This is a genomic window from Pseudorhodobacter sp. W20_MBD10_FR17 (genome assembly GCF_052119765.1).
Lineage (GTDB): Bacteria > Pseudomonadota > Alphaproteobacteria > Rhodobacterales > Rhodobacteraceae > Pseudorhodobacter.
The window spans coordinates 54,765-109,302 of sequence record NZ_JBGQOQ010000013.1; the positions used below are offsets into that span (position 1 = coordinate 54,765).

At 56.3% G+C, this 54,538-nt stretch carries 46 protein-coding genes and 1 CRISPR repeat array (1 of these 47 running past the window's edge); of the genes, 19 read left to right on the forward strand and 27 right to left on the reverse strand.

The genetic code is table 11. The features are described from left to right. The 3 genes from ACEN2J_RS10780 to ACEN2J_RS10790 all read right to left on the reverse strand — a co-directional run. On the reverse strand, positions 1-1,075 hold the 5' portion of the coding sequence (locus tag ACEN2J_RS10780; RefSeq protein WP_442105726.1) for an ABC transporter ATP-binding protein. Its footprint begins 50 nt before the window's first position; the window shows 1,075 of its 1,125 coding nt (coding positions 1-1,075); the start codon lies at positions 1,073-1,075; its stop codon lies off the left edge, out of view. Further along, positions 1,072-1,653: an ABC transporter permease gene (locus tag ACEN2J_RS10785; protein ID WP_442105728.1), complete on the reverse strand. Its 582-nt coding sequence runs from the start codon at positions 1,651-1,653 to the stop codon at positions 1,072-1,074. The genes ACEN2J_RS10780 and ACEN2J_RS10785 overlap by 4 nt, the downstream gene beginning before the upstream one ends. Positions 1,654-1,728: 75 nt before the next feature. Continuing rightward, complete coding sequence (locus ACEN2J_RS10790) at positions 1,729-2,739, reverse strand: ABC transporter permease (RefSeq protein ID WP_442105730.1); 1,011 nt, start codon at positions 2,737-2,739, stop codon at positions 1,729-1,731. A gap of 352 nt (positions 2,740-3,091) precedes the next feature. Between ACEN2J_RS10790 and ACEN2J_RS10795 the strand changes: the two genes are divergently transcribed. Beyond that, positions 3,092-3,727, forward strand: a complete 636-nt coding sequence (locus ACEN2J_RS10795; RefSeq protein ID WP_442105731.1) for a GntR family transcriptional regulator — start codon at positions 3,092-3,094, stop codon at positions 3,725-3,727. 200 nt (positions 3,728-3,927) lie between these two features. Here the strand turns inward: ACEN2J_RS10795 and speB are convergent, their stop codons facing one another. The 7 genes from speB to ACEN2J_RS10830 form a co-directional block, all read right to left on the reverse strand. Continuing rightward, positions 3,928-4,884, reverse strand: coding sequence for an agmatinase (speB, locus tag ACEN2J_RS10800; RefSeq protein WP_442105733.1), 957 nt, complete (start codon positions 4,882-4,884; stop codon positions 3,928-3,930). Between the two features lie 295 nt (positions 4,885-5,179). Then, positions 5,180-7,111, reverse strand: coding sequence for a 3-hydroxyacyl-CoA dehydrogenase NAD-binding domain-containing protein (locus ACEN2J_RS10805; protein WP_442105734.1), 1,932 nt, complete (start codon positions 7,109-7,111; stop codon positions 5,180-5,182). A gap of 1 nt (position 7,112) precedes the next feature. Beyond that, positions 7,113-7,814 (reverse strand): ABC transporter ATP-binding protein, encoded by a 702-nt coding sequence (locus ACEN2J_RS10810; RefSeq protein ID WP_442105735.1) that lies wholly within the window; start codon positions 7,812-7,814, stop codon positions 7,113-7,115. After that, positions 7,801-8,580 carry an ABC transporter ATP-binding protein gene (locus ACEN2J_RS10815; protein ID WP_442105736.1) on the reverse strand — a complete coding sequence of 260 codons (780 nt, stop codon included), beginning with the start codon at positions 8,578-8,580 and terminating at the stop codon, positions 7,801-7,803. Before ACEN2J_RS10815 ends, ACEN2J_RS10810 begins: the two co-directional genes overlap by 14 nt. Next, positions 8,577-9,536, reverse strand: a complete 960-nt coding sequence (locus tag ACEN2J_RS10820) for a branched-chain amino acid ABC transporter permease (RefSeq protein WP_442105738.1) — start codon at positions 9,534-9,536, stop codon at positions 8,577-8,579. The genes ACEN2J_RS10815 and ACEN2J_RS10820 overlap by 4 nt, the downstream gene beginning before the upstream one ends. After that, the gene (locus ACEN2J_RS10825; RefSeq protein ID WP_442105740.1) at positions 9,536-10,408 is read right to left on the reverse strand and encodes a branched-chain amino acid ABC transporter permease; all 873 of its coding nucleotides are present in this window, start codon (positions 10,406-10,408) and stop codon (positions 9,536-9,538) included. Before ACEN2J_RS10825 ends, ACEN2J_RS10820 begins: the two co-directional genes overlap by 1 nt. An 81-nt stretch (positions 10,409-10,489) precedes the next feature. Beyond that, complete coding sequence (locus ACEN2J_RS10830) at positions 10,490-11,632, reverse strand: ABC transporter substrate-binding protein (protein ID WP_442105741.1); 1,143 nt, start codon at positions 11,630-11,632, stop codon at positions 10,490-10,492. A gap of 321 nt (positions 11,633-11,953) precedes the next feature. Here ACEN2J_RS10830 and paaG point away from each other — a divergent pair, with 321 nt between their 5' ends. The 4 genes from paaG (at position 11,954) to ACEN2J_RS10850 (ending at position 15,194) form a co-directional block, all read left to right on the forward strand. Then, positions 11,954-12,718 (forward strand): 2-(1,2-epoxy-1,2-dihydrophenyl)acetyl-CoA isomerase PaaG, encoded by a 765-nt coding sequence (gene paaG, locus ACEN2J_RS10835; protein ID WP_442105803.1) that lies wholly within the window; start codon positions 11,954-11,956, stop codon positions 12,716-12,718. A 14-nt stretch (positions 12,719-12,732) separates the two neighbouring features. Beyond that, positions 12,733-13,158: a hydroxyphenylacetyl-CoA thioesterase PaaI gene (gene paaI / locus ACEN2J_RS10840; RefSeq protein ID WP_442105805.1), complete on the forward strand. Its 426-nt coding sequence runs from the start codon at positions 12,733-12,735 to the stop codon at positions 13,156-13,158. Between the two features lie 24 nt (positions 13,159-13,182). Next, a complete protein-coding gene (gene paaK, locus ACEN2J_RS10845) occupies positions 13,183-14,493 on the forward strand; it encodes a phenylacetate--CoA ligase PaaK (RefSeq protein ID WP_442105743.1) in 1,311 nt (436 codons plus the stop codon). A gap of 101 nt (positions 14,494-14,594) precedes the next feature. After that, positions 14,595-15,194, forward strand: coding sequence for a TetR/AcrR family transcriptional regulator (locus ACEN2J_RS10850; RefSeq protein ID WP_442105745.1), 600 nt, complete (start codon positions 14,595-14,597; stop codon positions 15,192-15,194). On the opposite strand, the gene ACEN2J_RS10855 is transcribed toward ACEN2J_RS10850, so the two are convergent. The 13 genes from ACEN2J_RS10855 to ACEN2J_RS10915 form a co-directional block, all read right to left on the reverse strand. After that, positions 15,178-15,798 (reverse strand): acyltransferase, encoded by a 621-nt coding sequence (locus ACEN2J_RS10855; protein WP_442105746.1) that lies wholly within the window; start codon positions 15,796-15,798, stop codon positions 15,178-15,180. The genes ACEN2J_RS10850 and ACEN2J_RS10855 overlap by 17 nt on opposite strands. Then, positions 15,795-17,855 carry a phenylacetic acid degradation bifunctional protein PaaZ gene (paaZ, locus tag ACEN2J_RS10860; RefSeq protein WP_442105747.1) on the reverse strand — a complete coding sequence of 687 codons (2,061 nt, stop codon included), beginning with the start codon at positions 17,853-17,855 and terminating at the stop codon, positions 15,795-15,797. Before paaZ ends, ACEN2J_RS10855 begins: the two co-directional genes overlap by 4 nt. A 25-nt stretch (positions 17,856-17,880) precedes the next feature. Further along, positions 17,881-18,636, reverse strand: coding sequence for a Phenylacetic acid catabolic protein (locus ACEN2J_RS10865; RefSeq protein ID WP_442105748.1), 756 nt, complete (start codon positions 18,634-18,636; stop codon positions 17,881-17,883). A 13-nt stretch (positions 18,637-18,649) separates the two neighbouring features. Continuing rightward, positions 18,650-19,726: a 1,2-phenylacetyl-CoA epoxidase subunit PaaE gene (gene paaE / locus ACEN2J_RS10870; protein WP_442105750.1), complete on the reverse strand. Its 1,077-nt coding sequence runs from the start codon at positions 19,724-19,726 to the stop codon at positions 18,650-18,652. A 17-nt stretch (positions 19,727-19,743) separates the two neighbouring features. After that, entirely contained in the window at positions 19,744-20,256 is a 513-nt protein-coding gene (gene paaD / locus ACEN2J_RS10875; protein WP_442105752.1) for a 1,2-phenylacetyl-CoA epoxidase subunit PaaD, read from the reverse strand. 10 nt (positions 20,257-20,266) lie between these two features. After that, positions 20,267-21,043, reverse strand: a complete 777-nt coding sequence (gene paaC / locus ACEN2J_RS10880) for a 1,2-phenylacetyl-CoA epoxidase subunit PaaC (protein WP_442105753.1) — start codon at positions 21,041-21,043, stop codon at positions 20,267-20,269. Further along, positions 21,043-21,327: a 1,2-phenylacetyl-CoA epoxidase subunit PaaB gene (paaB, locus tag ACEN2J_RS10885; protein ID WP_442105755.1), complete on the reverse strand. Its 285-nt coding sequence runs from the start codon at positions 21,325-21,327 to the stop codon at positions 21,043-21,045. The genes paaC and paaB overlap by 1 nt, the downstream gene beginning before the upstream one ends. 62 nt (positions 21,328-21,389) lie before the next feature. Then, positions 21,390-22,394: a 1,2-phenylacetyl-CoA epoxidase subunit PaaA gene (gene paaA, locus ACEN2J_RS10890; RefSeq protein ID WP_442105757.1), complete on the reverse strand. Its 1,005-nt coding sequence runs from the start codon at positions 22,392-22,394 to the stop codon at positions 21,390-21,392. An 18-nt stretch (positions 22,395-22,412) separates the two neighbouring features. After that, positions 22,413-23,618 carry a 3-oxoadipyl-CoA thiolase gene (pcaF, locus tag ACEN2J_RS10895; protein ID WP_442105759.1) on the reverse strand — a complete coding sequence of 402 codons (1,206 nt, stop codon included), beginning with the start codon at positions 23,616-23,618 and terminating at the stop codon, positions 22,413-22,415. A 161-nt stretch (positions 23,619-23,779) separates the two neighbouring features. Beyond that, positions 23,780-24,637, reverse strand: a complete 858-nt coding sequence (locus tag ACEN2J_RS10900; RefSeq protein ID WP_442105761.1) for a PaaX family transcriptional regulator C-terminal domain-containing protein — start codon at positions 24,635-24,637, stop codon at positions 23,780-23,782. A 164-nt stretch (positions 24,638-24,801) separates the two neighbouring features. Then, complete coding sequence (locus ACEN2J_RS10905; RefSeq protein ID WP_442105762.1) at positions 24,802-25,866, reverse strand: TRAP transporter substrate-binding protein; 1,065 nt, start codon at positions 25,864-25,866, stop codon at positions 24,802-24,804. Positions 25,867-25,879: 13 nt separating this feature from the next. Then, positions 25,880-27,406 (reverse strand): TRAP transporter large permease, encoded by a 1,527-nt coding sequence (locus ACEN2J_RS10910; protein ID WP_442105764.1) that lies wholly within the window; start codon positions 27,404-27,406, stop codon positions 25,880-25,882. Then, the gene (locus ACEN2J_RS10915) at positions 27,396-27,893 is read right to left on the reverse strand and encodes a TRAP transporter small permease subunit (RefSeq protein ID WP_442105766.1); all 498 of its coding nucleotides are present in this window, start codon (positions 27,891-27,893) and stop codon (positions 27,396-27,398) included. Before ACEN2J_RS10915 ends, ACEN2J_RS10910 begins: the two co-directional genes overlap by 11 nt. Positions 27,894-28,413: 520 nt before the next feature. Between ACEN2J_RS10915 and ACEN2J_RS10920 the strand changes: the two genes are divergently transcribed. The 9 genes from ACEN2J_RS10920 to hpaR all read left to right on the forward strand — a co-directional run bounded on the left by ACEN2J_RS10920 (position 28,414) and on the right by hpaR (position 39,614). Further along, positions 28,414-29,457 (forward strand): zinc-binding alcohol dehydrogenase family protein, encoded by a 1,044-nt coding sequence (locus ACEN2J_RS10920; RefSeq protein ID WP_442105767.1) that lies wholly within the window; start codon positions 28,414-28,416, stop codon positions 29,455-29,457. Between the two features lie 64 nt (positions 29,458-29,521). Beyond that, complete coding sequence (locus ACEN2J_RS10925; RefSeq protein WP_442105769.1) at positions 29,522-30,415, forward strand: GntR family transcriptional regulator; 894 nt, start codon at positions 29,522-29,524, stop codon at positions 30,413-30,415. 122 nt (positions 30,416-30,537) lie between these two features. Then, positions 30,538-30,816 carry a hypothetical protein gene (locus ACEN2J_RS10930; protein ID WP_442105771.1) on the forward strand — a complete coding sequence of 93 codons (279 nt, stop codon included), beginning with the start codon at positions 30,538-30,540 and terminating at the stop codon, positions 30,814-30,816. Between the two features lie 238 nt (positions 30,817-31,054). After that, positions 31,055-32,523: a CRISPR direct-repeat array (repeat unit 28 nt; unit sequence TCTCTCAGCCGCCTATCCGGCGGGGAGC). A 180-nt stretch (positions 32,524-32,703) separates the two neighbouring features. After that, positions 32,704-34,092, forward strand: a complete 1,389-nt coding sequence (locus ACEN2J_RS10935; RefSeq protein ID WP_442105773.1) for an APC family permease — start codon at positions 32,704-32,706, stop codon at positions 34,090-34,092. Positions 34,093-34,159: 67 nt separating this feature from the next. Continuing rightward, positions 34,160-35,644 carry an aldehyde dehydrogenase gene (locus ACEN2J_RS10940; RefSeq protein WP_442105775.1) on the forward strand — a complete coding sequence of 495 codons (1,485 nt, stop codon included), beginning with the start codon at positions 34,160-34,162 and terminating at the stop codon, positions 35,642-35,644. Then, on the forward strand, positions 35,641-36,939 hold the full coding sequence (locus tag ACEN2J_RS10945; RefSeq protein ID WP_442105776.1) for an aspartate aminotransferase family protein: 1,299 nt from the start codon (positions 35,641-35,643) through the stop codon (positions 36,937-36,939). Before ACEN2J_RS10940 ends, ACEN2J_RS10945 begins: the two co-directional genes overlap by 4 nt. Next, positions 36,932-37,858, forward strand: coding sequence for a phosphotransferase enzyme family protein (locus tag ACEN2J_RS10950; RefSeq protein WP_442105778.1), 927 nt, complete (start codon positions 36,932-36,934; stop codon positions 37,856-37,858). The genes ACEN2J_RS10945 and ACEN2J_RS10950 overlap by 8 nt, the downstream gene beginning before the upstream one ends. After that, positions 37,845-39,083 carry a Tm-1-like ATP-binding domain-containing protein gene (locus ACEN2J_RS10955; RefSeq protein ID WP_442105780.1) on the forward strand — a complete coding sequence of 413 codons (1,239 nt, stop codon included), beginning with the start codon at positions 37,845-37,847 and terminating at the stop codon, positions 39,081-39,083. The genes ACEN2J_RS10950 and ACEN2J_RS10955 overlap by 14 nt, the downstream gene beginning before the upstream one ends. Before the next feature lie 78 nt (positions 39,084-39,161). After that, on the forward strand, positions 39,162-39,614 hold the full coding sequence (gene hpaR, locus ACEN2J_RS10960) for a homoprotocatechuate degradation operon regulator HpaR (RefSeq protein ID WP_442105782.1): 453 nt from the start codon (positions 39,162-39,164) through the stop codon (positions 39,612-39,614). A gap of 38 nt (positions 39,615-39,652) precedes the next feature. Here hpaR and ACEN2J_RS10965 read toward each other — a convergent pair whose 3' ends face one another. Both ACEN2J_RS10965 and ACEN2J_RS10970 read right to left on the reverse strand, forming a co-directional pair. Then, the gene (locus tag ACEN2J_RS10965; protein WP_442105783.1) at positions 39,653-41,587 is read right to left on the reverse strand and encodes an FAD-dependent monooxygenase; all 1,935 of its coding nucleotides are present in this window, start codon (positions 41,585-41,587) and stop codon (positions 39,653-39,655) included. 423 nt (positions 41,588-42,010) lie between these two features. Then, complete coding sequence (locus ACEN2J_RS10970) at positions 42,011-42,472, reverse strand: Lrp/AsnC family transcriptional regulator (protein ID WP_442105785.1); 462 nt, start codon at positions 42,470-42,472, stop codon at positions 42,011-42,013. A gap of 144 nt (positions 42,473-42,616) precedes the next feature. On the opposite strand from ACEN2J_RS10970, the gene ACEN2J_RS10975 reads away from it, so the two are divergent. Then, a complete protein-coding gene (locus ACEN2J_RS10975) occupies positions 42,617-44,239 on the forward strand; it encodes a thiamine pyrophosphate-binding protein (protein WP_442105786.1) in 1,623 nt (540 codons plus the stop codon). A 541-nt stretch (positions 44,240-44,780) separates the two neighbouring features. Here the strand turns inward: ACEN2J_RS10975 and ACEN2J_RS10980 are convergent. Then, entirely contained in the window at positions 44,781-45,686 is a 906-nt protein-coding gene (locus ACEN2J_RS10980; RefSeq protein WP_442105788.1) for a LysR family transcriptional regulator, read from the reverse strand. A gap of 160 nt (positions 45,687-45,846) precedes the next feature. Here ACEN2J_RS10980 and ACEN2J_RS10985 point away from each other — a divergent pair, with 160 nt between their 5' ends. From ACEN2J_RS10985 to ACEN2J_RS11000, 4 genes are all read left to right on the forward strand, one after another. Continuing rightward, positions 45,847-47,505: a GMC family oxidoreductase gene (locus tag ACEN2J_RS10985; protein ID WP_442105790.1), complete on the forward strand. Its 1,659-nt coding sequence runs from the start codon at positions 45,847-45,849 to the stop codon at positions 47,503-47,505. 70 nt (positions 47,506-47,575) lie between these two features. Next, the gene (locus ACEN2J_RS10990) at positions 47,576-50,086 is read left to right on the forward strand and encodes a CoA transferase (RefSeq protein ID WP_442105792.1); all 2,511 of its coding nucleotides are present in this window, start codon (positions 47,576-47,578) and stop codon (positions 50,084-50,086) included. Positions 50,087-50,251: 165 nt separating this feature from the next. Next, complete coding sequence (locus ACEN2J_RS10995) at positions 50,252-51,898, forward strand: BCCT family transporter (RefSeq protein WP_442105794.1); 1,647 nt, start codon at positions 50,252-50,254, stop codon at positions 51,896-51,898. Positions 51,899-52,333: 435 nt separating this feature from the next. Beyond that, positions 52,334-53,518, forward strand: a complete 1,185-nt coding sequence (locus ACEN2J_RS11000) for a cytochrome b/b6 domain-containing protein (protein WP_442105796.1) — start codon at positions 52,334-52,336, stop codon at positions 53,516-53,518. A gap of 70 nt (positions 53,519-53,588) precedes the next feature. Here the strand turns inward: ACEN2J_RS11000 and ACEN2J_RS11005 are convergent, their stop codons facing one another. Continuing rightward, the gene (locus ACEN2J_RS11005; protein ID WP_442105797.1) at positions 53,589-54,167 is read right to left on the reverse strand and encodes a YceI family protein; all 579 of its coding nucleotides are present in this window, start codon (positions 54,165-54,167) and stop codon (positions 53,589-53,591) included. Positions 54,168-54,538 lie beyond the last annotated feature (371 nt).

The window sequence follows — 54,538 nt, forward strand, 5'->3', positions numbered from 1 at the left end:
ACTCCATGCAATACTCTGTTATAGTACAGAATTTGCACTTCATTTGTGAATCCACCGGGTCCAGATCGGCGGTGCATTGCATGCCGTTAACCGCGACCTGCACGCTGTGTCGCTGACCAAGAAAGCGGCTGTCGGTCACAATGGCGGTCGTGATTTTATCGTGCCCATCCGGCACAGTATCGCCGCTCAGGACCAACTGTTCCGGCCGAACCGAGCAGTAGGCCGTCGCAGATGAGCCACCTGCGCCCGCCCTTGTGGCGATCATCGCTTCGCCAATACGGGCGACTGTACCCGCGGGGCCATGATTGACCACCTCGGCAGGAAACAGGTTTGTTCTGCCCAAGAACTTTGCCACGAACAGGTCTTTGGGCGCGCGATAGAGCTCCTCGGGCGTTCCAATTTGAGACACTTTGCCATCGCGCATCAAACCGATACGGTCCGACAGAACAAATGCTTCATCTTGGTCATGCGTCACATAGATCGCGGTTGTCTGCGATTCGCGCTGGATGCGGCGAATTTCGCCGCCCAAATCCTCGCGCAGCGCACGGTCAAGCGCCCCCAGGCGTTCATCTAACAGCAACACACGAGGGCGTTGTGCAAGGGCGCGGCCAAGCGCGACGCGCTGTTGTTGGCCGCCAGACAGTTGCGCCGGATACCGATCGGCCAACCCTCCCAGCGCAGTAAGCTCGATCATTTCGGCCAAACGTGTGGCGCGCAGCCTCTCGCTGACTTTGCGTGCCTTCAGACCGAATTCGATGTTCTCCGAGACCGTCAGGTGTGGGAACAGCGCATAGTTTTGAAAGACAAAGCCGATGTCACGCTTTTGCGTCGCAACATGCGTCACGTCAGAGCCGTCAATTTCGATACGGCCCTGCTTGGGTTCCAGCAACCCTGCAATAATACGCAACAGCGTTGACTTACCAGAACCTGACGGCCCGATGAGCGTGAAAAACTCTCCCGCTTTTACCTCGATTGCCACATCTTGAAGCGCAGGCGTGCCATTGTAATCGAGGTGAATATCTGATGCGGCAACGCGACCCAAGCTGGTCTCATTTGACTGTAATAGGTTCGTCATGTTTTCTCCCGAACAACAAGGCGTCGCCGCGCGCAGATCGATCCAACGACCCCGCGCAGGGCAACGATAGCGACAACCGAAATGATGAGCAGAGACGCAACGGCAGGAACCGTCGGCACGACACCGCTTTCGAGGTATTTATAAATCGTCACGGGCAGCGTCTTGGTCGGGCCCGTTTGCAGGAACAGTGCAAGCACCACCTCATCCCATGAGGTCACAAAGGCGATGGCAAAGGCCCCGACGACGCTGGGCATAATTCCGCGCACCACCACACTCCAAAAGGCACGGGTGCGTGACACGCCCAATGTCCAAGCAGCCTCTTCGACGCCGCGATTAGCACCAGCCATTGCCGCAGCAATCAATGCATAGGCAAGCGGAGCCGCAATCACGGTATGCGCCAGAATAAGCCCGATCGTCGTGCCCGTTAGCTTCAGCTTCAGCTCTACATCAAAGATACCGATCGCCAACAAGATCGCCGGCGCGATGATCGGGGCAAGCGCAAGCCCGCTGATCACGGCCTTCCATGTCGTCGAGGCCATGCGGCTTGTGACGCGGGCCAGCACGAGACCGATGACCACCGAGAGCGCCGCAGTTCCTGTACCGACAAAAATAGATTGCGCGATTGGGCCAAGCCAGATTTTCGTTGTAAAGACCTAGGCGAACCATTTCAGCGTGAAGCCCCGCGGCGGGAAGACGACTGTCCCCGTGTCGCCAATGGAGAGTGGAAAGACGAACAGAACAGGAATGACCAAGGTCGCGATTGTCACGGCGGCACACAGGGCCGCCACGATCATCGGCGGTGACCATCTGAACGGCAGCTCTGCGCTCACACCCTTGGCCTGCACAGACCCGACGCCGCCTGCCTGAAAACTCCCCGCCGTTTTCAGAACGCCAACATAGCAAATCGCAGTTGCGACCAGCAGCACAACCCCCATGGCGCTCGCGATTCCCCAGCGGAAAATGTCAATTTGTTGCTGGATGAAAACGGCTATCGTTTGATCGCGCGGGCCACCAAGGATCGCCGGAACGACGAAGAAACTGAGCGAAAGGATAAAGATCAGCAACGCGCCGCTTAGCAGGGACGAACTGACCATCGGCAGATAGACCCGAAAGAAGGAATATGAGGCGCTCGCCCCCATCGTGCGCGCAGCAAGTAAAGGGTTGCCGTCAAAAGAGACCATGCCCGCATATAAAATAAGGAAAATATACGGCAGCAGGTACATGACCGTACCCACAAGAACCCCCGCCTGCGTGTAAAGCAGCGAAAACTCACCAAAGCCAAGCGCAAGCCTGACCTGATTTATGGGCCCGTTAGGTGCAAGTATCGATGTGACAGCGAACAAACGCACCACAATAGAAACCCAGAACGGCACGAGAATTAACAAAAGCAGAATGGACGCAGGCCGCCGGTTTAGCCGTGATATGAAATAGGCCGTGGGGAACGCCAATGCGGTTGTTATGACCGTCGAATACAGCGCCAACTTCAGGGTCCGCAGCTCAACCCGCAGCAGAAAGTCATCGCCGAACAATTGCCTGAAATTACCAAACGTAAGAATCAGGTTTGCGAGATCGAGCTTTCCGTTGGGGGATAAACTGCGCAGAACGACAGTCGAAATCGGCCAAATGAAGAAAATGAGATAGAATGCTATGATCGGTGCAAGCATTGCCCAATGCGCGATCAGCGCCCGAGTACGCGGAGAGATGGGTGTTGTCATAGCCACACCCAGTCCCGTGAGGGCTTGCCACTTGATGTAGCTGGATAGCCTCGTTGGCCCCGCCTCCCCCTTAGGTCTGGCGCGCCTCGCGCGGGCGGATCGATCTTTTGTGATGGCATTACGTTCTCCCGCATTCGTCGAAGCATTTCCTGCAACGAATCTGCGATCGCACTTTCATTGCTATAACTGCTAGACACATGTTATAACACACGTAAACAAACTACGTGATTTTTTTTGGTACTCACACTACGACTGCAAATATTGTAAGCACTTTGAAAATATAATTTGGATAGGGAGCAATATGGAGTACGAGGCAACGACCGCATCGGAGTCAATTTTTGGGCGATTGCAGCAAAAATTGTGCGAAGGAAGTTTTCAGCCGGGCGAACGCATTTCCATCCGTGCCCTCGCTTTGGCAGAAGGCACAAGCATCATGCCCGCGCGGGATGCTGTGCGGCAGCTTGTTGCGACGGGCGCTTTGCAGTTCATCGATAGCCGCTCTATTATCGTGCCCAAGTTGACCTCTGAAAGTCACCAAGACATCCTGAATGCCCGCATCTATCTTGAAGGCGAACTCGCGACGAAGGCGTTTCTGCATCTGACCCAAGGTGATCTGCAACAGTTGCGAGAGATCGACGAAGCAATCAACAAGGCCATTCTCGAAAAAGATGTTTCAAGTTACATGCGAAACAACCACGCCTTCCACTTTCTGATCTATAACAAAGGCATGTCGCCAATCTTATTGAACCTGATACAAATCCTCTGGATGCGTTACGGGCCGTCCATGCGGTTTATCAGCGAGAAATACGGCGCGACAAACTTTGCAGACGATTTCCATCGTGAGATCACAGATGCACTCAGCGCAGGTGACTTAACACGGTTTGCGGCGGCCATTCGGGCAGATATCAAACAAGGAATGGACTTCATTATTGAATGAAGCTGGTTTGGGCGTGTTTATCGGCCCGGTGGAACCTGCTCAGGACAAGCCGCCAAAGCATATGCGTCAACGCCGATACAATTCCGTATCGGCCCCAAATTAGACCCTTCAGCAAGAGCTGCGCCGCATCCCTTCAACACCACCAAGCTCCCGCCGGCGGCCCCACAGGGCCAAGAACGTCATCGTTCCGAGCTCGCGGATCAGAGTGCCGGAGCGATCACACAGAGCAGCTCAAACATAATAGATGCCCCAAGAAACGCGGTATTGCCCGATGGATCAAAGGGCGGAGAAACCTCGACCACGTCGGCGCCAACGATGCGAACGCCTGACAGGTGACGGACCACTTCAAGCGCCTGATAGCTGTTCGGCCCGCCGATCTCTGGTGTGCCTGTTCCGGGCGCAAAGGCTGGATCTACAAAATCGATGTCATAAGAGATATAGGTGTCGCCATCGCCTGCAATCGCACGCGCTTCGGCCATCACATCGCTGACGCCCCGCGTGTGAAACTCATCAATCGGAATGACACGAATACCGACGCTATCGGCAAAATCACGGTCCTCGTTGTCATAGGTCGTACCGCGAATCCCAATCATGCAGACTCGTTTCGGGTCAAGAAGCCCCTCTTCGACCGCGCGGCGAAACGGCGTGCCGTGGGTGTATTTCGTACCGCCAAAATAGCCATCGAACAGGTCGGTGTGGCTGTCAAAATGGATCATTCCTACAGGAGCCTTTTGCGCAACCGCACGCAGGATCGGCAGGGTCGACAGGTGATCGCCGCCCGCGGTCAGCGGAAGGATGCCCTGCGCAAGAACCTGACGATAGAACGCCGTGATACGCGCAATGCTATCCATAATATCGGCCGGATTGGGCGGCACATCCCCAAGGTCGGCACAGTTTGCCAGCTCAAAGGGGCGCACACCGGTTATGCCATTCTGCGCACGGATCATTGTCGACAGGTCGCGCAGCTGGCGGGGGCCGTGACGCGGGCCGGGCCGGTTGGTGGTGCCACTGTCCCACGGCACGCCGATCAGGCCGATCTGAACCTCGTGCAGTCGCGCATCCCCCAGCGGAACATGTGGCAGGCGCATAAACGTTGGAATACCCGCAAAGCGCGGCAGGTCAAAACCGGAAACGGGTTGAAAAAACGGATCGCTCATCTTGTTACTTTCAGATTTCCAGCCCTTCGTATCGGCCTGAGGACTAGCTCAATCGTTATCGATGTTGCCCCGCTCATGCAAGGGTGCCACGCAGGTTCTGGACTTCAGGCATATGCGGCCAACCCGATTAAACGGCAAAGTCAAACGACTTGCATCGGTCTAACGGTCAAAAACTCGACCTACATCCCTGCAACAGAATAGGCGCAGATCCATAACGGCAAATGCCTTACGAAGTGCTTGGGCCGTTAAAACCGCTGCACTTTGAGAATGCAACGGTCCAGCACAGCCCATGCCGTCACCCTTGCGTGGCAAACATCGGCCCGCCACGCCAGCGCGGAAAGCCATAGCCATGAACCTCGACCAGATCGATATCTGCTGCGGTTTTTGCGATACCTTCTCGCAAAATCTCCTGCCCTTCGGCTGCCATTTCCGCGACCAAAACCTTGGCGATTTCAGTCTGGGTAAGGGGCGCAGACGGCGCGACCTTGCTGGCCAGCAGCGCTGTCACTGCGGCCGAGAGTTGCGGCTTGCGGTCACCGGGCGCATAATCATACCAGCCACCGCCGGCTTTTTGCCCTTTGCGGCCCGCCTTTACCAGAATATCACCCAAGGCCTCGGGCACAGTTTTGCCCATGGTCCGCGCGCCTTCACGTTGCATAAAGGCGATGTCCAACCCGCCGAGATCCTGCGCCTCGAACGGCCCCATTGCAAAGCCGTAGCCGCGCATAGCAGCATCAATATCGACAATTTTGGTCCCTTGCCGCACCAAGATCTCTGCCGCCGCGCGATAGCGTTTCAGAATGCGATTCCCAATAAAGCCTTCGCAAATCCCCGATTGTACGGGAATTTTCTTCAACCGCTGCGCCAAGGTAAAAGCAGCCGACAACACGGGTGCCGACGTATCCTGGGTTGGCACGATTTCCAGCAATTTCATGATATTGGCCGGGCTAAAGAAATGCAGGCCAATAAAGCGTTCGGGGTTAGGCAGGCCTTTGGCAACCCATTCAGGGTCAAGGTATGAGGTGTTGGTCGCCAGCACGGCATCAGGGCGGCAGACAGCACCAAGCTGGGCAAAGACGGCGCGTTTGACGTCGATATCCTCAAACACCGCTTCGATCACCAAATCCGTATCGGCCAGCGCGCTATAGTCAGTAGTGGCAATCACTCCGTCCATGCGGTCATCCAAGGCCGCATCAGACATTAACCCGCGTTTGACAGCACCGTCAAAAATACCGCGCAAGTTCGACACGCCGCGCGCAAGAGCCGCCTCGTCGCGCTCGACCATGGTCACGGGCAGGCCTGCATTCAGCAATGCAGCGGCAATGCCTGCACCCATCGTGCCGCCGCCAATCACCGCCGCGGTTTGGATCGGGCTAGCGGCCACATCGCGCAGATGGGCCGGACGGGGCGCTGCACGTTCTGCAAAAAACACATAGCGCAGGGCTGCGGCCTGATCCGATCCACGCAATTCCAAAAAGGTTGCGCGTTCAAACTGCATGGCCGTTTCAAAATCTGAGTCGACCGCGCAGCGCAGTGCGGCCAAGGCGCGCAATGGTGCCGCAGCCCCTTTGGCCGCTTTGCGGGTGGAGATTTCAGCGGCGGTCCAGAACCCTTCGCCAACCTGTGCAGGTGCGCGGGCGCAAAGCGGAAGCGGCATCGCACCCGTTAGCCCCTTGGCAAAAGCTACCGCTTGGGCCTGTAGATCATCCCAAAAGGTGGCATCGACAAGGCCCAACGCCAATGCTTTGGCCGCTTTGACCGGCTTGCCTGTCGTCACCATATCAACCGCAGCCTGCACCCCGATCAGGCGCGGCGTGCGCACGGTGCCACCTGCGCCAGGGATGATGCCAAGCGTTACCTCGGGAAAACCCATAGAGGCCGTCTCAAGCGCCACACGAAAGCGGCAGCCAAGGGCAACTTCCAAACCGCCCCCCAGCGCCGAGCCGTGAATGGCGGCAACCCAAGGTTTCTGCGCCGCCTCGATCCGTGCGACCAGATCGGGCAGATGAGGCGGCACGGGGGGCTTTCCGAATTCGCCGACATCAGCCCCAGCGATAAAGGTGCGGCCCGCGCAGATCAGCACCACCGCGCGCACGGCGCTGTCGGCATCCAACGTGGCGACGGCATCCCACAAAGCTTGCCGCAAGGCATGTCCAAGCGCGTTGACGGGTGGGTTATCGACGGTGACAATGGCGATATCGCCGCTGTGACTGATGGAAACGGTCATCTTATATCCCCAAATAGGCTTCACGAATGCGCGGATCGGCGATCAATTCTGCCGCCGGGCCGTTCATCGTGATTTTGCCGGTTTCCATGACATAGCCACGATCCGCAATTTTCAACGCGCCAAAGGCGTTTTGTTCAACCAGCAAGACCGTCACATCCACCGCCTTTAAACCGCTGACCACGTCAAAAATCTGCTGCACCAAAATCGGCGCAAGGCCCATCGACGGCTCGTCCAGCAACAAACAGCTTGGCCGCCCCATCAAGGCCCGCGCAATCGCGAGCATCTGCTGCTGGCCGCCCGACAGGCCGCCCGCCGCCAGATTGCGCTTTTCCTTCAAGATCGGGAACATCTGGAACGCGTCTTCCATATCACGATCGACACGCTCATCGCTGAACAGGAACGCCCCAAGACGCAGGTTCTCTTCAACCGTCAGATTGGTGAAAATCTGCCGTCCCTCGGGCGATTGCGCAAGGCCGCGGCGCAAACGTTTGTAGCCGGGAACCGTGGTAATCGCATCGCCGCGAAAGGTGATGCTGCCACCCGATACCGGCTGCACGCCAGACAAGCAGCGCAGCAGCGTGGTTTTGCCCGCGCCATTGGCCCCGACCACGGTGACGATCTCACCCGAATTCACGGTCAGATCAATGCCGTGCAACACCTCAATCCGGCCATAGCGCGACCGCAAGCCTTCAACTGTCAGCATGTTCCGCCTCCTGCGTTCCAAGATAGGCCGCGATGACCTGCGCGTTCTGACTGACTGTGGCTGGGTCGCCCTCGGCGATTTTTTCACCATGGTCCAGCACGACGATATGGTTTGAAATGCGCATGACCATTTTCATATCATGCTCCACCAGCAAGATTGCGATACCTTCGGCGGCAACCTCGGCGATCAGGCGGTCAATCTCTTCGGTTTCCACGGCGTTACACCCCGCGGCAGGTTCATCCAGCAGCAAAACGCGCGGGGAAAGTGCCAAAGCGCGGGCAATCTCTAACCGTTTCAGCGCACCATATGACAGGTTGCCCGCCTCTTGTTCGGCGGCGCGCCCAAGGCCAACGCGGTCTAACAGCTTACGCGCGCCTGCCTCTGCGGCTTTGGCCCGCTTGCGCGACGATGGCAGGTTCAACAGGTCCGCCAGCACCGCCCCGCTTTCTTGCAAGTGGTAGCCCGCGATAGCGTTTTCCAGCACCGTCATTTGCTGGAAAATCTGAAGGTTCTGAAACGTCCGCGACAAACCGCGCCGCGCCAGCAGATGCGGTTCCATCCCGGTCACGTCCTCGCCTTCCAAGACGACCTTGCCACTGCCGGGCAGATAGATGCCCGAAATCATGTTGAACAGCGTGGTTTTGCCCGCACCATTCGGGCCGATCACCGAAACAATCTCACCCGGTTTTAGCGAAAAGCTGACATCATGCACAGCACGCAAGCCGCCAAATTCGATGCCCAACCCTTTGATCTCTAACAGGCTCATGTGTCTTTCCCCCGCATCAGGCGCAGAATGGATGGCAGCAAACCATCGCGCATAAAGATCATGACCAGCATCATCACCAGCCCCATCAGCAACATTTCATATTCGGCAAATACGGTCAGAAGCTGTGGCAACATCGTCAGGATCGCCGCGCCAAAGATCGCCCCCAGAACCGAGCCAACCCCGCCCAAAACCGCCATCGTCACCATTTCAATCGAATGCATAAAGCCCGCGACATCAGGCGTGATGAACTTGTTTTGCAGGGCCAGCAAAGAGCCAGAAACCGAGGCATAGACCGCCGAAATCACAAAGGCCTGAAGTTTCAGCCGCGCCACATCAACGCCCACCGTGCGGGCCGCAATTTCCGACCCGTGCAGCGCGCGCAACGCACGCCCCGTGGGGCTGTTATAAAGGTTCAGCGCAAGCCACGCGCCAAGCAACAGCGCAAGACCGGAGAGCATGTACCAAAACTCGGAATTATTGAGGTCCAGCCCCCAGCCCTTAAGCAGCCCGCGCAACCCCAAATCCGGCACCTGAATGCCATCCGGCCCACCTGTTAGCTGCCGTTCATTGGCCAGCACCATTGATACAAGGATGCCAAAGCCAAGGCTGGCCACCCCAAGGTAATAGCCCTTTAGCCGCAAAATGGGCCGCCCGACCAGATAGGCCATAACAGCGGAAACACCCGCCCCCAAAACCAAGGCAAAGGCCGGATGTAGGCCAAGATGCACAGGCGCCAAAGCGCACGCATAGGCGCCAATCCCGGCAAAACCCGCATGGCCAAGGCTGATTTGCCCAGCATACCCGGTCAGGATAACGATGCCCGTCACAGCGATGCCATTGACGAAAATCAGCGACCCGACACGGAAGTAATAGGACGATGGAAAAAAGAACGGCGTGATGGCAATAAGCAATGCCAAGATCAAAAGTGCGGAATGCTTGCTTGATAGTTTCATCATCACACCCGATCCGTTGATTTTTTGCCAAACAGCCCTTGCGGCATGGCAAAGAGAACGGCCAAAATCACGATAAAGGCAGCCGCGTCTTTGTATTGACTGCTGATGTAACCAGCGGTCAGCGCCTCAAACAGGCCCAGCAAAATGCCGCCGACAAGTGCGCCTTTGGGGTTGCCCATCCCGCCCAGCATTGCCGCAGCAAAACCTTTTAACGCCAGCGCGATGCCTACGTCATAGCTGACCAGCGTGATCGGCGTCACTAGCACACCCGCCAGCGCGCCAATTCCGGCAGATAGGGCAAAAGATAGCGTCATCACCCAATTTGTGTTGATGCCAACCAGCTGCGCGGCCAAACGGTTGTTCGATGTGGCCAGAATGGCCTTGCCCGTCAAAGTCCGTGTGAAAAACAACCAAAGGGCAATGAACACAGTGACCGCACCCGCCATAACCCACAGGCTTTGCGGTAGAATGGTCGCGCCCAATATACGGATCGGCGCATCCCCCGAAAAGGCCGGAAAGCGGTGCAACTGCTTGTCAAACACCAGTTGCGTGACACCGCGAATAAAGATTGATGCCCCGATGGTGATGATAATCAGCGATACAACCGGCGCCCCCCGCGCAGGCTCGATCGCCAGTTTGTTCAGCGCCACCCCAACGCCTGCGGTCACCAGAATGGCGATCACAGCAGCAAGCGGCAGCGGCATACCCGCACCATGCGCAAAAACGGTGATCATGCCGCCCAGCATCACAAACTCGCCTTGGGCAAAGTTCACAACGTCCGAGGCATTATAGATGATGGTAAAGCCCAGCGCGACCAAGGCGTAAACAGCGCCCACGGTCAAACCAGACAGAATGAATTGCATAAGTTCGGGCATCGGATTGCGTGCTCCGGCAAGGTCAGGGAAAGGAAAGGTTTGGCCCTTGATGCAAGAATGCAACCAAGGGCCAAGGATGGCTTACTCGACCAAGGTCCACTTGCCGTCGCGGATTTCCAGCATACGGAAGGCCGACAGATCAAGACCAAGGTGATCTGTTGACGACATGGTATACGTGCCCGTGGTGCCAACAAGGCCGGAAGTTGCCTCAAGCGCGTCACGGATCGCCACAGAGTCGCTGCTGCCAGCGCGGGAAATCGCGTCCACCATCAACAGCACCGCATCATGGGCATAGCCGCCAAAGGTACCAACCGCAGTGCCGGTCTCGGCCTCAAACATCGCCTTATAATCTGCGGCAACCTGCTTTTGCGGATCACTCTCGGGCAGAATATCGGCCACCAACAACGCCGTACCCGGCAAACGCACGCCTTCAGCCGCCGCAACGCCTGCCAGTTCGATAAACCCGTCCGACGCCACGCCATGCGACTGATAGAGCGGCAGATCAATTGCCAACTGGGCATAGTTGCGCGTCACAATCGACGGGCCTTGGCCAAAACCCGGGTTCAAAATGGCCTGAATGCCATCCGCGCCTTTGATATTGGTCAACTGCGGGGTCATATCGGCATCTTGCGGGCCATAGGTTTCGGCGGCCACAATTTCGATCCCGTAATCGCCAACAACCGATTTGCACTGTGCTTCCATCGACGCACCAAAGCCATCAGTGCCGGAAATCATGCCGATTTTGGTGATGTCACGCGCCTTCATATCTTCAAAGATTTTCTGGCAGGCCATACGGTCGGTATGCGGTGTTTTAAAAACAAACCCCTTGACCGGATCAATGATGTCAATCGCACCGGCCAACGAGATGAAGGGGATTTCGGCATCTTCAACCACCGGAATAATCGCCATCGTAGCACCGGTTGTAGAACCGCCGATGATTGCGACAACTTCGTCATCTTCCACCAAGCGCGTGGCAAAAGTGCGGGCCTTGTTCGGGTCACCGCCATCATCATACATGATCAATTCGATCTGTTCGCCATTCACGCCGCCTTTGGCGTTGATGCCGTCGATCATCATTTTCAGGGTTTTCGCCTCTGGGTCGCCCAGAAACGCGGCGGGGCCGGTTTCAGACACCGATGCGCCGATTTTAATCTGGGCAATCGCCGCATTGCTGATGCCAAAGGCCATAAGGGTGGCAAGGGCTGTGGTGGATAGAATTTTCATGGAATCTCCTCCCGAGAGATGGTGGTTTAGGGGTAAAGGTGGAAACGAGCCCTCACTATCGCCAAAGGGCGGTGACTTTGGGCGATCACGTAATTTGCAGGCATACAAACACAGAGGCCCGCGAAAACCGGCGCGAAGCACATAGCGAAACAGCGGTCAAACAACGCCTTCATTTCGGTTCCTCCCCCGCGATGTTGCAGCTTGATGTGGATTATCATTGACCGACCGGTCGGACTATGCAACAGTTTTTTTGTGCTGACATCACAAAATCAGCGTCTGAGGGGAAATTTCGTGACACAATCAAATACCGTGCTGGCTGAAATGGTCGAAGGCGTGCTGCGCCTGACTCTGAATCGCCCGGATAAGTTGAATTCCTTTAACGAAGAAATGCATCTGGCCCTGCGCGCCCAAATTCAACGCGCGCATGAGGATGATGCGATTCGGGCAGTCTTGCTGACCGGGTCAGGGCGCGGTTTTTGTGCTGGCCAGGATCTTGGCGATCGCGACCCGCGCAAAGGTGGCCCTGCCCCCGATTTGGGCCATACGCTAGAGACGTTTTACAACCCGACCCTGCGTCTGATTCGCGGTTTGGAAAAACCTGTAGTCTGCGCTGTGAATGGTGTGGCAGCGGGGGCTGGTGCAAATATCGCGCTGGCTTGTGATATTGTGTTGGCCGCAAAATCGGCGAAATTCATTCAGGCCTTTGCCAAGATCGGGCTGATCCCTGATGCCGGCGGAAGCTGGAGCCTTGCCCGCATTCTGGGGGAACCCCGCGCCAAGGCGCTGGCGCTGACGGCTACCCCTGTGACCGCCCAACAAGCCGCAGATTGGGGCATGATCTGGCAAGCGGTCGAGGATGCCGACCTGATGGAACAGGCGCAGACGCTTGCACAAACACTGGCAGCAGGCCCCACATTGGGCCTTGGCCTGACCAAACGCCTGATCCAAGCTGCCGCGACCAACAGCCTTGACACGCAGCTGGATATGGAGCGCGATTTGCAACAGCAAGCAGGCCGCAGCGCCGATTATGCCGAAGGCGTCACCGCATTTTTGGAAAAACGCAAAGCAGAGTTTAAAGGTAAATGAAGCCAGTCTCCGACATGACCCCGCAAGAATTGGCCGAAGCCTCGGCCGCTGCAATGTGGAACGACGACAGCGCCAGCCAACGGCTTGGCATGTCGCTGGATCATATCGCGCCGGGCGTGGCCACGCTGTCCATGACCATCACCGCCGATATGTCGAATGGTCACGGCAATTGCCACGGCGGCTATATGTTCACCCTTGCCGACAGCGCCTTTGCCTTTGCTTGCAACAGCTATAACCAAATGGTCGTGGCGCAGCATTGTTCCGTCACCTACCTCATGCCCGGCCGCATCGGGGATCGCCTGACCGCCACAGCGGTTGAGGTATCGCGTAAGGGCCGATCCGGCATTTATGACATCCGCCTGACCAACCAAGACGGCGCGCATATCGCCGAGTTTCGCGGCCATTCCCGCAGCGTCAAAGGCACACATTTACCCGATTAAGTAGCTATTCCAAGGGAGGAAACCATGGAAAATCTAACCCCGAACAAGAAAGATCTGGACCCGATAGAAATCGCCTCGCGGGATGAAATTGCGGCGCTGCAATTTCACCGGATGAAGCGGTCTTTGCGTCATGCCTTTGAAAACTCGCCGTTTTACCGAAAAAGCTTTATCGCGCACGATGTCCACCCAGAGGATTTGAAAACCTTGGCCGATATCGCCAAGTTTCCCTTTACGGTGAAACAAGACCTGCGCGAAACATACCCCTTTGGCATGTTTGCCGTGCCGCAAAACAAGCTTGTGCGGGTGCATGGATCCTCTGGCACGACGGGCAAGCCGACCGTTGTAGGCTATACAGCCGGTGATATCGACAACTGGGCGAATTTGGTTGCGCGATCCATTCGCGCGGCAGGCGGACGGCAAGGCGATATGCTGCACAACGCCTATGGTTATGGGTTGTTCACAGGCGGGCTTGGTGCACATTACGGTGCGGAACGGTTGGGCTGTACGGTTGTGCCGATCTCGGGCGGCATGACAGAACGGCAAGTCACGCTGATTAATGATTTTAAACCCCGCATCATCATGGTCACGCCGTCTTATATGTTGTCGATCTTGGACGAATTCCACCGCCAAGGCCTCGACCCGCGCGAAAGCAGCCTGCAAGTGGGCATCTTTGGCGCCGAGCCTTGGACCAACGCGATGCGCCAAGAAATTGAGCAGGCCTTTGATATGCATGCCGTTGATATTTATGGCCTGTCCGAGGTGATGGGGCCGGGTGTGGCGCAGGAATGCGTAGAAACCAAAGACGGTTTGCACATTTGGGAAGATCATTTCTATCCCGAAATCATCGACCCCGTGACGGGTGAGGTTTTGCCCGATGGCGAATTGGGTGAGCTGGTCTTTACCACCCTGACCAAAGAGGGGCTTCCCATGGTCCGGTATCGCACGCGTGACCTGACACGGCTTTTGCCAGGCACGGCGCGGTCTATGCGGCGGATTGAAAAGATCACAGGCCGGTCGGATGACATGATGATCCTGCGCGGCGTCAACGTCTTTCCCACCCAGATTGAAGAACAGATTTTGAAGTGCAAAGGGCTTGCCCCGCATTTCTATATCGAACTGGGGCGGTCGGGGCGCATGGACAATATGACGGTTCATGTGGAATGCACGGTTGACTATGTCGAGGAAAGCGCCCGCGCCACCTCGGCCAAAGAACTGGCGCATCACATCAAATCGGTTGTTGGCGTGTCCACAAAGGTAGAGGTGCGCGACCCTGCAAGCGTGGGCCGTTCCGAAGGCAAGGCAAAGCGTGTCGTTGACAACAGGCCCAAAGAATGACCGAACGGTCGGTGACAAGTTAGCGGTAACGGGGTATAGGGGGCAAGAGTGCCCCCTTTCGCATCAGCAGTACCCGACACGCCTTATTTCAGAGAGAGACGATGGCAAGAACCAGAGCAAATGATTTTGAAGAAAAGCAACGCGGCATTCTTGATATGGCCGCCAGTGTGTTTGCCGATCAAGGGATGGATAAAGCGTCCATGTCACAAATCGCGCAGGCGGCTTCAGTGTCCAAGGCTTTGCTGTATCACTACTACCCCAGCAAGGACGCGCTGATTTTTGCAATCATCGTGACCCATCTGGAAGGCTTGGAGGCGGCGATTGAACAGGCCGATGACCCAAGCCTGCCGCCCAAGGACCGCTTGCGCAAACTGGTCGGCGCGGTGCTGGAAAACTATCGCGGAGCCGATAACGAACATAAGGTGCAGCTGAACGCAAGTGCGGCCCTGAATGATGTCCAAAAAGCCGAAATCATGGCGATTGAGCGCCAAGTGGTCAAACGCTTCTCTGCCGTATTGCGGGAGATCAACCCAGAACTCGACAGCAAAGAGCGCCCCTTGTTGACGCCTGTGACCATGTCACTGTTTGGCATGATGAACTGGGTTTACATGTGGTTCAAAGATGGTGGCCGGATCAGCCGCGATGACTATGCCGACGTTGCAACCACGCTGATCCTAGAAGGGATCAAGGCTGTTCGGTAAACTTGGTACGTTCCAAGATCAACGGGTCATAGGCCGGGGCCTCGGCGCGGCGGCGGTTTGGTTCGACTTGCGTTAGTGGTTCTGCTGGACGCAGCTTGTCGCGGGCTTCCAGCGCAAGCCGTTGATAAATCGCGGTGCCTTGGCGTTTCCAGTTGATTTCATCCTCACTTAACGCACGGATCACCTTGGCGGGGGAGCCCACAGCAAGGCTGCCTGCCGGTATTTTCGCGCCTGCCTTTACAAAGGCCATGGCGGCGACGATGGTATTTTCGCCCACCACCGCCTCATCCATCACCACGGCATTCATGCCAACCATCGCGTTGCGCCCGATGTGGCAACCGTGCAGCACCGCGCCATGGCCGATGTGGCCACCTTCCTCGATCACCACATCCTTGCCGGGAAAGGAATGGACAACGCAGGTTTCCTGCACGTTTGATCCGGTTTCCAGCACAATGCGCCCGAAATCCCCGCGCAGCACGGCCCCGGGGCCAACATAGCAGGCGGCCCCGATGATCACATCGCCGATCACCACGGCCTCGGGGTGGACAAAGGCCATGGGGTCGATGACAGGCACAATCCCGTCATAGGCATAAATCCGGCTCATGCTGTTGGCCAAACCTTGGCAACCATGGTCAGCACGTCATATTGAGCGACCACTTCGGCCTTTTGGTTGGTGACTTGGCAATCCCATCGCACCTCGCCATGGTCGGCATTGGCGCGCGGGTTGATCTCTTTGCAGGTCAGGCGCACTTGCAAGGTGTCGCCAAAATAAACCGGCGTCAGAAAGCGCATGTTGTCCACGCCGTAATTGGCCAAAACAGGGCCGGGATTGGGTTCAACAAACAGCCCTGCCGCAAAAGAGGCGATCAGATAGCCATGCGCCACGCGGTCATCAAAGAACGGATTGGCCTTGGCAGCCTCGGCATTCATATGCGCATAAAAGGTGTCGCCGGTGAAATTGGCGAAATGCTCGACATCTTCCAGCGTCACCTTGCGCGCGGCGGTAATCAACTGATCGCCGATCTGCAATTCGGCCAACGATTTGCGGAACGGATGCACGCCGCTTTGCGCATCGGCACCTTCCACCCAAACGCCCGTCACAGCCGTCAGCATCCGTGGCGCGCCCTGAATGGCGGTGCGCTGCATATAGTGTTTCACACCCCGCATGCCGCCCATTTCCTCGCCACCACCGGCGCGGCCTGGGCCACCATGCACCAAGCCCGCCAGCGGTGAGCCATGCCCGGTCGAGGTTTTCGCCGACAGCCGGTTGCCAATCATCACACGCCCGTGGAACGGGGCAAGGCCGATCGCGGCCTCTGTCGCCACCGCCTTGTCATTGGTGAAAACCGAGGCCACGAGCGAACCTTTGCCACGCCGCGCCAGCTCTACCGCCTCATCCAGCGTGTCATAGGGCAGGATGGTGGAAACGGGGCCAAAAGCTTCGACATCATGCACGGCATCTGCGGCAAAGGGTTTGTCGCAATAGAGCAGGACCGGATTCAGGAACGCGCCCTTGGTTGCATCACCAGAGCTAACGCGCACGTCGTCCGGGTTGCCCGCGACAATCTCGGCCACAGCTTGCAGGTCCTTGATCCGGCCCCGCACCTCCTCGCGTTGATCAAAACTGGCCAATGGCCCCATGCGGGTTCCCTCCGCCGATGGATCGCCAGGGGCGGTTTTTCCCAAACGGTCACCAAGGGCTTTTGCCAGTGCCTCGGTCATACTGCGCGGTGCTATGACACGGCGAATGGCAGTACATTTCTGCCCGGCCTTCACGGTCATTTCCCGCGCCACTTCACGCACGAAGAGATCGAACTCTTCGGTGCCGGGCGCCGCATCGGGGCCAAGGATCGACGCGTTCAGGCTGTCGGCTTCCATCGTGAAACGCACCGAGTTTTCGACAATCGCCTTGTGGGTCCGCAGCTTGCGCCCCGTCCATGCCGACCCCGTAAACGTCACAGCATCCTGCACGCCCACATGGTCCAGCATATCGCCAACCGAGCCAGACACGAGCTGCAACGCGCCGTCGGGCAAAATCCCTGTCGCAATCATCCGGCGGACCATCAATTCCGTCAGATACGCTGTTTGAGAGGCAGGTTTGATCAGGCACGGCACGCCCGCCAACAGGTTGGGGCCAATTTTTTCCAACATCCCCCAGCAAGGAAAGTTGAAAGCGTTGATATGGATCGCGATGCCTTGCAGCGGGGTATAGATATGTTGCGCCGAAAAGCTGGCATCTTTTGACAAGGGTTCAACGTCGCCGTCCAGTAAAACACGGGTGTTTGGCAATTCGCGCCGCCCTTTGGACGCAAATGTCAGCAGCGTGCCAATCCCGCCTTCAATGTCGATCCAAGCATCGGCACGGGTTGCACCGGTGGCCAAACTCTCGGCGTAGAACTCTTCTTTCATCTCCATCAGCTTTAGGCCAAGCGCCTTAAGCATTCCGGCCCGATCATGGAATGACATAGCGCGCAAAGCCCGCCCGCCTTTGTCACGGCCCCACTCCAATGCTGCGGCAAAATCAACACCGGTTGAATCGATCAGCGCAACGGGTGCCCCGGTCGCCGCGTTCAGCAACGGCACGCCGTCCTTGGTGCCGCTGGTCCATTCGCCACAGACAAAGCTTTGCAGTCGGCGCGGGGCGCTGGTGTGTACGGACATAGGGGGTTTCCTTGTTCAGGGTCGTTTATTTCAGGTTCAACGCGGTCAAACGCGCGTCAATCTGCGCATTCCAGTCGGCCAACAGTGCCTCATTGGCTTGATGCCGCAGGCCAAAGCGTTTCAGTGTGTCAAATCGCGGTGACGCGGCGGTGCCAAAGCTGGCGGCGACACGCGGGTGCCAATAGGCAATGGCAGCGCGGGCCTCGGCACGGTCTTGGTCGGTCGTCACAATGCGTTCCAACCCTTCAAAGCCGAGTTCAACATGACGCGCCTCACGCGGGGCAATTTCACGGAACACCTCGGCCAATGGGGCATAGGACAAGCGGGTGAGTTCGGTCATCTGCACGCCGGTCGCGGTGCCCATCAGCACATTCATTACCACAGCATCGGTCCAACCCGTGATCGGATAATGGAACACCGAAAGCCGCATATCACCGCCTTGGCGCATGGTGCCAATATCCGCGCCCCGCCCCATCCGCGCCGCCCAATCATGGGCCGATTGATAACGTTTGGTGTCGGTGCCAAAATCGCCCATCACAGCCAAAACACGCTCGGCATGATCGGCCTTTTCCAGCGTGATGCGGCAGGCAGCGATCCGTTCCTTGATGCCGGGTGCCCAATTGATCGAGGCGGCAAACCCTGCCGAGCCTGCCAACTCACTATCGACAAAAGACGACATCAGCCGCATCAAATCGGCGCGGTAGCGTGCAGGCACGTTGCCCGGCGAGGTAAGAACGCCGCCTTGGGCAAGGTAGTCTTCGATATTCATCGTGTCAGACATCGCAGGTTCCCCCTTATTCGTCATAGCTGACGACAATTTTGTCGGTCAGCGGATAGGCTTGGCAGCTCAGCACATAGCCCGCGCGGACTTCGTAATCTTCCAGAGCGTGGTTCACGGCCATCTCGGCTTCGCCTTCGATCACCTTGCAGCGGCAGGTCGAACACACCCCGGCCTTGCAGGCGAAAGGCGCGTCAAGATTGGCCTCTAACGCGGCGTCCAAAATCGATTGGCCTTGGCGCGGCATCTCAAAGCTGCGGGCGGCGCCGTCCAGTGTAACCGTCGCCGCCGTACCACTGCCCGGCTTTACCGCGTGCTTGGATACGGCTTTGGCGCGGGCGCGGCCCGGTTGGCCACTGGCAAACAGCTCAAACTTGATCTGCCCATCGGTCAGCCCGTGGTCGCGCAAGGAGGCGGCAATCGCCAGCATCATCGGCTCTGGCCCACAAATGAATGCTGTATCCACCGATTTCGGGTCAATCCATCGCGCAAACAGCGCCTTCATCTTCTCGGCATCTACACGGCCGGTGAACAGGTCAATCTCTTGCCCTTCCATCTCCAACACATGGATCACCGAAAAGCGCCCGAGATAGAGATTCTTCAGATCTTCCAGATCCTCGCGGAACATGATCGAGTTGATCTGGCGGTTGGCATAGACCAGCGTAAAGCGGCTTTTGGGTTCACGCGCCAGCACGGTCTTGATGATGGACAGTAGTGGCGTTATGCCCGATCCGCCAGCAAAGCCGAGGTAATGCTTGTCGGCCGCAGGGTCGATGGCGGTATAAAACTTGCCCATCGGTGGCATGGCATCAATCAGATCGCCGGGTTTCAGTACCTCATTGGCCCAGGTTGAGAACGCCCCGCCCTCAACCCGCTTGATGCCAACGCGCAGCGCGCCATCATCCTTGCCCGCGCAGATTGAATATGAGCGGCGCAATTCCTCGCCGTCAAAGCTGTTGCGGAAGGTCAAATACTGACCTTGGGTGAAATCGAACGCCGCCGCATCTTCGGCGCGGGGCTTTAGCGTGACAACAACCGCATCGCGGGTTTCACGCTTCACATCGGTAACCTCTAGGGGATGAAAACGGGCCATGATTTACTCCGGCATCTTCAGATGCATTTGAAATAGTCGAAAGGTTCCAGACAGTCTTTGCAGCGGTACGACGCCTTGCAGGGGGTCGAGCCGAACTGGCTGACCTTTTCCGTATGGTTCGATCCACAATGCGGACAGGTGACAACAAGGTTAGACGACCCCGCCATCCGTGATATGCGGGCATCAAGGCGGCCATCGGCGGCGGTGCCATCAATCGGTGGGGCAATGCCATAGGCGCGCAGCTTTTCGCGGCCTGCCTCAGAAATCCAATCTGTGGTCCAAGGCGGCGACAAGCGCCGCTCTAGCCGCAGGTTTTCGATGCCATGGTCACGCAGCGCCGTCTCGATATCCAGATTGATGATCGAAGTGGCCGGGCAACCGGAATAGGTTGGCGTGACGGCTACCACCAGCGTGTCGCCCTGCCATTCCACCCCCCGAATAATCCCCAGATCCGTTAGCGAGATCACGGGGATTTCCGGGTCCGGCACCTGCGACAGCCACTCCCAAACTTGATCCGTGGTAGGCTGCATAACCACCCCCCTACCAGCGCGCGCCGGGATAGGCCCGTTGCAAAAACTGCATCTGCGCAAGGATAAAGCCCAAATGCTCGGTATGAACGCCGCGCTTGCCGCCTTTGTGGGCGTAGGGTTCAGTTGGGATGACCAACGTCGCCTCCTCTAACACCGATGTGACCACCGTTTGCCATGCAGCCCGCAGGCTTTCCGGATCAGGGGCAATGCCTGCAGCTGCCACGGCTTTATCCGCCTCATCCGCTAAAAACATCTCACCGGTATAGGACCACTGATCATCCAGCGCCGCCTGCATCCGGGCACGGCTTTCATCGGTGCCATCACCCAAGCGAATAATCAGGTCGGTTGATCGTTCGACGTGATAGGCCACCTCTTTTACCGATTTGGCCGCGATTTCGGCAACCCGTGCGTCAGTCGACTTTTCCAGCGCTTTCAGCATTTCAAAATGCCATGCGTCAAACAGGAATTGCCGCATCAGAGTTTGGCCAAAATCGCCGTTCGGGCGCTCTACCAACAGCAGGTTCCTAAACCCGCCTGCGTCGCGCAGATAGGCAAGGTTATCTGCCGTGCGGCCTTTGCCCTCAACCTCACCTGCCAACCCAAGCCACAGTTGGGTTTGGCCGATCAGGTCCAAGGCGACGTTGGCCAGCGCGATGTCTTCCTCTAGCACAGGCGACAAACCGCACCATTCAGACACACGGTGGCCAAGGATCAGCGTATTGTCCCCCATCCGCGTGAGTAACTCAAACAAAGCGGCGCGATCGACCGCCGTTTCCTGCACAGCCATCACATGTGCCCCACTTCTTCCGGGATGTCGAAAAAGGTCGGGTGGCGGTAGACCTTGGCATTTGACGGCTCAAACAGCGGGCCTTTGTCAGACGGGCTGGACGCGGTGATTTGTGCCGACGGTACCACCCAAATGGACACGCCTTCGTTGCGACGGGTGTAAACATCCCGTGCGTTCAGGATTGCCATTTCCGCATCTGGCGCGTGCAAGCTGCCGACATGACGGTGGTTCAGGCCGTGCTGGCCACGGATAAAGACCTCCCAAAGGGGCCATTCGCTGGACATGAGTTCTCTCCTCCCGAAAACGGGCCTAATTTGGCTGTGGGTTGGGCGGTTGCCCGGTGATTTTATTCAGCAGCAATCTTTGCAGAGGCGCGACGCGCCGCAGCTTTCTTGGCATGGGCGGTCAGCCCATCGCGGAACCACGCGCCATCGTCCCACGCCTTGACCCGCGCGCCCAAACGTTCCTTATTGCAAGGCCCGTTACCGGCGATCACGTCAAAGAACTCGGTCCAATCGGGCTGCGAGAAATCGTAACCGCCCTTTTCGTCGTTCCATTTCAGATCAGGGTCGGGGATGGTCAGGCCCAGATATTTGGCCTGTGGCACGGTTTGATCCACAAATCTCTGACGCAAGCCGTCATTGGTGTCGATCTTGATCTTCCACGCCATGCTTTGCGCCGAATGCACGGAGTCCGCGTCTGACGGGCCAAACATCATTAGGGACGGATACCAAAAGCGGTTCAGCGCGTCCTGCGCCATGGCCTTTTGTTCCGGCGTGCCAGCGGCCATCTTCATCATGATGTCATAGCCTTGGCGCTGATGGAAACTTTCTTCCTTACAAATCCGCACCATAGCACGGCTGTAGGGGCCATAGCTGGTACGCTGCAACGGCACTTGGTTCATAATCGCCGCGCCATCCACCAGCCAGCCAACCGCGCCCATATCGGCCCAAGTCAGCGTGGGATAGTTGAAGATCGACGAATATTTCATGCGACCAGAGTGGAGTTTTTCCAACAGCTCATCGCGGCTGACGCCCAGCGTTTCAGCGGCACAATACAGGTACAAACCATGGCCAGCCTCATCCTGCACCTTGGCCAGCAAAATCGCTTTGCGTTCCAAGGTGGGGGCGCGGGTGATCCAGTTGCCTTCGGGCAATTGGCCGACAATTTCAGAATGCGCATGCTGCCCGATCTGGCGGATCAGCGTTTTGCGATACGCTTCTGGCATCCACTCTTTCGGCTCGATCTTTTCATTCCGGTCAATGCGCTCTTGAAAGGCGCGCTCTTCCGGGGCCATTTCCTCAAGGCTTTTTACGCGGTCGGCGTCCGTCTTTACCATCTGGGCATACATTGCAGTCGTCTCCCTGTTTCAAACGCGTTCGATAATAATTGCGATCCCCTGCCCGACCCCAATGCACATTGTGCAAAGGGCAAAGCGCCCGCCGGTGCGGCGGAGTTGATACATCGCTGTGGTAATCAGGCGTGCGCCGCTCATCCCCAACGGGTGGCCAAGTGCGATGGCACCGCCGTTCGGGTTCACATGCGCCGCATCATCGGGCAACCCAAGGTCGCGCAGCACGGCCAAGGCCTGCGCGGCAAAAGCCTCGTTCAACTCAATCACATCCATCTGGTCCAGCGTCATGCCTGCGCGGGCCAAAACCTTGCGCACCGCAGGGGCCGGGCCAACGCCCATGATCCGAGGCTCAACCCCAGCCGCCGCCATGGCAACGATCCGCGCCTTTGGCGTCAAACCGTGCTTTTTCGCAGCCTCGGCCGAGGCAATCACAAGCGCCGCGGCGCCGTCATTCACACCCGAAGCATTGCCCGCCGTCACCGAAAGATCCGGCCCGTTCACGCCGCGCAAACGTCCAAGCTGCTCGGCCGTGGTGCCGGGGCGTGGATGTTCGTCTGTGTCAACGACCACCGGATCACCCTTTTTCTGCGGGATGACAACCGGCACGATTTCATCGCCGAAAACACCTTTTTCATGCGCCGCAGCCCAGCGCGCCTGCGAACGTGCGGCAAAGGCATCTTGGTCGGCGCGGCTGACATTGTAATCCGCCGCCACATTATCCGCCGTCTCTGGCATTGAATGGGTGCTATAAAGTTTCTTCATCAATGGGTTGGGAAAGCGCCAGCCGATTGTGGTGTCATAAACTGCCGCACTGCGCGAAAAGGCGGTGTCGGCCTTGGGCATCACGAAAGGCGCGCGGCTCATGCTTTCAACGCCGCCTGCGATAACCAAATCGCAATCGCCCGCTTTGATCGCACGTGCCGCCATGCCCACGGCATCCATCCCCGACCCACACAGCCGGTTCACCGTGGTTCCCGACACGGCCACCGGCATCCCCGCCAGCAGCACGGCCATTCGGCCCACATTGCGGTTATCTTCACCGGCCTGATTGGCGCAGCCATAGATCAGATCGTCAACCTGCGACCAATCAACCTTTGGATTACGCTCCATCAAGGCTTTCAAGGGAAGTGCTGCAAGATCATCTGCGCGAACGCCCGACAGCGCACCGCCGTAGCGTCCGATTGGTGTGCGCACTGCATCGCAGATAAAGGCGTCAGTCATGCTGATCCCCCTCCCAAGGGTCTGGCTGTGATCGGCTCAAAACATTAACCGACCGTTCGGTCATGTTATACAGCACAAAGCATCACGCGCCAAAGCATTTTTTTATAATTTAGTGATGCTTTAGGATGAATCTGACAAAACACAACGAAAACCCAAAGGTTTCAATCGGTTCGACTTTCGGCTTCTGCCAACAACTGCCCTATGCGGGCTGTCAATTGCGCTGTCTCGGTCAGTCGCAAGCCTTCGTTTTCCTCAAATGCTTGCTGAATGTACGAATCAGCCAGCTTGGAAAGGTGCAGATACAACCGCACGAACAGGGCCCGCGCGGCCCAGCCCGGCCAATCTTGCGGCAAGGCGGCGCGCGGCAGCATGGGATCGCGCAAAATGGCGGCCCTGTAATCATCAACCAACAGCAGGCGGGCAATCAGTGCATCTTGCGGAGCAAGTGTTGTTTGCAGTTCGAGCAAGGGTGTAAACCTTGTCAAAACCGCCTGATAGCGTTCAGATAATGGCGCCAGATCCCACAAGCCAGCCACCAACTCCGGCAAATCCGCCCCGTATTGCTGTACCGAGGCCCGCAAAACAAACTGGCCTTCTGCTGCAAGGTTTGGCCGGTAAGCGCCGAAGGCAAGGTCAGGCCGCATGGCGACAAACCCATGCGGCAAGCCTGCTACGGGCATCGCCAACATGGCAAAATCTTCGGGCGTTTCAGGGGGTGTAAACAAAACACGGGCCGCATGGGAAAATTCCACCTGCGCTTTGGGCGTTAAGCGATAGTAACTCCGCCGCCCCACACGCTCACCAACCAGTTGACCCGCTGCAACCAGTCGCGAAACTGCCGTCCGCACCAGCGTTTCGCTAAGTCCGGCCGATTGGCAAAGGCCAATTACCCGCCCCATCCAAAGGGTGCCGCCTCTCGGCTCCACCACGTCACCATACAGGGATACAATAAAATGCCCGGCCCGAGGCGGAACACACCCCAACAGGTTTTTGAAATGTGCTTGGCTGGTATCCGGCATTGTCGCGCTTTCCGTTTTCCAACCCGTTTATAGACTGGCACTGCAGCTTACAGCACCAAAAAAATACCGCGCTGGCGATTGATTGGCCTTGCAGCGGTTTAAGTCCGGTCCTTTTTGGGCAACAGAGCCGGAAAAAGGGCCGCGACATGCGCGGCCCCTATCGGTTAGCCGCGACCTGCCAACATCGGCTCGGTCATCACGGCAGCATAGGCCCGCGCATCAGCCAGATAGGCATCATAGCTTTCGCGCACGCGGGCGACATCAGGATTTGCTGCGGTCAATTCTTCCTGCACCTCGGCCCAAGCCGCGCGCTGAGCAGCGACCACATCTTCGGGGAAGGCCAAAAACTCTACGCCTTCGGCTTGCAATGCCTGCATCGCCTTGGCGTTATAGAAATCAAACTGCGCGTGGCTTTCCAGCGCGGCAGCATGGGCCGCATTCTTGCAAATGGCCTGTAAATCGGCAGGCAGCGTTTCAAACGCGTCCTTGTTAAACACAATGGCAAGCCCTGCCCCCGGTTCGGTAAAGGCCGGAACATAGCAAAACTTGGTGATCTTTTGCAGCCCGAACGCCTGATCAAGCATCGGCCCAACCCATTCCGCCGCATCAATCGCACCCGATTGCATCGCTTGGAAAATCTCGGGCGGTGGCATCAAAACAGCGTTGGTCCCAAGCTTGCGGAAAATCTCGCCCCCAAGACCGGCAATCCGCATGTTCAGCCCCTTAAGGCTGTCCACATTCTCGATCTTGTTCTTAAACCAGCCACCCGATTGCGTGTTGGAGTTACCGGAATAAAACGGCACCAGCCCGCGCGTGGCGTAAATATCGTTCCACAGATCATAGCCGCCACCGAATTCCAGCCAAGCGAAATGCTCGTTCGAGGTCATGCCAAAAGGGACAGCGGTAAACCAATGCAAGGCGGCGTTTTTGCCCGCAGCATAGTAGGTCGGGCCATGGCCAGCCTCGGCATTGCCCTGCTGAACCGCATCTTCCACCGCGAACGGCGGCACCAGCTCACCCGCGCCATAGACGGTAAAACTCAGCCGCCCGTCTGACATCGCCGCAACCTTTTCGGCAAAATTCGTTACGTTCGTGCCAACACCCGGCGCATTCTTGGGAAAGGCAGTCGGCAGCTTCCACTCAATCTTGCCCTGCGCAATCGCCGGGGATGCCAACGCCGCCCCTGCCGCAATGCCAACACCTGCCGTTAAAAACTTTCTGCGTTCCATGGTTTTCCTCCCGCTATCTGAACATTAGATCCGGCAACCACGTCGCCAGTTCCGGTATCATAATCAGTATGCCAAGCGCCAAAATCTGCAAGCCCACGAAGGGGATTATTCCCAAATAGATATCGCGTGTTGTCACCTCAGGCGGCGCGACAGAGCGGAAGTAGAACAGCGCAAACCCGAAAGGCGGCGTCAGAAAGGATGTTTGCAGGTTCATCGCCATCAACACCCCAAACCAGACTGGCGAAATATCAGTTGCCAGAATGGGCGGGCCAAGCAATGGCACGACGATGTAAATAATCTCTACCGCCTCTAGCATGAAGCCCAACAAAAACACCGTCAACAGCGCAAACGCCAGCGCCCCGGCAGTGCCACCCGGCATTCCCTTCAACAAATGCTCTACCGCGATGTCACCGCCAAAACCGCGAAACACGAGAGAAAGCATAGAGGCCGCAATCACAATACCGAACACCATGCCGGAAATGCGGATCGTCTCGATCAAGCCGCTTTTCAAGACACCGCTGCGGATCAAACGCGCAGCCGCGACGATCACGCCAAAACCGACAAGAGCAGCGGCCAATAGCGCCCCGATAACCGCCTGCCCTGCCCCGCCATCCAGCAGCCGTAGTGCAACAAAACCCAACGCCGCCAGCGCCGCCGCCCCGATGGTCCATTGCCCGACGCGCCCGCCATCGCTGGTATATCCCGCCAAAAACAGCGCGCCCACGGCCCCCAGCCCAGCGGCCTCCGTCGTCGTCGCAACTCCTGCCAGAATAGAGCCTAGCACCGCCAAAATTAACAAAATAGGCGGCAGAAAGGTAAACAGCACCTCGGTCAGCGGCACCGCCTCGCGCAGCGGTTTGGGTGCAGATTTCGTTGGGCGCAACACCAGCGCGATATAGCCAGCATACAGCATCACCAATAGCAAACCGGGCAACATCGCCCCTGCAAACATATCGCCCACCGACACCGGCGTAATCGCAAAATTCCCGACCTTTTGCTGTGCCTCAAGATAGGCATTGCCGATCTGATCCCCCAGCAACACCAGCAAAATCGACGGCGGAATAATCTGGCCCAGCGTCCCGCTGGCACAAATCAGCCCGCTGGCGACACGCGGTTTTATGCCAGCCTCCAACATCGATGGCAGGCTAATCAAAACCAGCATCACGACTGTCGCCCCGATAATTCCGGTAGAGGCCGCGATCAGTGTAGAAAAGGCCAGAACCGATAGCGCAATGCCGCGCGGGCTGCCGCCCAGCATCCGCGACAGCACTGCCAGCATCCGTTCCGCAAGGCCCGAGCGTTCCAGCAACACCCCCATCAACACGAATAGCGGCACCGCCATCAGCAAGGTGTTGGTCATCACACCCCAGACCCGCGCAGGGTAAAAGTTCAGGAACCCCAAATCAAAATGCCCCGTCACCCCTGCAAAGAGGGCGGTGACAAGCGGCACCCCGGCAATCGCCAGCATCGCCGGAATGCCGCTCAGGATGCCCGCGAATAGCGCGACGATCAGAAACAACAAATAACCTTCATGCACCATGATCGACCCCTTTGCGCAAAATCACCGCAATCCCTTGCACAATGGTCATCCCCGCTGCCAATGGCAGCGTCGATTTGATCACGAACAACCCACCAAGCCCCCCTGTTTCCAATGAGGCCTCCTGAATGGACCAAGAATAACCAAGCTGCGGTGCCCATGCCCAGATAATCAGGCCGAACACCGGAATCAGAAACAGGATAAGCGCCACCACATCGGCCCAAAAGCGATAGGCTGGCGGCATTCGCTCTGAAAACACCTCTACCCGCACATGGCCTTCGCGGCTCAGGCAGACCGGAACGCTGAAAATGACCAGAATGGCAAAGGCATAATTGGCCATATCCTGCAATTGCAGATGCCCTTGCCCAAACCCGTAGCGCAAAATCACGATCACCAACACCATCACCGTCAGGATGGCCGTTGCCCCAAGGCACAGCCAAAGCGCGATCCGGTCAACAGCACAGCTGAAAGACAGAAATATTCCCCGCATAGATCTCTGGTTGCCCCCCTTTGGCACCGTTCCATGTCAGTCACTTAGCGGGGAATACCCGGCAGCCCAAGCACAAAGCTATAGAGCAAGGCAACTTCATGGTTTTGAAATGCCGATCGACGCTTTCATGCATCAAGCCAACCACCCGCGCGAATGCACCACGGGTTGAACATCGCCCTCGCAAAGGCCTCAATAACCATGCCGAAAACAGCTATGTGCCGTAGCCGCCGCGTGACTTCGGCAACCCTGCGATTAATGTTGATGCACCAACACCGCGCCCCAAAACTCGCCATTCAGGGCCACAAATGCGGTTTCCCCCTAGGGTTCATTCAGTTGAAGCCTTTCTGATCCGAAAACGGCAATATAATGTCTACTATCCAAAAAGAACACTTGACGAAAAGCAACAGAGTTTTTAAACTAATAAGAACATTTTTTGCTCGTTCAACTTATCCACACCCCCCCCCCAAGATAAATGGCCCTAATTCCGCCCCGCAACGTACATCGCAAGAACAGGCACACCATGAAAGCACTTGTCATCACCGAAGTAGGACAGACAGAAATACACGACATCGCTGAACCAAGGCCCGGAAATGGCGAAGTTTTGATAGCTGTTCAGCACGTTGGCTTGTGCGGCTCTGACCTGAACACCTACAGCGGCCTCAATCCGCTGGTGCAATTACCGCGCATTCCCGGCCACGAAATCGGCGGCACAATCGTTGAAACAGGCCCTGACGTTCCGGCAGGTTTCAAAGCTGGCGCTTCGGTTATTGTCATTCCGTATACGACCTGCGGCACATGTTCGGCCTGCCGCTCTGGCCGCCAGAATGCCTGCCGCTACAATCGAACGCTCGGGGTGCAGCAAGACGGAGGGATGTCGTCATCGCTTGTCGTGCACCACGACCGATTGATCCTTAACGATACCCTTGCGAAACCGCTTTTGGCGCTGGTGGAACCGCTTTCTGTTGGCTTTCACGCTGTTGCCCGTGGGCGTGTGCAGGCGGGCGAAACCGTTGTTATCTATGGCGCGGGGATGATCGGTATTGGCGCAGTTCTGGCGGCCCTGTCACGCGGCGCGCGCGTTGTCGCGATCGAGGTAAGCGAGACAAAGCGTCAGCAATTGCTCGACTTGGGCGTGACCGCGTTTCTGAACCCTAACACCTGCGATATCGGTGTGGAAATTTCGCGTCTGACCGATGACTTGGGGCCAGATGTGGTAATCGAAGCAGTCGGATTGCCAGAAACCTTCCGCTGCGCGGTGGACCTGGCCTGCTATGCGGGACGAATCGTTTACGTCGGTTATGCTAAATCAGAGGTCAGCTACAACACATCCCTGTTCAACCTTAAGGAACTGGATATTCTAGGGTCACGCAATGCAACCCGCACCGATTTTGAAGACGTCATCACCTTTCTGGAAGCGCAGCCAACGATTGGGAACAGCCTTATTTCCAAGGTTTTTCCTTGGGCCGAGGCGCAAAACTCATTTAACTATTGGAATAATCACCGCAATGAAACCTTCAAAGTCATGGTTGCGATGGCAGGCGATGGCTGTCATGACGGCGACTAGGCATTGGCAAAATAAACGTTTAAGTTGCCGACGAGTCCAATAAGGACAAAAGGATAGTTGCGCCGTGTCTCGAACGAACAGCGTCTACAAAGAGACTTATAATAGATGCCTCGATTACATTCAGGAACTCGGCGTAAAAGCGAGCCTGCCGCCTGAAACATTTTTAGCGACAAAATGGTCCATCAGCAGAACGACCGTCAGATCCGTCCTTGAACATCTGGATGAGGCAAAGATCATCACATGGGACGGGCGAAGCAAACAGGTGCTGCGAAAACCGCGCAAATCTGATTATTTTGCTGAAGAAGAAACCCGTTCTGCTGGGACGCGGGTAGAAACTGCCTTCATGGAATATGTCCTTGGCGGCGATTTAGCGCCAGGCACCATCCTGCGCGAAGCAGAGCTTGTCAGGGAATTCGGGGTCAGCACTTCCGGTGTCCGCGAATTTCTGATCCGGTTCTCGCGGTTTGGATTGATCGAGAAAAAGCCAAACCGCCATTGGGTCCTGAACGGGTTCACACGCGAATTCGCGATCGAATTGTTTGATGTGCGCGAAATGTTCGAGATGCGCGCCTTTCGCGCTTTCTGCGATATTTTACCGTCTCCCGCAGCACAGGCTACGCTGAAACAATTGGAACAGGACCATCTAAATATTTTGGCCGATATGGATGCCACCTTCCTGCGGTTTCCCAACCTTGATGAACGTTTCCACAACACGTTCACATCTTTGCTCGACAACCGGTTTGTCGATGATTTCTATGAACTTGTGTCTCTGATTTTCCACTTTCACTACCGTTGGAAAAAGCATGACGAGCGGGAACGCAACCAACTGGCCGCAGAAGAGCATCTGGCAGTCATCCTATCTCTTTTAGCAGGCGAACGGGACGCCGCAAAAGCCGCATTCAAGGAACACCTGCTGTCTGCGCGGCGCACTCTGCTAGACTCGGTGGTTTGGGAGTAAGACATGTGGTCGGCTAGGGGGCAGTCGCCCGATGGGTCAGCCAAGGATACAGGCCACGATGCTTTTACATGTTCATAAAAGCCTGAACGCTTCCGCCATACGGCAGAAAAGTGCCATCAGACATGGATAACCTGCTCTCCATTGTCCTGTCGCTGCTGCCTGACCTCATCCTTATTGGGCTGGGTGGGGTGATCAGCAAACGGCTAACACCTGATATCTGGGCTGGCATCGACCGCCTGAACTTTCTTGTGCTTTTTCCCGCGCTCTTGTTCGTATCAGCATCTGTACGCCCGATTGCTATCTCTGAGATCGCGTCAGTCGGTGTCGGTGTTTGGACCGTCATGGGGCTAGGATTTAGCTTGGGACTCCTTTTGCGTTCTTGGGGCCCCCCTCTTTTCTAGACTTCGCAGGTACGTGGCAGACCGCATGGCGTTTCAACACTGCGATTGCCTTTGTCGCGGCGTCCACAATGCCCGCTGCTGTTTCCGGATTAATGTCTGTCGCAATTGGCCTCGCCGTTCCGGTGGCGAATGTCTTGGCTGTCGGTGCTTTGTCTCGCGGACGCGGGGGTTGGAAATCACGGCTAATCGCCTATCCGGCGGGGAGCGAACCATAATGCGACCGGCGCGAAAGTATGCGTCTCTCAGCCGCCTATCCGGCGGGGAGCAACGCCCGCACAGGCTCCAGCATCGCCACGCATCTCTCAGCCGCCTATCCGGCGGGGAGCAACTCAACTGTATTGATATCTCGCGTTGTGTATCTCTCAGCCGCCTATCCGGCGGGGAGCGCCTTTGCGCCCGCATCCAGTTGTTCTTGCTCTCTCTCAGCCGCCTATCCGGCGGGGAGCGCTGGGGCCGTTGCTGCGGCGGCGTCTGTTGTTCTCTCAGCCGCCTATCCGGCGGGGAGCCTATATGCACTTTTGATCGCGCGTTTTTGCATTCTCTCAGCCGCCTATCCGGCGGGGAGCGGTCAACAGTTAACCATATAATCATGGATTGGTCTCTCAGCCGCCTATCCGGCGGGGAGCCCATCGTTGCAACGCTGACCGCACTTGAGACATCTCTCAGCCGCCTATCCGGCGGGGAGCAATGAAGCCCCATTCCTCGGGGCCTTCGGGCGTCTCTCAGCCGCCTATCCGGCGGGGAGCATACCGCAAAGACATGACCCTCGGCACGTGTGTCTCTCAGCCGCCTATCCGGCGGGGAGCATGCAGAGATAGCAAAAACCTCTGCAATAATCTCTCTCAGCCGCCTATCCGGCGGGGAGCTAAAAAATGAAAGTCCAACTTCCGCCTGGAATTCTCTCAGCCGCCTATCCGGCGGGGAGCGTGCAGGTTCAGGTGATCGAGGCAATCTTAGATCTCTCAGCCGCCTATCCGGCGGGGAGCATGGTTGCGGTAAATCGTGATTGATTGCTAGTTCTCTCAGCCGCCTATCCGGCGGGGAGCATCTGTTGCTCGGATTTGTAGATCAATCATATTCTCTCAGCCGCCTATCCGGCGGGGAGCCGGCAATATGCCCTTTGGGACACGCTAAAACTTCTCTCAGCCGCCTATCCGGCGGGGAGCAGCGCGGGCGGCACAGAAAAGCGTTGGCGCATTTCTCTCAGCCGCCTATCCGGCGGGGAGCAGCGGATCGCGCCGGGCTTCTGGTAACAATGGTCTCTCAGCCGCCTATCCGGCGGGGAGCAGTTGTGCCGCCGCCGCCCGCGCCTTCAGTCATCTCTCAGCCGCCTATCCGGCGGGGAGCACGTTTTGGCGATTTGCATTGCGGCGCAGGCTTCTCTCAGCCGCCTATCCGGCGGGGAGCCTTTAAAACCCCAATATATGGAGCCTTGCAATTCTCTCAGCCGCCTATCCGGCGGGGAGCACTAAACCATGTTTTGTCTGCGATCTGCACGCTCTCTCAGCCGCCTATCCGGCGGGGAGCATGAGAGCACAGGTTGGTCTGTCACAATAGGCTCTCTCAGCCGCCTATCCGGCGGGGAGCTTGAGTATGCAAAAAGCCTTTGTGATTCTGGTTCTCTCAGCCGCCTATCCGGCGGGGAGCACTCACAACCTTATTACGCCGATATACCAAAATCTCTCAGCCGCCTATCCGGCGGGGAGCAGTGGTTCCTTGAACGAAACCCATATCATTTCAACAAATTACGCGCTGAAGATCTGCAATACCATATTGTCAAAGAGCCGAATCAAGTTCCTGTTTCTACATCATTTTTCCGAACGGCGCAAAAAGATCATCTAAGGTTCCCCGTGTGAAACCAATCAGCTTCGCAAAAACTCGCTAGGCGTGGCTTCGGTCACGTTCCTCGTCATCTCCGCCGCAGCCCCTTTGACAGCAGTTGCAGGCGGTGTACCTATCGCAATGCTCTTGGGCAACGGATCGGGGGTCGCAGCTGGCTTCACAATCGTTACAGCGATCCTTTTGCTATTTTCTGCAGGATATGTCGCCATGGCGCGGCACATCTCAAACGCGGGGGCATTTTATGCCTTTACTGCGCAGGGGCTTGGCGGGCGCATGGGTGGTGCAGCCTCAATGATCGCGATCTTGTCGTATAACGCCATGCAAGTCGGCGTTATGGGCCTCCTTGGGGCAGCGGCCTCTCAAACTTTTGGACAGTTTGGCCTCACGCTGCCTTGGTGGTGCTGGTCGCTCGTGGCAATCACGCTCGTCGGGATACTCGGCTACCGGCAGGTTGATCTCTCGGTCAAAATCCTGATGGTCTTGGTGCTGCTCGAATACCTTGTGGTGCTTCTCATCGACGTGGCAATTTTCGTCAAGGGCGGCGACAGCGGCCTGTCACTCGCCCCCTTCACCCCACACGAGTTCATGAGCGGCTCGCCCTTTATCGGTATCCTCTTTTGTTTCGCAGCCTTCATCGGGTTTGAGGCGACAACCATCTTTTCCGAAGAGGCACGCGATCCGAAAAAAACTGTGCCACGCGCAACCTATCTCTCCGTCATCATGATCGGTGTGTTCTATCTTTTGACCTCATGGCTTATGGCCAATGGCGCGGGCATCGACAAACTTGTGCCAACGCTACAAGCCTTGCCAGACCCGACAACATTCCTGTTTGATCTGGCAGGTCGCTACATCGGCGGGCCTATCGGTACGATCATGAGTATCCTCTTTGTCACGAGCCTATTCGCGGGCGTTCTCGCCTTTCATAACGGTGCCGCGCGTTACAAATACGTCGTGGGCCGCGAAGGCATCTTGCCTGACAGTGTCGGCGTCACACACCTCAGGTTCCAAAGCCCCCACATCGGCTCGCTCATCCAAACGGCCATCGCGTTTATCGTGATTGGTATCTTTGCTGTGTTTGGCCTCGACCCTGTGCTGCAACTTTTCACCTTGATGACACAGCTTGGGACATTGGGCATCCTTGGGCTAATGGCGATCACATCCTTTGCCATCATGCGCTTTTTTGCCCGTAACGGTGGCCTTGGCGAAGGGATCTTATCAACCAAAATCCTTCCCGCCATCGCGGGCGGCATAATGGCGTTCTTATTCGTCATCATCTTTGCAAAATTCGGCGAGATGACGGGTACTACAGGCATAGCAGGCGTGGCTCTTCCGTCTAGCGTCGTCGTAATAGCGGCAATCGGCTACTACCTAGGCGTTAAACTGGAACGCCGCGATCCCGTCCGTTTTGCCCGTATGGGTAGCGCACGGACCTAAGTATTACTCTGAAAGGCGTGACCAACCGTCGCGCCTTTTACCCCGCATTTAACGTTTAGAGGCCACCATGCAGCAACACGACATCGACGTATTCCGCAACCAATCGGTGCAGCCCCGACAGCATTTGATCGACGGCAAGGCGCAAGCGGCGAGCGACGGGCAAACCATGGAGGTGATCTCGCCGATTGATGGTCAGGTTCTCACATCGGTATCGCGTGGTACTGCGGCTGATATTGAACGGGCCGTTGCCGCTGCAAGGAAAGCCTTTGAGGCAGGTAGTTGGTCTCAGATGGCGCCCGCAAACCGCAAGAAAATTTTATTCAAGTGGGCTGATCTGATCGAGGCGAAAGCCATGGAGCTGGCTGTCCTAGGCGTCCGCGACAACGGCACCGAAATCTCAATGGCCTACAAGGCGGAACCGTTCTCTGCCGCTGGCACCATCCGCTATTATGCCGAAGCTCTCGACAAGGTTTACGGCGAAATCGCCAACACCGACCCCGCGTTTCTTGGTCTAATTCACCGCGAACCTGTTGGTGTTGTCGGCGCGATTATTCCTTGGAACTTTCCGATGATGATCGGCGCGTGGAAGCTTGGACCGGCGCTAGCTGCCGGCAATTCGGTTGTCTTGAAACCTGCCGAGACTGCGTCTCTTACGTTGCACCGCATGGCCGAACTCGCGCTTGATGCGGGCCTGCCCCCTGGCGTCTTGAACGTCGTCTTTGGCGAGGGCCCCGTCGTGGGCGAGGCTTTGGGCATTTCGATGGATGTCGATGTTTTGGTCTTCACAGGTTCGGGCGGTGTTGGCCGCAGGTTGCTGGAATACTCGGCCCGCTCAAACCTCAAAAGGGTCTTCTTGGAACTCGGCGGCAAATCCCCACATATCATTTTCAATGACGCCCCCGATCTAGACGTCGCAGCAAAAGCCGCCGCCGCAGGTATCTTCCGGAACGCGGGACAAGTCTGCGTCGCGGGCTCGCGTCTCTTGGTTCAAGCCGACATTCACGACGATTTCGTGGCCCAAGTCGCCAAACACGCCGCCGCCTTTAGGGTCGGTGACCCGCTAGATATCACCACCCAAATGGGCGCCGTAAACTCCGCTCGCCAACTGGAGCAAAATCTGACTTTTGTTGCGCGCGCGGCAGAACAAGGCGCAAAACTGATGACCGGCGGTAACCACATCATGCAAGAGACTGGAGGCTATTTCATGGAACCCACGGTATTTTCTAACGTCGCGGCTGACGCGGACCTCGCCCAGAAAGAAGTCTTTGGCCCTGTTCTTGCCATCACGAAGTTTTCAGACGAAGCAGAAGCCATTGCCTTGGCGAACAGCACAAAACTTGGGCTGGCGTCTGGCGTCTGGACCTCTGATTTTGGACGCGCGCACCGTATGGTGCGGGCCATCCGCGCGGGCGTAGTGCATGTAAACACCTACGGAGGCGCTGACGGCACGGTGCCGCTCGGCGGTGTCGGCCAATCGGGCAATGGGCATGATAAATCCATGCATGCTTTCGACAAATACACTAACCTGAAAACCGCGTGGATGAAGCTATGAGCCGTGTCGATGATCTTATGGCCCGGCGGGCCAAACTGCTTGGCCCCAATGTTTCGACTTTCTACGAAGAGCCCGTCGATCTGGTCAAAGGCAGCGGCGTTTGGGTCTGGGATGCGGACGGCAACAAGTATCTTGATTGCTACAACAACGTGCCACATGTCGGCCATTGCCACCCTCGCGTGGTCGAGGCGATTTGCAAGCAGGCGAGTTTGCTCAACACGCACACCCGCTATCCGCATGCAGGCATTCTCGATTATGTAGAGCGGCTCACAGACACCTTTGACGGTAATCTGACCACCGCAATCATGACCTGCACAGGGTCCGAGGCCAACGATATCGCCCTGCGCATGGCCGAGGCTATTACAGGCAAGCGCGGCATCATCGCGACCGATCACACCTATCACGGGAACACCACCGTCGTTGCCGCATTAAGTGCCACGAACCGCCCCGCAACAGGCGACGCAAGTAACGTCCGCCAAGTGCCCGCCCCCGACAGCTACCGCCCGCAAGGCGGGACTGGCGGCATGGCCCACGCCCACGCATTCGCCGCATCCATACAAGCCGCAATCGACGACCTCGAAGCATCTGGCATCGGCTTTTCCGCTGTGATCTTCTGCCCCGCTTTTCTGAACGAAGGTTTTCCGACACTCGAAAAAGGCTGGCTCGATCCAGCAATGGAAGTCGTGCGCAAGGCAGGCGGTCTATTCATCGCCGACGAGGTTCAACCCTGTTTTGGGCGCAACGGCGAGGCGTTTTGGGGGCACCAACGTATCGGCATTCAGCCCGACATCGTTACTATGGGCAAACCGATGGGCAATGGGCATCCTGTGGCAGGCGTTGCAACATCACCCGAAATCATGGCCACTTTCCGCAAATCATTCCGCTATTTCAACACCTTCGGCGGCAACCCTGTTTCTTGTGCAGCCGCCATGGCGGTTCTTGACGTTATCCGCGACGAAGGCTTGCAAGACAACGCGCGTGTTGTGGGCAGCTACGCCCGTGCAGGGCTTACCAAGCTCGCGCAAAAATATGATTGGATCGGCGACGTGCGCGGTTACGGTCTTTTCTTTGGCGCAGAGCTTGTGACCGACAAGGCAACCAAGGCGCCAGCGACGAAATACGCCACCCAAGTGGCAAACGAGATGCGCAGGCGTGGTGTCTTGATGAACAAATTAGGCATCCACTATAACACGCTCAAGATCCGTCCGCCTATGCCGTTCTCAAAAGAAAACGCCGACTTCATGCTTAGCACATTGGACGGGGTTCTGCACGATCTCGGTCCGGCCCATGAGTGATGCTATTGTTAAGTCGGCGCTAAACCACTGGGGGTTTCAGGGTACATCCTGTCACTTGATCGCCGCCCGTGAAAATTATGTTTACCGCGTGGATACGCAGACCAGACCGGTGGCACTTCGCCTGCACCGACCCGGCCTTCGAAGCCAAGCTGAGTTGATTTCCGAACTCGAATGGATGGCTGTATTGGCGCGGGGTGGTATCTCCGTCCCAGCGCCAATACCCTCCCTCGACGGCAGTATTTTTGCCCAATTCGATGACACGTTCGTCGATGTGGTCACATGGCTAGAAGGTGATGCGCTGACCCAATCCCCCACACCCCAAGCCTATCACGGCTTGGGAAAAACAATGGCGCGCTGCCATGAGATTACCAATGCGTGGACCCCGCCAAGCCACTTCACACGCCCGCTTTGGGATGCAGATGGTCTGGTTGGGGACGCACCACTTTGGGGCCCGTTTTGGGAAAACCCAACGCTCTCGCCAGCGCAAAAAACACGGCTGGAGGCATTTCGCGATCAAGCGCGCAATGTGTTGAACGAAGGCACCTTTGATGTGGGGCTTATCCACGCAGATCTTGTTCCCGAAAACGTCCTTACCTGTGGCGATACACTACGGCTGATCGATTTTGACGACGGCGGCTTTGGATATAGACTTTTTGATCTGGCAACCGTGACTCACCGCAGCAGACGCAACGATCCAACCGGCGCGCTGGCTCGGGCCGTCGTTGATGGATATAAAACTGAACGCGACATTGATCTCACCCATTTGCCACTGTTCGAGGCCCTACGCGCCTGCACATATATCGGATGGATCACACCTCGCCTGTCAGAAGATGGCGCACCCGCACGCAATAATCGCTTCATTGCCGAAGCATTCGATTGCTTTTCACGTCTCTCAGGAGTGCAAAATGAACGATCCTAAAACCATTCTCGTCATCGGCACCTATGACACGAAAGATGGTGAACTGAATTATATTTGCGAGCGGATCACCTCCCAAGGCGGTCAGGTTTTGACAATGGACGTAAGCGTTTTGGGCGATCCGCAAAACGCGACTGATATTTCCAAACACGATGTCGCTGCGGCCGCTGAAAGCAGCATTCAAGCCGCCATTGATAGCGGCAATGAGAACTACGCAATGCAGATCATGGCTCAGGGTGCGGCGAATATGAGTGCGTCGCTTTATGCGCAATCCCGTTTTGATGGGGTGCTTATTCTTGGCGGTTCAATGGGGACCGATCTGGCGCTGGATGTTTGCAATGCGCTGCCACTTGGTGTGCCGAAATACATCGTAAGCACCGTGGCCTTTTCACCCCTTATCCCCACCGAGCGGATGGCCGCAGACACCCAAATGATCCTTTGGGCCGGAGGTCTTTACGGGTTGAGTTCCGTCTGCAAATCAGCGCTCAGTCAAGCTGCTGGTGCCGTACTCGGCGCCGCGCGCGCGGTTGAACGCCCCGCACCAGATCGGCCCTTAATCGGTATCACCAGCCTAGGCACCTCGGCCCTTAAATACATCGTGGCGCTCAAGCCCGCATTGGAAGAGCGGGGCTTTGACGTGGCCGTTTTTCACGCGACAGGCATGGGCGGGCGCGCATTTGAATCGATGGCGGCGAATGGCGAGTTTGCCTGTGTCTTTGATTTTTGCACCCAAGAACTCGGCAACTATGTTCACGGCTCTCGGGTATCCTCTGGCGCTGGCCGCTTGACTGGCGCGGGCCTTTCGGGGACCCCACAAATCGTAGCACCAGGTTGCTATGACCTTGTCGACATTCCAGGCTGGGATGCGCTACCTGCAAAATGGGCAAACCATAAAAGTCACGCACATAATCGCCTTATCACCTCAATCGTGCTTAATGAGGCCGAAGTTTGCGAAAACGCGCGTGCGCATTGTGCCGCATTGGCCCAAGCAAAAGGGCCAACCGCGCTAATTCTCCCCGAATTGGGTTGCGGTGAATGGGATAGGCCCGAGGCTGATTTGCATAATCCGCAAGGCTTGTCTTCGTTTCTGAAAACACTGGATGAAAACCTGCCTGAAAACGTCCAGCTTCAATCAATCCCTGCGCATATAAACGACCCTGCGTTTGTCGATGCGGCACTTGCGATTTTCGACACATGGCTGGCCGATGGGAGCGTCGCAAAACCCTAGCTCCTGTCATGCAGGGGCTTTGCTTGTAAACCTTGTTCACGATAGATAACTTGCGTGAAATTCAAGAGCGAGCATTTTATGACCACGAACGATCGAGCCCCTTACAATCTGACGCCAACCACGCGGTCGCTGCCCATCGCCCTATTGCGTGCGCGAGAAGCAGTGATGGAACCGGTGCGCGAAATGCTTGCACGCAGCAATATAAGCGAACAGAAATGGCGTGTTTTAAGGGTGCTCGCTGAGGCAGGCCCATTGGAGCAAACCGCCATCTCTCAAAAAGCCTGCTTGCTTTTGCCAAGCCTGACGCGCATTTTGCGCGCGATGGAGGCCGACGGCCAAGTAAGCCGCGTCGCGGATAGTATTGATCGCCGCAAATCCATCGTCACAATCACATCCGAAGGCTTGCAAATTATTGATGAGCATTCGGCTGAAAGCAAAGCAATCCGCAACACGCTTGAAAATAACTTTGGCAAGGCCGAGCTTGAAACCTTGCTCGACCTTTTGGAAAAGCTCCAAAAAACACCGCTTTAGCCATTTGCAAAGTATCGCCCCGTAACAGGGAATACGCTCTACTTCTGCTGGATCATGAATTCATCAAAGAATCCTGCAAGCTCCGCATGTGCCGTAACAGGCAAGATCGCGGCGATATGCTGATCGGGTCTGACAATCACAACACAGCCGTTACTGCGATCAATTCCGCGAAGATCGTAAACGTCGTTGCCATCTTGGGCGTGGAACACTTTTTCATAGTCCCGCAAACCGTATTTACCTTTTGCGGGCCAGAGGTAACCATGCAGGTCATGCATCGATAAATCCTGCTGTTGAAAGACGGCATAGGTGTCGATGACCGCATCAACATCAGAACCGTTCGACGTGTATTTCTGTACTGGCGACGTCGTACCGTTCGCCAGAAAATCAATGAATTGATATGCGGCTGATGCGGGCTTTGTGGGGTCTACGGCGCCACCAAACAAGAAGATGCGCCAACGGCCGTCCGCCTTGACCAGATGGCCTAAATGCTGGCTTCGGCCATCAGCGACCCGAGTGGCCTCTGCTGAATGAAACCGTTGACCAATTTTATATCCAGTTGCCAAATGTTGGTTTTCTTGCCCTGTGCAAATGTAGGATGGGAAATACTCGATAGATGTTCCGCTGACAAAGCCGCTTTGACGTTTCATGAACGCTTCGATTTTACCCGTGTCGACTTTTGACTCCTGTGCATCTTCACCCGCAGTTGGCCGTGTCGCCACCAGCTTTGACAACTCCCTGTCAGCGTCAATCAACTGCTGCGCAACTTTGCGGCGCTCCGTGCTGTATGTGCTTAGCAACTTGGGATCGCTTCTGCCTTGTAGAACCGCCGCCATCTTCCAGCCCAGATTAAAAGTGTCTGGCAGTGAGGTGTTCAAACCCCAGCCACCTTTGGGGCTATGGGTGTGACAGGCATCGCCGGCCACAAAGGCACGCGGAACAATGTCATCAGAACTGCCCGCTGGTCGGTTATCAAAACGATCAGCAATGCGTTGGCCCACAGAATAGATTGACCACCACGCCACTTCTTTGACATCCAGAGTATAGGGGTGGAAAATCTTTTGTGCCTTCGCGATGAGGTCTTGTTCGGTCAGTTTCATGTCCGACGCGCGCTTGTCTTTATCAATCTGATCCAGCTCGACATAGAAACGACAGAGGTACCCCCCCTCACGCGGGATTGTCATAACCGCGCCGTGATCTTTGGATTGGATAAAGCTTTTCACACGGATGTCAGGGAAATCCGTGTTCAATAGAATGTCCATGACGCCCCACGCCTTATTGGCGGAATCGCCTTCTAGCGAGATGCCTAAGCTTTTGCGAACGCGGCTTCTGCCGCCGTCGCTGCCAACAATGTATCGAGCTTTAACTGTTTCGACCTTGCCTGCGCCCGCCTCATCAGCCCGCTTGAATGTGGCCGTGATCGGAAAAGCATCCAGATCTTGTGTGAGGCTCTCATCAATGTCCAAATCTACCAATTCACGGCTGTAGTGCGGGCGCAAATTGGCAATTGCGTTCGCCATTCCATCGATCAGCAACTCATGTAGGCGTGCCTGATTAACGATGCCGTGTGTAAACTCTGAAAGTCCGGCGCGGGCATCGGCGATTTTGTGGGTGCGTTTGATGTTCTGCGGGTTTTCCGCGTCCGGTTCCCAGAATGTGTTTTGTTTCAGCTGATAGGTTTCTTTGACCACCATTTCGCTGCTGTTAAACGCTTCCATGATTTCTATCGTGCGGCAAGAGATGCCATCTGCGCGCCCAAACAGCAACGGACCGGGCGCCATGTCAACAATGCAGGTTTTTATATCCGAAAACTCCGCCATCTGCCGCGCCATGGTAAGGCCTGCGGGGCCAGTACCGATGATCAGAACATCCACTTTCCGAGGCAGGTCTACAATCGGAGGGTTGGGGTAAGGCTTTCTCGCCGCATCAGGAACCTGATAATTGCCCGGTTTGAACCCATTCAGATGAAACTGCATTAAAAGCATCTCCCTACTTTTTGTTCAGCTATTGCTCGAAAGCAAATTAGTTAACATGACAACTGATATACTGCCCTACTGAACTTCACAAGTATTTCGATGAACGATCCCGGCCATCCTAGGGATTAAATGGCATCTGCGCGCCCTTACATTGAACGACAAGAATATTTGGCGGCTATTCTGGCACTGTCCTCCCCACAGAAACAAAACGTCCGCCTACAGACGGGGTGTTCGGTTTGATTGGATAGGGTGTTTGGACTTGGACACTACTACCACCAAACCATGCAGGCTAAAAATACGATGCCCATCTTCCTCAAGGAAATTTTCGACCCATAGCGGATCTTTGAATAAACTGCAGCGAATGGAGGCGCGCGCCAAATATACCAATACTGCTGAATGCTGGAACGCTTGCAATGGCACAACTTAAATATCGACGGGCAACGCGCCAGAGGCCTTCATTTGCCGTAAAATAAAGGTGGTTGTCGTCGTTTTTACAACCTTCAGCCGAAGAAGGTTTTTCATGATGAATTGCTCTAGGCTTTCGGGGTCTTTGGCCGCAACTTTTAGAATGTAGTCGAAGTCGCCCGTGATGGACGAACACTCAAGCACTTGTTCATTGTTGTCGATGAAGCTCTGAAATTTATCAATCGAGGTGGCGTCGTAATCAACGAGGGACACTTGAATATAGGCAAAGGCGCGCAGGCCAAGTTTTTTACCGTCCACGATTGCCGCATAGCGGGTGATATAGCCATCTTCTTCGAGGCGTTTGACGCGTCTCCAGCATGGGGACGCAGACAGGCCCACTGCATCGGAGAGTGATTGCGTGCTTGCGCGCCCATCGCGCTGAAGTTCTTTCAGGATCAACTTTTCAAACGGGTCAAGCAAATATTTACCTACTTTTAAGACATTCAGAAATGAACTTACCTAATATGACGAAATGCGGATCAATTTAGAAGCCTTATCTTCCATATCCGACATTATCATCTTCAAAATCAGCCAAGCTATCGAATTGAAGAAAAGGTCATCCCAATGAGCCCTCAAACCTATGTCTACCAATCCATTGCGCGTGCCACCAAAGATCACGGCACGACGAAAATGTTCGGTCTGATGGGGGATGCAAACCTGTTTATGGTCGACAGTTTTGTACGCGAATGTGGCGGCAGTTTCATTCCCGCAGCCCATGAGGGAAGCACAATTTTGATGGCGGCAGCCTATGCCCATGTCTCGGGGAAAGTCGGCGTTGCAACCGTGACGCACGGACCGGCCTTGGCCAATTGCGTGACCGCCCTCGTAGAGGCCACCAGAGGGCACACGCCACTGGTTGTTCTGGCCGGCGATACACCGGTCGCTAACCCTCGCCACCTGCAAAGCATCGATCAACGTGAACTTGTGAAGGTGACAGGCGCAGGGTTCGTTCAGCTTCGCACGCCGGCAACGGTGACAGAGGATGTGGCGCAGGCGTTTTACCGTGCGCAGGTTGAACGCCGTCCGATTGTCTTAAATATGCCCGCTGATTTCATGTGGCAGGAATCGGAGTACGGCATTAAAATCCTGAATGTTTTCACAAAACCTGGCGGGGTGGCTGAGGGGGATACGCTCGACAATGCGATTGGGATGATCGCTTCGGCCCGACGCCCGTTGATTTTGGCGGGCGGCGGGGCAATTCACGCCCGCGACGCGTTGATGCGTTTGGCGGATCGGTTGGAGGCCCCCCTTGCGACCACATTGCGCGCCAAAGGTCTGTTCAACGACCACCCTTACAACATCGACATCTTTGGCACGCTTTCCACGCCCGCAGCCTATGATTTGATCGCGCAATCCGATTGCATCATCTGCTTTGGCACCGCGTTGCACGATTTCACGACAGATCGTGGCAAGCTGATGAAAGACAAACGGATTATTCAAATTGACGTTGATCCGACCGCGATCGGCGGTGGCTTGCATCCCGATGCGGCCCTTATCGCGGACGCGGGACTCACTGCCCAGACCATTTTGTATTGGTTGAATGAGGCTGAAATTCCCGCAAGCGGTTTTACCCGTGAGTTGGATACGGCAACGCTCACGGCGCATGTGCCAGGATCAGGCAAGGCTTCTGATGGCTTCGTGAATTATGTGGATACACTTGAACGGCTAGAAAACGCTTTACCCAAGGACCGCGTGTTGGTCACCGACGGGGGGCGTTTTATGACCGAGGTCTGGTGCCGGCTCTCGGTCCCCAATCCACATAGTTTTGTTAGCACCGTAAGCTTCGGCGCAATCGGGTTAGGCTTGCAAACCGCTATAGGGGCAGCAGTTGCTGCACCAGATCAACCCGTCATCCTGTTTAGCGGTGATGGCGGCTTCATGATGGGCGGCATAAACGAGTTTAACACGGCAGTGCGCCTTGGGCTTGATTTGATTGTGATTATCGCGAACGATTCCGCCTATGGGGCCGAACACATCCAGTTTGTCGACCGCAAAATGGACCCAAGCTTGACTGAGTTCACGTGGCCGTCCTTTGCCGAAATCGCGACATCCCTCGGCGGGGAGGGGTATGAAGTGCGTTCAAATGACCAGCTTGAACAGGCGTTGCTCGCACTTGAGAAGCGCACTGGTCCCTTCTTAATCGAACTTCGACTGGATCCCGCCGATGTCCCCGCAATGCGCATCTGATACCCTCCTCCCTCGAATGCCGCTGCCTGACGCCAGCGCCTATGGCTCCAAATAAGGTAGGTCACTAAGAGCATGCTCAGAGCAACCAACAAGGATGTGGAAGACGAAACAAGCAACCGGAACACCCAAAAGCCGTAGCGAAAATATCGTCAAAGACATTAAGCGAGTTACGCGCAAGCACTGCTCGCCTGAAGAAAATATCCGCATTGTGCTGGACGGGTTGCATCGTGAATACCGAATTTTAAGGCTATGCCGCCATAGATGTATTTCTCAGGGCATTCACGACAAAGGGTCTAAGGACTTAAAGAAAGCTGCGAAGCGACGCCTTTCAGGCGACATGGCACTGGCCGCGAACACAGACGAGGTGAAGGATCTGCGCTGCGAATCTCGTGATTTAAAAATGTTTCGGTCAAACATACGCTTAAACCCTGCTTTCTGAAAAAGCATGTTCAACGGTGGGGACGACCACGAATGAGGTATCCCGCTTCTGAGAAGATGGAGATCATCAGGCTGACTGAATAAGGCCACCTTTTGTCCGGCATCACCAAATCGCTTGCACCAAACCGAACAAAGCCGCAATTGCTGGCATATCCTTGCGGCGGGAAAGGGTCACAAAGCTAAGACATGCTGGAACGCTCAGTTTGGGGCTGATCGCCAAGCCAGCCGATTGGCGTTGGTGCAAGGCAATGGACTCGCGACAAAGGCTCAGGCCCAGCCCCGAACGGACCATCTCTAGCATGGATGCCTCTTGATCTACGAGGGCGACGACGTTCTGCTTGCAGTCATGGTCTGAAAAAACCTGAGTTAACAGCCTGTTGTGAACAGATATCGCCGGCGTTCCAATCCACGGCAGGCGCGACAAAGCCGGCCAGTCGGCGTGTTCAAGCCTGTCTTGCCAACCTGCGGGACCAATCACCCGATACGAAAATTCGGCCAGTCGCAGGCTATGGATAGGGTCTTCGGTTCCGTCCGGCTCTACCTCGTTCGGGGCACCGAGGTAAAAGCCTGCATCGAGCTGACCACGTTTTAGCCGCGCAAGCGTTTCACCGCTTACACCATGGAGCAATTCAGTTTCGACCTCGGGATAGTCAAGGCGCAGACGTCCAAGCAAAAGACCGAGGCGGATAAACTCAGGATCAACAATCGTGCCAATTTTCAACTTGCCACTGATCTGACCCGTGCGTTTGTGGGCGCTCCGGTGAAACTCGGCCATCGCCAACAACACCTGTTCGGCCTTTGGCACCAAGGCGGCACCATCGGGCGTGATCTCGACGCCGGTTGCTGTGCGGCGGAACAGGGTAATGTTGGTTTCTTCAGATAGGCGTTTGATCTGATGGCTGATCGCGGGCTGCGTCAGGTTCAGCGCCTCGGCAGCGCGGGAAACGCTACCCTCACGGGCGACCGTTATGAAAGCGAGCAGCGTGTTGATGTTTGAGAATCTATCCATATTAGAATCTGTAATATCGTACAGTGCGATTTGTCATTAGATTTTACGCGCCTGCCCAAATTATATGCTGTGAACCACGCTTTGGACAGCGATGGGGGCGCGCACTGGCCCCTTGCCGCTGGCTCCATTGCACCGGTAGGCCGCAACGGGGGAATGGCAGATGGGCGACACGCGTTTTGATTATATCGTGATCGGTGGCGGCTCTGCTGGCTGCCTTATGGCCAATCGGCTTAGTGCCGACCCTGCCAACCGCGTTTTGCTGCTAGAGGCGGGCAAGGCCGATACCTATCCCTGGATCCATATCCCCGTCGGCTATCTGTATTGCATTGGCAATCCGCGCACCGATTGGATGTATAATACACAGGCCGACAAGGGCCTGAACGGGCGCAGCCTGCGCTATCCGCGCGGGAAAACGCTGGGGGGCTGTTCGTCGATCAACGGCATGATCTACATGCGTGGGCAAGCGCGCGACTACGACAATTGGGCGGCGCTGAGCGGCGAGGCGGATTGGAACTGGGAAAATTCCCTGAATGATTTCAAAGCCCATGAAAACCACTATAAACTTGACGGCGGCGCAGATCCAAAAACCGGCAGCAACAGCCGCTTTTCCGATGCGCATGGCCATGGCGGCGAATGGCGCGTGGAAAAACAGCGGTTGCGCTGGGATGTTCTGGACAGTTTCGCGACGGCGGCGGTCGAGGCCGGCGTGGAACGAGTCGATGATTTCAACGCGGGCGACAACGCAGGTGTCGGGTATTTCGATGTAAACCAACGCTCTGGCTGGCGGTGGAATACGTCCAAAGCATTCTTGCGCCCCGCCAAGTCCCGCCCGAATTTAATAGTCTGGACCGAGGCCCAGGCCGAAAAGCTGACCCTTGAACGCGGGCCGGACGGGGCATTACGCTGCACCGGTGTTCAAGTCTGCCGCGGCGGCGTCACGCAAAACGTGACCGCAAAGCGCGAAGTGGTGCTGTCGGCTGGGGCGATCAATTCGCCGCAGATTTTGCAGCTTTCCGGGATTGGCCCTGCGCCGGTGCTGCAAAAACATGGTATCTACGTGCAGCTTGACGCGCCTATCGGGGAAAACTTGCAGGACCATTTGCAAATTAGGGCCGTTTATAAGGTTTCGGGCGCAAAGACGCTGAACACATTGGCCAACACCCTGTTTGGCAAGGCGATGATCGGTGCCGAATATATGCTGAAACGCACTGGCCCGATGAGCATGGCCCCCAGCCAGCTGGGCGCGTTCACACGCTCGGACCCGACGCGCAGCCACGCCAATCTGGAATATCATGTGCAACCCCTCAGCCTTGAGGCGTTTGGCGGCGACCTGCACGACTTTCCCGCCATTACCGTCAGCGTCTGCAACCTTAATCCGACAAGCCGTGGCACCGTCCGTATTGCCTCAAAGAATTTCCGCGATGCACCGTTGATTTCGCCAAATTATCTGGACACCGAAGAAGATCGCAAAGTTGCAGCCGATAGCCTGCGGCAGGTGCGCGAGATCATGGCCAAGCCCGCGATGCACGCCTATAAGCCGGTCGAGTTCAAGCCCGGCGTTCAGTATCAATCGGACGCAGATTTGGCAAAGTTGGCAGGTGATATTGCCAACACGATTTTCCACCCCGTAGGCACCGTCAAAATGGGCCGCGCGGATGATGAAACTGCCGTACTCGATCCGCATTTGCGCCTAAAGGGCGTCGCGGGGCTACGCGTGGTAGATGCGTCTATAATGCCGGAAATCACCAGCGGCAACACCAACGCGCCCACTTTGATGATCGCAGAAAAAGCCGCCCGCTGGATATTGGCGGGCCAATGACGCGGACGAAACCGCACCGATATTTTGATAATATACGACAGTCCCAGCAGGGCTTTTCTTTGGAGGACCAATGCGTTCAACCTTTTCCCATCTGCCCCTAACGGGGGTAAAAGTTATCGATTTCGGTCAATATATCGCAGGGCCTGCTGTGGCTATGTTGCTGGGTGATCTGGGCGCAACGGTAATCCATATTGACCCGCCGAACGGGCCGATGTGGAACAGCCCCGCCAATGCAACATTGATGCGCAACAAGCTAATTGTGACGCTTGACCTTAAGACGCCCGAAGGTTTGGGAAACGCACTGGCACTTTGTGCCGAGGCCGATATTTTGATCGAGAACTTCCGCCCCGGCAAGCTTGCCCGCCTTGGGGTCGATTTTGCGGCACTACGGGCGGCGCGGCCGGAATTGATTACGGTCTCCCTACCCGGCTTTGCTTCGGATGATATTGAACGCCGCGATTGGCGCGCGTTTGAATCGGTGATCGCGGCAAGCTCTGGCGTGTTCACAGATATGGGCCTGAACCGCGTGTTGATGGGGTTGAATCCGTCTTTTTCGCCTTTGCCGCTGGCCTCGGCCTATGCCTCGCAAATTGCCGCATCTTCGACCGTTTTGGCGCTGCAAGCGCGGCAGGTCACAGGTGTCGGTGATCAGATCGAGGTGCCGCTGGCCGCCGCCGTGATGGAGGGGCTGTGCTATAACTCGCTGAAAGTGGCCGACACCCCCTCGCGCTATGTCACCCAGCGCGAGGCCGAAATAGAGCGCCGCCGTATTGAGGGGCTGCCGATGAACCTGTCCTACGGCGATGTGCAGGACCTGCTCGACCCGTTCTACCGCACCTATATGTGCAAAGACGGACGCGGGTTCTATGTGGTCTGCCCCAGTCATAAATTTCACGCAAAGCGCTGCCTTGAAGTGCTTGAAATATATGACGAATTGGTTGCCGACGGGCTGACCGAAGAGGACGATACCTATAAACCGCAGTCAGAATGGACGTCTGACACCTCGCTCGGGGTCTATCCGATGCCGAAATTCTGGGCCGATAAAATCGCGGCGCGGATGAGAGAGGTGTTTATGACCCGCACCTCGCATGAATGGAAACGCAAGTTCGGACGCGCGGGTATTCCGGGCGCGCCACAACGCTGGTTGCAAGAATGGATCAATGACGAATATGCGGTTGCCTCGGGCCTGATGATCGACGTGTTTGATCCTGAATACGGCGAGATGACACAGCCCGGACCCGTGGTCTGGATGGAAGAAAGCGGCGAAGAGGCCCTAAAACCTGCGCCACGCCGCTGGGTGGATATGCCCGAAGCGCTGAAAGTGCTGCGCAAAATCCGCACCGATTTGCCTGCACCCGAAGAGGCCGTGACCCGCGAAGGCTGGCTGTCGGGGGTGCGGGTTCTTGACCTATGCAACGTGATTGCGGGGCCACATTCGGTCAGTTATCTGGCGCGGTTCGGGGCCGAGGTGATCAAACTCGATCCCGCGCAACCACTGTATGACAGCTGGAACACGGTAATTTACGGCATCAGCCAAGGGCGTGGCAAGAAATCCATTCTGGCCGACATCAAATCACAACACGGGCGCAAGGTGTTCGAAGACCTGATAAAATCCGTCGATCTGATCGTGTGGAACGCGCCGGATAGCCAAATCCGCAGCGTTGATCTGGATGCGGAATCCTTGCGCAAAATCAACCCCGAGGCGCTGTTTTGCAAGCTCGACTGCTTTGGCGGTGTGATGCGCGGTGCGCGGACCGATTACATCGGCTATGATGATTTGGTGCAGGCGACAACCGGTATCATGCTGCGCTTTGGCGGTGGGATGAACCGCCCCGAAGAGCACGCGCATGTTGGTACAATTGACGTAATGTGCGGCTTTGGTGGCGCGCTTGGCATGGCCGCCGCACTCTATCAGAAATACCGCTTTGGTCGGATCGGGCGCGGGCGCACGTCCCTTAGTGCCAATAGCGGGCTGTTGCAGATTCCGTTTTGCTATGACTTCAAAGGCCGCGGGCTATTTGACGAACCGTCAGGCCCCGAGGCGAATGGCTATGATGCGCTGTCGCGATTTTACAGCACGGCATCGGGCGTTTATATGCTGCTCAGCGCCTATGAGGCCGATTTGCCGCGCCTTGCAACGGTCGAAGGATTGGAAAATTTGCCCGATGTTGCGGTTGAAGATCGCGCAGCCTTTCTTGCAACAGCGTTCCAATCGCAACCTGCGACAGAATGGATGGACCGTCTGCGCAAGGCCGATGTAGCCTGTGCCATCTGCGAAAACCTCGAGGCGCTCCGCGCTGCCAATTCCCGCCCTGCGGATGGATTGCCGGGTACGCAAAACGGCAGCTATTCCTTCTCGGTCTATGTCGATCACCCCTGCGGCCATGAGATTACGCAGCTTGACCCCTACGGCGTGCGCAGCGTGGTGGGCAAGGTGTTCAGCCCTGCCCCGACCGAAAAATTCGGCACCTCGACCCGCGCCATTTTGCGAGGGCTTGGGTACGCCGAGGCGGCGATTGAGACCATGCTGAAATCAGGGCAAATCAGCGAAAGCTGGAGCGCCGAATATTTGCCAAGCTGATTTGACCGGCAAGGCATAGAAAAACGCGGCGCGGGAGGCGCCCCGTGAAGCGCGTCTGGCTGCTCGCAGCCAGCGCAACTAATCCGGCTGATGAGGGGGCATAGCGACTAAAGGGCACCAAAGGCAGCCCCCTCATCTCGGCTGTTTGCCATTCAGGGAGGAACCATGGCGAAACGACCCCCATTGATGGATTTATCCATCCCCACCGCGACAAGCGGTTTCTATTCAGGTTTTAACAAACATGTTGCCATTACATCCAAAGTTCTGGTGAGTGCGCTGATCGTCTGGGCGGTGGCCCTGCCCGAAAACGCAGCAAAGGTTCTCGATCTCCTCAACGCAGTTTTGCTTAAGGATTTCGCAAGCTGGTATATCTATGCAGTTGCATTTTTTCTGGTGCTCTGTGTGGGTCTTGCGGTGCTGCCAGCAACTGGCAAGATGAAACTGGGTCGTGCAGATGACGTCCCGGAGTTTTCCAATTTCTCTTGGTTTTCGATGATGTTTGGTGCAGGAATCGGCATCGGGATGCTTACGTTTGCGACCGCTGAACCCATGTATCATTTCGCCACCAACCCAAATGTTATCATGGGCGAGGCAGAAGGTTACGCAGCCAACAACGTGACGCCTGCTTATGTCTGGTCGTTCCTGCATTGGGGGTTTTCGGCTTGGGCCTGTTATGCACTTGTAGGGCTATCGTTGGCCTATTTCGCTTATCGCCGAAACCTGCCGCTTACGATCAGGTCTGGCCTCACTCCGATCTTCGGAGAACGGCTCTCAGGGTGGATCGGACATGCCGTCGATATCATCGCTGTCGTCGCGACGATCTTGGGCGTGGCGCAAACGCTCGGTTTTGGCGTAGAGCAATTCGTCTCTGGGTTCAGCCGCATCGGTATTGGGGAATGGATCACAAATGACGCGGGCAAGCCATCTGCAGCGGGGATCATTTTCGCACTTGTTATCATCTTGGGCGCCTCGACGATGTCGGCCTTGTCTGGCGTCGGCAAGGGCATCAAATGGCTCTCAAATATCAATATGGGGCTAAGCTTCTTTTTGCTTGCCTTCTTCTTGATATTTGGCGCGCCTTTGTTCGGCCTAAGCGCGCTTGCCACAGGAATGATGGAGTATATCCTGGAATTACCGAAACTTCTGTTCACTGTCTGGCGCGCTGATGGCACAGAAACGGGCAATGCGCTTAACGCGTGGCAGGGCGGCTGGTCGGTGTTTTACTGGGCATGGTGGATCGCATTCGCGCCCTTTGTCGGCGTCTTCTTGGCGCGCATTTCCAAAGGCCGGACAATCCGCGAATATGTCATAGGGGCGGTCATCGTACCGTCGCTGATGTGTTTCATATGGTTCACCCTTGTCGGCGGTACTGCCATTGACATGACATTGAATGGCGGCGTAGGCGATGCGATCTCGGGTGCCGGGCAAGAAAGCCAGCTCTTTGTGATGCTCGACCTGATATTGCCAAACGGTTTTGGCTGGGTGATGGCGGTTTTGGTGGTGGTCTTGCTGCTCACCTATCTCGTCACCACGGCGGATTCCGCAATCTTGATCGTGAACACCATCAACGCTGCGGGTGAGGAAAGCCCATCCGGACGCATCCATATCATCTTTTGGGGCGTCGCATTAAGTTTGGTTGTGGGCGGGCTCCTGCTTGTCGGCGGTCTGGGTGCGATCAAAACCGCAATGGTGATCGGCGCATTGCCATTCAGCTTTGTAATGGTGCTGATGGGGATTGCATTGATCAAGGCGATCGTCAGGGATGTGATCCGAGAAAATAACGGGGTGCAATCCGTTCACGACGAGGCCTAATTCCGTCCGCCCTCGCCATACTGGTGAGGGCGGACATCAGACTCTGGGCATGAGACTTCTGTGAGAAGCACGTCCCGTTCAGGTGTTCTACGAAATGTGCAGGCAGCAGCCCGCCTGCAGAGCACGAGCGGTCATGATTCGACGCTCGAACCACCATGCTCGGCATGCAGAACAATGCCGAAAATCTGACCCTTCCGAACCGATGGCATGGATACTCCTTCCTTCTGTGATGGCTTCAACACTCATCATATTGGTACATTGCGATGCCGTCAGGAGGGGGCATCCACGCCATCAACAGAGCCCCTTGGTTGTGGTGATTTCAGTAAGCTTTCGCTCTGACCTGCGTTTAGTCGCACACTGCCTGTTTACCAATACGCAATATGCTCCTCCCCCAAATCGAGTATTGAGGCCTAAATCCGCAATTGTGAGGCCGTGATGTTCGTAAATACAACAACCAGCTATGGATTGGTTGCCCGCTTTTTTCATTGGACGATTGCAGTCCTTGTGCTGATCGATATCGTCCTTGGGGTCATGGGGAAATTCACGCCTCGGTCCGGTGACACCGTCGGTTTTCTTCAGCTTATGTACTCGACGCACAAGACAATTGGTGTGGCGGTACTCGCTTTGGCGATATTACGCGTGATCTGGGCAATATTGCAGCCGCGTCCTGTGCCGCTTCATCCCGAACGACGCGCTGAAACCTTTGCGGCAGAGGCTGCGCATTGGATACTTTATGCTGCCATCTTTGTGCTGCCGCTATCGGGCTGGGTGATGCATTCTGCCGAGGTCGGCTTTGCGCCGATCTGGTGGCCGTTCGGACAAAACCTGCCTTTCGTTCCCAAGTCCGAAGCTCTGGCCCATACGGCAGCAAACGTACATTGGGCTGCAGGGATAGTCCTGGCCGCGACTGTGGCTGCACATATCAGCGGCGCGTTGAAACATGCTATATTGGACCGCGATAGTACTTTGGCGAGGATGCTGCATGGTATCGAGGCCGGGAATAGACAGGGAGAGATCGGTAAGCACGCGGCACCAGCCCTTGCTGCGCTCCTCATCTGGGGGCTGGCAATTGGCGGGGCCGTGACGGTCTTTGCTTCCCCTAATGGTGCGCAAACATCGGGGCAAGGCACCGCAAGTCAAACCACGGGCTGGGCCGTTCAGAACGGCACGGTGGCTATTACGGTTGCGCAAATGGGGGCAGCTGTCACTGGAACCTTTGCAAACTGGCAGGCAGCGATTGAGTATGACCCCGACACGGGAACGGGGCATGTTAATGCAAGCATTGACGCCACCTCTTTGAGCCTCGGGTCCGTGACCGTACAAGCCAAGGGGCCCGAGTTCTTCGACGTCGAAACCTATAGCCAAGCGACCTTTGACGGGGAAATCGCGCGGGGTGACGGTATGGCGCATAGCGCCACGGGTATGTTAACACTCGTTGGAAAATCGGTTCCTTTGACGCTCGACTTTGACCTTGAGCTAGCCAACGGCGTTGCCACGATGTCAGGAACTACAGTTCTGGATCGCCGCGACTTTGACATGGGGGCTGCCTATCCTGATGAGAGCTCAGTCGGATTTTCAGTCGAGGTCCTGATTGAATTAACGGCCATTCAGCCCCAGTGAGCCGGACAGCGCGCATATAAAAAGGCCGCCGGATTTTTCCGGCGGCCTTCTCGTTTTAGCGGGTCTGTACTTATTGTGCAGGAACCATTGCTTCGATTGAGATGTTGATCGTCACCTCGTCACCAACGAATGGTGCAAATTGGCCCATGTCAAAATCAGAACGCAACAGCGTTGTTGTGGCATCAAATCCAGCCCATGGCTGCTTTGCCATCGGATGATCGCCCATCTGGTTCAATGTTGCATCCAACACTACAGGCTTGGTGATGCCATTCAGTGTCAAATCACCGGTGATCAGACCGGTTTTCTCGCCAGTCACTTCGATCGATGTCGACTTGAATGTCACCAGCGGGTTGGCCTCTGCGCCAAAGAAATCATCGGTCAAAAAATGTGCTTCGCGCTCTGGCCAGCCGGTGATCAGGCTGGATGCGGGAAAGGAGACTGAGACAGTGGAGGCAGCAGGGTCGGCCGCGTCCATCTCAATAGTGCCCTCGAACCCCGAAAACATACCTGTGGTTTTAGAATAGCCCAAATGATTGTAGCTGAAGACGATCTGACTGTGCGAAGGATCAAGCGTATAGGTTACAGGGTCTGCATAGGCGCCGGATGCGAAGGTCGCACCCAATACGGTTGTGAGGAGAAGGTTTTTCATTTTAGGCTCACTTTTATGACAATGGTAGGGTAACTGAGTTAACCAGTGAACGCGCCAGCCCGCCTATGCAATGCTCTGCTACACCACAGGATCTGTGCGCCAATGCACAGTGATTTGGAGTGCCCCCATCGGCTGGTCCTGTTTGAAGGCGGTGTCAAACAAATGCGAAGCTGTTTCTCCAAGGACAGTAAGGCTGATCCTTTTGCCGCGCAGGGGCCGCATGTCAGAATAACCGTCAGAAAAACACTTTTAATAATGCAATTACTGTTGAATTCTGCGAGGAACTGACCCGGCGGGGGTGCGGACGAAAACTTGGACTATCTTGGAGATAGTTCATGTATAGCTACGAAGAACGAATGCGCGCGGTTGAG

What these genes read in the sequence shown, in the direction of transcription:
- ACEN2J_RS10790 (WP_442105730.1), bottom strand. Translation starts at nt 2,739, where the DNA reads ATGCTTGCACCGATCATAGCATTCTATCTCATTTTCTTCATTTGGCCG.
- ACEN2J_RS10795 (WP_442105731.1), top strand. Translation starts at nt 3,092, where the DNA reads ATGGAGTACGAGGCAACGACCGCATCGGAGTCAATTTTTGGGCGATTG.
- speB (WP_442105733.1), bottom strand. Translation starts at nt 4,884, where the DNA reads ATGAGCGATCCGTTTTTTCAACCCGTTTCCGGTTTTGACCTGCCGCGC.
- ACEN2J_RS10805 (WP_442105734.1), bottom strand. Translation starts at nt 7,111, where the DNA reads ATGACCGTTTCCATCAGTCACAGCGGCGATATCGCCATTGTCACCGTC.
- ACEN2J_RS10810 (WP_442105735.1), bottom strand. Translation starts at nt 7,814, where the DNA reads ATGCTGACAGTTGAAGGCTTGCGGTCGCGCTATGGCCGGATTGAGGTG.
- ACEN2J_RS10815 (WP_442105736.1), bottom strand. Translation starts at nt 8,580, where the DNA reads ATGAGCCTGTTAGAGATCAAAGGGTTGGGCATCGAATTTGGCGGCTTG.
- ACEN2J_RS10820 (WP_442105738.1), bottom strand. Translation starts at nt 9,536, where the DNA reads ATGATGAAACTATCAAGCAAGCATTCCGCACTTTTGATCTTGGCATTG.
- ACEN2J_RS10825 (WP_442105740.1), bottom strand. Translation starts at nt 10,408, where the DNA reads ATGCCCGAACTTATGCAATTCATTCTGTCTGGTTTGACCGTGGGCGCT.
- ACEN2J_RS10830 (WP_442105741.1), bottom strand. Translation starts at nt 11,632, where the DNA reads ATGAAAATTCTATCCACCACAGCCCTTGCCACCCTTATGGCCTTTGGC.
- paaG (WP_442105803.1), top strand. Translation starts at nt 11,954, where the DNA reads ATGGTCGAAGGCGTGCTGCGCCTGACTCTGAATCGCCCGGATAAGTTG.
- paaI (WP_442105805.1), top strand. Translation starts at nt 12,733, where the DNA reads ATGACCCCGCAAGAATTGGCCGAAGCCTCGGCCGCTGCAATGTGGAAC.
- paaK (WP_442105743.1), top strand. Translation starts at nt 13,183, where the DNA reads ATGGAAAATCTAACCCCGAACAAGAAAGATCTGGACCCGATAGAAATC.
- ACEN2J_RS10850 (WP_442105745.1), top strand. Translation starts at nt 14,595, where the DNA reads ATGGCAAGAACCAGAGCAAATGATTTTGAAGAAAAGCAACGCGGCATT.
- ACEN2J_RS10855 (WP_442105746.1), bottom strand. Translation starts at nt 15,798, where the DNA reads ATGAGCCGGATTTATGCCTATGACGGGATTGTGCCTGTCATCGACCCC.
- paaZ (WP_442105747.1), bottom strand. Translation starts at nt 17,855, where the DNA reads ATGTCCGTACACACCAGCGCCCCGCGCCGACTGCAAAGCTTTGTCTGT.
- ACEN2J_RS10865 (WP_442105748.1), bottom strand. Translation starts at nt 18,636, where the DNA reads ATGTCTGACACGATGAATATCGAAGACTACCTTGCCCAAGGCGGCGTT.
- paaE (WP_442105750.1), bottom strand. Translation starts at nt 19,726, where the DNA reads ATGGCCCGTTTTCATCCCCTAGAGGTTACCGATGTGAAGCGTGAAACC.
- paaD (WP_442105752.1), bottom strand. Translation starts at nt 20,256, where the DNA reads ATGCAGCCTACCACGGATCAAGTTTGGGAGTGGCTGTCGCAGGTGCCG.
- paaC (WP_442105753.1), bottom strand. Translation starts at nt 21,043, where the DNA reads ATGGCTGTGCAGGAAACGGCGGTCGATCGCGCCGCTTTGTTTGAGTTA.
- paaB (WP_442105755.1), bottom strand. Translation starts at nt 21,327, where the DNA reads ATGTCCAGCGAATGGCCCCTTTGGGAGGTCTTTATCCGTGGCCAGCAC.
- paaA (WP_442105757.1), bottom strand. Translation starts at nt 22,394, where the DNA reads ATGTATGCCCAGATGGTAAAGACGGACGCCGACCGCGTAAAAAGCCTT.
- pcaF (WP_442105759.1), bottom strand. Translation starts at nt 23,618, where the DNA reads ATGACTGACGCCTTTATCTGCGATGCAGTGCGCACACCAATCGGACGC.
- ACEN2J_RS10900 (WP_442105761.1), bottom strand. Translation starts at nt 24,637, where the DNA reads ATGCCGGATACCAGCCAAGCACATTTCAAAAACCTGTTGGGGTGTGTT.
- ACEN2J_RS10905 (WP_442105762.1), bottom strand. Translation starts at nt 25,866, where the DNA reads ATGGAACGCAGAAAGTTTTTAACGGCAGGTGTTGGCATTGCGGCAGGG.
- ACEN2J_RS10910 (WP_442105764.1), bottom strand. Translation starts at nt 27,406, where the DNA reads ATGGTGCATGAAGGTTATTTGTTGTTTCTGATCGTCGCGCTATTCGCG.
- ACEN2J_RS10915 (WP_442105766.1), bottom strand. Translation starts at nt 27,893, where the DNA reads ATGCGGGGAATATTTCTGTCTTTCAGCTGTGCTGTTGACCGGATCGCG.
- ACEN2J_RS10920 (WP_442105767.1), top strand. Translation starts at nt 28,414, where the DNA reads ATGAAAGCACTTGTCATCACCGAAGTAGGACAGACAGAAATACACGAC.
- ACEN2J_RS10930 (WP_442105771.1), top strand. Translation starts at nt 30,538, where the DNA reads ATGGATAACCTGCTCTCCATTGTCCTGTCGCTGCTGCCTGACCTCATC.
- ACEN2J_RS10940 (WP_442105775.1), top strand. Translation starts at nt 34,160, where the DNA reads ATGCAGCAACACGACATCGACGTATTCCGCAACCAATCGGTGCAGCCC.
- ACEN2J_RS10945 (WP_442105776.1), top strand. Translation starts at nt 35,641, where the DNA reads ATGAGCCGTGTCGATGATCTTATGGCCCGGCGGGCCAAACTGCTTGGC.
- ACEN2J_RS10950 (WP_442105778.1), top strand. Translation starts at nt 36,932, where the DNA reads ATGAGTGATGCTATTGTTAAGTCGGCGCTAAACCACTGGGGGTTTCAG.
- ACEN2J_RS10955 (WP_442105780.1), top strand. Translation starts at nt 37,845, where the DNA reads ATGAACGATCCTAAAACCATTCTCGTCATCGGCACCTATGACACGAAA.
- hpaR (WP_442105782.1), top strand. Translation starts at nt 39,162, where the DNA reads ATGACCACGAACGATCGAGCCCCTTACAATCTGACGCCAACCACGCGG.
- ACEN2J_RS10965 (WP_442105783.1), bottom strand. Translation starts at nt 41,587, where the DNA reads ATGCAGTTTCATCTGAATGGGTTCAAACCGGGCAATTATCAGGTTCCT.
- ACEN2J_RS10975 (WP_442105786.1), top strand. Translation starts at nt 42,617, where the DNA reads ATGAGCCCTCAAACCTATGTCTACCAATCCATTGCGCGTGCCACCAAA.
- ACEN2J_RS10980 (WP_442105788.1), bottom strand. Translation starts at nt 45,686, where the DNA reads ATGGATAGATTCTCAAACATCAACACGCTGCTCGCTTTCATAACGGTC.
- ACEN2J_RS10985 (WP_442105790.1), top strand. Translation starts at nt 45,847, where the DNA reads ATGGGCGACACGCGTTTTGATTATATCGTGATCGGTGGCGGCTCTGCT.
- ACEN2J_RS10990 (WP_442105792.1), top strand. Translation starts at nt 47,576, where the DNA reads ATGCGTTCAACCTTTTCCCATCTGCCCCTAACGGGGGTAAAAGTTATC.
- ACEN2J_RS10995 (WP_442105794.1), top strand. Translation starts at nt 50,252, where the DNA reads ATGGCGAAACGACCCCCATTGATGGATTTATCCATCCCCACCGCGACA.
- ACEN2J_RS11000 (WP_442105796.1), top strand. Translation starts at nt 52,334, where the DNA reads ATGTTCGTAAATACAACAACCAGCTATGGATTGGTTGCCCGCTTTTTT.
- ACEN2J_RS11005 (WP_442105797.1), bottom strand. Translation starts at nt 54,167, where the DNA reads ATGAAAAACCTTCTCCTCACAACCGTATTGGGTGCGACCTTCGCATCC.